Here is a 41,591-nt window from a genome sequence, read left to right as displayed (position 1 = left end):
TAATTAGTATTTTAATAAACTAAGAATATCGTAATCCTTAATCTTTTCTCGTCCTTTAAGCGCTTCAATTTCCACGATGAAGGCAGCTCCAACGACGATCCCGCCAAGTTGTTCTACTAACTTAATTGTTGCTTCGATGGTTCCACCAGTAGCTAGTAAATCATCAGTAATTAATACTCTTTGTCCTGGCTTTACAGCATCGGAGTGAAGGTATAATGAAGATTTACCGTATTCTAGTCCATATGAAGCGCTCACAGTTTCACCTGGTAGCTTACCTTTCTTTCTAGCAGGAACAAATCCAATTCCTAAATCATAGGCCACTGGACAACCAACAATAAATCCTCTAGCTTCAGGGCCAACAATTAAATCAACTTTCTTTTCTTTAGCATATTTAACAATTTCATCAGTTGCTTGATGATATGCTTGTCCATCTTCCATCAATGGTGAGATATCTCTAAATAATACCCCAGGTTCTGGAAAATCTTGATAACTTGCTATATAGTCATGCAAATCAAGTGCCATTAGTTAATAACTTCCTTTCATTTACCCAAACAAATTCGAATAGCTTGTTTAAACTTTTCCCTACTAATAGCTAAAAGTTGCTTTTCAACTTCAATTTGTTTTTCTCGAGACTGGTAAGCGTGACTACTTGATAAATCACTTTTTACCAGATCAGGATTATAGTTCATAATTCCATTGTCAATGAAAACAAAATCTAACTCACTAAATACATTAATCATAAATATTAGGTTTTGAAGATCAATATTCAACTTCTTACTAATTTCATTGATATTATCATGTATTTTAATATCATTGTTCATCATAACGAACTTAAATAGTTTAGCATATTGCGCTCTATTTGGCATCCCTTTTGAACCAATATAATTATTTTTAAACAGGTAAAAGGTTAACGATTCACTACTAATTTTAGCTAATAAATCTTCTAAAATGCCCGGTTCATCAGGACAATCAACTACTATTATATTATCAAATTTATCAATTGAAGACAAATCAGGGTATAAACAAGCTGCTGATTCGTCATTTATAATACTGCCCAATTTATCAAATAATTTCGCATTAAAAAATACATAACCAGCGGCTGGCTCGAACATTTCTTTAGCAATCACACGCGTTCTTTTATCGATTATTTGAACTCCGCTGCTGTACATATCATCTAGCATTACTTGAATAGTGGTTCTTCCCTTCCAAGTATTCTTTTCTAAATGTCCAGCAATCTTCATGTCATCAAAATTAGCACTTAATTCATCAGCCAAAGCACCATTTTTAAATGCTAAAACATTCACCTTACTGCCGCTATCTACCATTTGAAAACGCAAATGACTATTGTCTTGTCCCATGGTCTTAATATTGGCAACCATTTGAGGATTAAATTCAAAAATTGGATATTCGTTATCTGTTCCAAACGGAGCTAATAATTGTAATTGATTAAATAGTTCTTCATTCACTTGAGAACAGTTTAATATGTTCGATATTTTTAGTGTTGGTTTCGCGATTTTATCTAAATTATGAGTTTCTGCAAATTGATCTAAATGATTAATCAAAACATCAACTTTAGATTCTTCAACGCTTAATCCAACGGCCATTTCGTGTCCACCAAATGAAACTAATCCATCTCTTATTCCGTTGATAGCTTCAAACAAGTTAAATCCTTCGATACTTCTCCCAGAGCCTTTTAAAATTCTGGTTGTTGTATCTAAGTTCATAACAATACTAGGCTTTTGGAACTTTTCTACTAACTTATTAGCTACTATTCCAACTACCCCTTCATGCCAATTTTGACCATAAACAACAATAACTCGACTGTCTGGCTGTGTTTGAGCTTGAATTATCGCTTCTGTACTTATATCTTCAACAAATTTTTTACGCTTTTTATTTTGTTCATCAGTTTCTCTTGCCAGTTCTTCTGCTTGAACATCATCAAAGGTAGTTAATAGTTCAACACCAGATTTAGCGCTACCCATTCTACCTAATGCGTTTAAGCGTGGTCCTAAACCAAATCCAATACTTTGTTCGTTAAGTTCACCTTTCAATCCCGCAAGTTTTGCTAAGCTTGCCAATCCAGGTCTTTCAGTATTTTCAATCATCTTAAGACCAAATTTTACCAGCACTCTATTTTCATCAGTTAAAGAAACTATATCAGCAATTGTTCCAATAGCTGCTAAATCAAAGTACTCCTCTGGTAGTTCGTCCAATAGTGCTGTTGCAACTTTAAAAGCTACCCCAACACCAGAAAATTCTCCAAATGGATATTCATGTCCAGGGTATCTGGCATGCACAATTGCATATGCATTAGGAAGTTTTTCAGGTAATTGATGATGATCAGTGATAATAACGTCACAATTCATTTTATTTGCTACATCAATAGATTCATTTCCAGAAATCCCATTATCAACGGTAACAATTAATGTTGTTCCCTCATTGATAATTCTTTTATAAACATCTGGGTTAGGTCCATATCCGTCTGTAAAACGATTAGGAACAAAGAACTCAACATTAGCGCCAATATTAAGTAATGTTTCGTACATCACAGATGTACTTGTTATTCCATCGGCATCATAATCACCATAAACAGTAATTTTTTCACCATTTTCAACAGCTTGATTAATTCTTTCACACGCTTTTTGCATGTCGTGAAATAAAAAAGGATCCCTTAATTGATCTAAGCTTGGATTTAAAAAATCCCTTATCTTCTCAATCGAATCATAGCCACGTTGAATTAACATTTCAACAATAGAATCGTTGATAGATAATTTTTTCGCAAATTCTTTTGCTTCAGAAGATATTTCATTGCTTTTATATTGCCAATTAAAATTTGCTGAAATCATTAAATCAATCCTTTTTAGTTAAGTTTTTTAAACGGAATTTCTACCACATCAAAATCTTTTACAACCCTTGTATTTTCAAAAACGCTACGCGCTTGATTTTGTAATTCATGAGCCATCTTGCCTGTATATCTAGCTGACACATGGGTTAATAGTAATTTACCAACATTGGCCTTAGTTGCTAATTTAGCAGCTTGCATATTTGTAGAATGATAATAGTTGTGAGCTAATCTACTTTCACCTTTGCCAAACGTACTTTCATGCACTAAAACATCAGCATCTTGAGCTAAATTGTAACTGGTAGGATTGCTTCTAGTATCTCCGATAATGGTTACTGTTCTTCCTTTTTGTGATGGTCCGATAAAGTCTTGACCATTAATAGTTCTACCGTCATCTAAAGTGACAGTTTCACCATTTTTAATTTTTCCATATACAGGTCCAGACGGAATACTTGCTTCTTTTAACTTATCAACAAGTAATTCACCTTGGTGGTCTTTTTCTTCAATTCTAAATCCAAAACATTTAATTTGATGATCTAATTCACCCATCACTACCTTGAACTTATCGTCTTCAAAAATTGTTCCTGGAGTAGACAATTCTTCAAAGTTAATTTTGTATGAAAGCTTAGATTGAGATACTGCTAAACTAACTCTAACAAAATCTGCAATTCCCTTAGGTCCATAAATGGTTAATGGTGTATCTCCACCTTGAAATGATCGTGAACTTAATAGTCCCGGTAAACCAAAAATATGATCACCATGTAAATGTGTAATAAAAATTTTATTAATCTTTCTGGGCTTTAGGTTGGATCTCAAAATTTGTTGTTGTGTTCCTTCACCACAGTCAAATAACCATACTGAATTACATTCGTCTAATAGTTTTAAAGCAGTTGCTGCCACATTTCTAAATTTTCCTGGAACTCCTGAACCAGTACCTAAAAATTCTAATTGCATAAAAATATTTTCCTTTTCTTTTTCGTCAATAAATCCTAATTAAATTGTAGCACATAAAAAAAGACGGGTTCACCCCATCTATTTTTATTAGTCAACAAATGTAAAAGTAAAGTCTAAAATAGCGACTAAATCACCGTCTTTAGCTCCAGCTTCTCTAAGTGCTTCATCAACACCCATTCCTTTAAGCTGTCTTGCAAAGCGCAACATACTTTGATCATGTGTTGTATCAGTCATTTGGAATAATCTTTCAATCTTGTTACCAGATAATACCCAAACGTCATCTTCATCCCTACTAATTGTAAATGGTGCTTCTTCATCAGCAGCATTGTATTGAACTTCTTCGTCCACTTCTTCAACATCAGTAATTGGGAACTTAGGTGTTGTTTCTAGCAAGTCAGATGTCTTACTAATTAGTTCAGTTAACCCAGCATGGGTAACAGATGAAATTGCCAACACTTCATGTGCTAATTCATCATTTTCAATTTGTTTCTTAAATTCTTCCAGATTTTCTTGCGCATCTGGCATATCCATCTTAGTAGCGACAACAATTTGTGGTCGTTTTAGTAGATTTTCATCATATTTAGCTAGTTCTTCATTAATTTTTTGATAGTCAACATAAGGATCTCTACCTTCTTGTCCAGACATATCAACTAAATGTAAGATGACACGTGTTCTCTCAACGTGACGTAAGAATTGGAAACCTAAACCAATTCCAGATGATGCACCTTCAATTAGACCTGGTAAATCAGCGATTACAAAATCTCTTCCATCATCTAATCTTACCATCCCTAAGTTTGGCACTAACGTTGTAAAGTGATATTCAGCAACCTTAGGCTTTGAACTAGTAATAGTTGATAATAAAGTTGATTTACCAACTGATGGGAATCCAACTAAACCAACATCAGCTAATACTTTAAGTTCAAGTCTAACGTTTAGTTCTTCACCTGGTTCCCCGTTTTCAGCAATTTCAGGTGCTGAGTTTTTAGCAGAAGCAAAATGGGTATTTCCTCTTCCACCACGACCACCTTTTAGTGCAACATATTCATCATCAGGGTTAACTAAATCGAATAATAGTTGATTAGTGTCGTCGTTGTAGACAGATGTTCCTTCAGGTAAGTAAATATATAAATCATCGGCACTTTTACCTGTCATTCTCTTATTACCACCATCAGCACCATTTTTGGCAGCAAATTTTCTTTTGTATCTAAAGTCCATCAATGTGTTCATCCCTGTGTCCACACCAAAAATGATGTTTCCACCGCGGCCTCCATCTCCACCAGCTGGTCCACCGTTTGGAACATATTTTTCTCTTCTAAAGGCAACGATTCCGTTACCACCTTTTCCTGACTTTATGTTAATTTTTACTTGATCAACAAACATGTTATCTCCGCTCTATCTTTTATTTTATAACTATTAGTATAACTTTATTTTAAACGTCAGTAAACAGTCCATATTTACTTTTCAATATTATTTAGATAATATTTGATGTTTTTCACTGTTTGGTCACTTATTCCTAATGCCTTTAGTTCGTCAACTGATGCATCAGCAATTTTCTTCATTGTTTTAAACTTATTTAATAACTTAGTTCTGGTCTTTGGACCAACACCTTCAATATTATCTAATTCAGAACTTAATGAATGCTTAGTGTGTACTTGTCTATGGAAATTAATTGCAAATCTATGCACTTCATCCTGAATTCTTTGCACTAGATAAAACGCCTGGCTTTTTGGATTTAACGAGATATGTTCATCTAATTCTCCAAATAATAAATCAGCAGTCTTATGTTTATCATTCTTCACCATGCCAGCAACAGGTATCTCCAAACCAAGTTCATTTTCCAAAACATCTTTAACCGCATTTAACTGAATCTCTCCACCATCCATCAAAATCAAGTCTGGCATGTCAGCGTGCTCTTTTAAGAGTCTTGTATATCTTCTTCTTATAACTTCTTTCGTGCTGGCTGCTTCATCAGCATGGTCTTCGTTTTGTAATTTATATTTACGGTAAGCATTCTTATTGGGTTTACCATCAACAAATTGAACCATTGCCGATACAATATCCGCCCCTTGAATATGAGAGTGGTCAAATGCTTCAATCACATGTCCACGACTTATATTTAGGGCAGCACATAATTCATCCATTGCGCCCTTAGTCTTAATGTTATCTAGTTCCATTAATCTAAACTTTTCATCTAAGACTAATTTGGCGTTCTTTTCAGCCATGTCGATTAAGTCTTTCTTCTGTCCTCTTTGCGGAACTCTTACTGGAGTATCAATGGCTTCAGATATTAAATCAACATCCAATGAACTTGGTACTAATACTTCTCGCGGAGTTTGGTGATTCTCCTCTGAATAAAATTGACCAATAAAATCTTCCATTGTTTCAACTGGATCATCAACAATTGGAAAACTTCGCTTTACTCTTTTTAATAACCGAGCTTGTCTAATGAAGAATATTTGGATAGAAATCCATCCATGATTAACATAGTAATTAAATACATCTCGTGGTGTTGTATCGTTAGATATGATTTTTTGCTTTTCTACAGTGATTTCAATATATTTTAATTGATCTCTTATTTCTGCAGCTCTTTCGTATTGCATTTCTTCCGCTGCTGCTTTCATCTTTTTGGTTAACATTTTCTTAGCAATGCTAACGTCACCATTTAAAAATGACTTAATTTGCTTTATTTGTTTATCATATTCTGACTTAGGAACCTTTTTGAAGCAGGCTCCTAAACATTGTCCCATATGGTAATACAAACAAGGACGGTGTTGATATCCATTACATCTTCTAAGTGGATATACCTTTTGCAAAAAATGAAGCGTTTCATCAGCAGCATAGACGTTTGGATAAGGTCCGAAGTAATATCCACCGTCTTTTTTAATCGTGTTGACGATTTTTAATTGTGGATCCGTTTCATTAGTAATCTTAATATATGGATATCCGCCATTTCCCTGTTTTAATTGGATATTGTAGTATGGGCGGTGCTTTTGAATCAATGTAATTTCTAGAAGGAAAGCTTCTTTATCGTTAGTTGTGATAATGGTTTCAAAATCCCTGATCTCAGAAACTAATTTGGCAGTCTTTCCCTCATGACTACTCTTGAAGTATGAACGAACTCTATTTTTTAAGTTTTTGGCTTTTCCAACATAAATAATTTTCCCTAATTTATCTTTCATCAAATAACATCCAGGTAAATCAGGAAGTAAAGTTAGTTTATGCTCAATATGTGATGTGGCCAATTAAATCACCTCGTTCAAAAATCAATATGACAAATTCCGCTTAATTTGCTATTATATAGCTAAAATAAGGAGATGCATATTATGGGATTAAATATTCAACGTAATAACGATTTAAATGCAATGTTTGATAAGTTTGCTAAACTTGATACAAGCGATAAAAATCGTGATAAATTTCTTAAAAGAAAAGATAAAAAGACATCTGACAAGAAAAAAGATAAATAAACGTAAAGCAGGCTTCACAATATAAATTGTGAAGCCTCTTTTTATTTTTTCTTATTTAGGCGGGTAATATTAAATTCAGCAATTTCTTCGAATTCAATCTTATTCCATTCTGCTATTTGTGATAAATACCAAAGAACATCACCCATTTCTTTTACAAGTTGTTCTCTGTCTAAATTATCGCCATGAAATGTGTACTTTTTAACTAAATCAACAACTTGACCAGTTTCACTAGATAAACCTAGTGCACAGTTTGTTAAAACTTGTTCATTTCCATGTAGAGTCTTATTAGCCGCTTTTTGATATTCGTTAAATTCCACTTATTTTACCCCCGTTTTACTTTCAATCCAATTCCAAACTTCTTCTTTACCATACTTGCTTAAAGCAGAGAATAATTGAATTTCGTCTCCCTCTGCTAGATCAACAGTCTTATTTAGAACACTAATTTCTTTGTTCCATTTACTTTTTGGCGTTTTATCCATTTTAGTTGCCAATAATAGTGTTGGAATTTCATAGTATTTCAAGAATTCATACATTTGAATATCATCTTGACTAGGTTCACGTCGACCATCAATTAATAAAACAACCCCTCTAAGTTGTTTTCTTGTGGTTAAGTATGTTTCAATCATTTGTCCCCACTTAGCACGTTGCGCCTTAGAAATTTTGGCATAACCGTATCCTGGAATATCAACAAAAAATAATTTTTCATCAATATTGTAGAAATTAAGCGTTTGCGTCTTACCAGGTTTGTTAGATGTTCTTGCATATCCATTACGATTAATTAAAACATTGGTAAGTGATGACTTTCCAACGTTTGATCTTCCAACTAAAGCAATTTCAGGATATCCATTAGTTGGATATTGTTTTGGTTCAACCGCACTGATATCAATATTAACATTGTGTACGTCCATTTAATTCACTCGTTTCCTTTTTTGTATACATTAATTTTAACATAAAACAGCACTATTTAATAAAGACAATCCCATTAAATTATGGTTATTTTTCAATGTTAATAATAAAAGACCTTACAGAAATTAATCTGCAAGGTCTACTATTATTTAGGCTTTTTTAATGATGTTTGGTTCATCATTTTTTTGCACAGCATCCTTAGTAATGACCACTTTTTCAACATCGTCTTCACTTGGAATTTCATACATTACATCTCTCATAGTATCTTCCATGATTGATCTTAATCCACGAGCTCCAGTTTTTCTTTCGATCGCTGTATGTGCCATTTCCTTTAATGCATCTTCATCAAATTCTAAATCAACTCCATCAATTGACATTAACTTAACATATTGCTTAACCAATGCATTTTTAGGTTCTGTAAGGATTCTAACTAAATCATCTTCTGATAATTTGTTTAAAGCTGTTAAAATTGGTAATCTACCGATAAATTCTGGGATTAAACCAAATTGAAGTAAATCACTTGGGATAACATGTTGCATAATATTATCTTCGTTTACCTTTGCAGCTTCACTAGAATCAGTACCAAAACCAATAGTTTTATCACCTAGTCTGTGCTTAACGATATCTTGAATACCATCAAAAGCACCACCCACGATGAATAGGATATTCTTAGTATCAATTTGAATCATTTCTTGTTGAGGATGTTTTCTACCACCATTAGGTGGAACACTAGCAACAGTACCTTCTAAAATCTTTAGAAGCGCTTGTTGAACACCTTCACCTGAAACATCTCTTGTAATAGAAACATTTTCGGATTTCTTTGCAATCTTATCAATTTCATCAACATAAATGATTCCCTTTTCAGCTCTTTCAACATCAAAATCAGCATTTTGTAATAGTTTTAATAAGATGTTTTCTACATCTTCTCCAACATATCCTGCTTCAGTTAATGTAGTTGCATCAGCAATTGCAAAAGGTACATTTAAAATTCTTGCTAATGATTGTGCTAAATAAGTTTTACCAGAACCTGTAGGTCCAATAATTGAAATATTACTTTTTTGTAGTTCAGTATCATCTTCACTATCTAAATTATTTACACGTTTGTAGTGGTTGTATACTGCCACCGCTAATGTTTTCTTAGCTTCATCTTGACCAATAACATAGTCATTTAACTTAGCCACGATTTCTTTTGGACTAAGTGACTTGAAAGTAGTATCAGCATTTTCTTGAGCTAATTCTTCATCAACGATATCTTTACATAAATCAATACATTCATTACAAATGTACACGTCTGGTCCCGCGACGATTTTCTTTACTTGATCTTGTGATTTACCACAAAATGAACAAGTAATGGGGCCTTTTCCTTCACTATCTTCAAACAAATGCTTCACCCCTAATAATTACTATATTATATAAAATAATACCATATTATGGCCGGTCTTAACATTATAAAGTCTTTAAAACAAAAAGGTCCAATTAACATTTTGTTAATTGGACCTTTTGCATTAACAATTAAATTTAATTATTTGTTAATTTTTGACTTTGGTTCTTGTTTAGCATTGTCAGTGATTAACTTAACAGCATTTTGAATTGAAATATCATGTTTCAACATGTCTTCAGTTAATGCACCACGAACAGCTTCTTCCTTCATACCGTATTGAGCAGCTAAGTCTTTAACTTGTTGGTCAATTTCTTCGTTTGAAGGTTCGATGTTAGCATCCTTAACAATTGCTTCTAATACAAGGTTAGTCTTAACACGTTCTTCAGCACCGTTAGCAAATTGTTTCTTCAAATCATCTGGGTTAGTACCAGTTAGTTGGAAGTACATTTCTGCATTAATACCTTGTTGTTGCATACTTGCAAGGTATTGGTCCATTTGACGTTGGATATCTTCATCAATCATAGCTTGAGGAATATCCTTAACAGTAGCGTTAGCAACAGCACCCTTAATAGCTTCGTCTTCTACTTGAGTGTCGCCTTCAACCTTCTTTTGTTCTTTTAGTTGTTCTTTAATCTTGTTCTTTAGTTCTTCTAGACTATCAACATCTTCATCAACGTCTTTAGCAAATTCATCGTCTAGTTCAGGCATTTGTTTTTCCTTAACTTCGTGAATCTTAGTCTTGAAGATTGCTTCTTTAGCAGCTAATTCTTTAGCTTGGTAATCTTCTGGGAATGTTACCTTAACATCAACATCTTCACCAGCTTTGTGACCAACTAGTTGATCTTCGAAACCAGGAATGAATGAACCTGAACCTAGTTCTAGTGAGTAGTTAGTAGCTTGACCACCATCAAATTGTTTGTCGTCTACGTAACCATCAAAATCGATAACAACAGTGTCACCATTTGCAGCAGCTTTGTCTTCTTTAAGAACTAGTTCTGCTTGGTTTTTACGCATGTCTTCAATTTTAGCGTCTACATCTTTTTGGTAAACACGAGTGTTTGGTTTTTCAACTACGATTCCTTTGTATTCACCTAATTCAACATCAGGTTTAACTGAAACTTTAGCTTTTAAAACCCATGGTTTGTCTTTTTCTAAGCTATCAACATCAACTTCTGGTTGAGCAACTGGTTCGATACCAGCTTCTTTAATAGCTTCACTGTAAGCTTCTGGTAATAAAATGTTTAAAGCATCTTGGTATAGAGCTTCTTCACCATACATTTCATTAAAGATTTGACGTGAAACTTTTCCTTTACGGAAACCAGGAACAGTAATGTTGTTCTTGTTTTTGTTAAAGGCTTTGTCTAGACCTTCTTTTACTTTATCAACACTAATTTCGAATGTTAATTCTCCGTCGTTAGTGCCTTTTTTTTCCCATTTAGCTGACATTATTTTCCCTCCGAAATGAAAATATAATTTTTACAATTGTTCTTCTAATTGCGCACTTCTATATTTTAACGTAATGCAGGTTAAAAGTAAATAATTAAAGGTTTATCCGTAATTTTATGTACAAAAAAAGATTCAGATTAGATCTGAATCTTTTTTAATCAAATATTAGTCTTCGATGTCTGAAACAACACCGGCACCAACAGTGTGTCCACCTTCACGAACAGTGAACTTAGTTCCTTGTTCGATGGCAACTGGTTTAGTTAGTTCAACGTTGAATTCAACGTTATCACCAGGCATAACCATTTCAACACCTGCTTCTAGTTCGATAACACCAGTAACATCGGTAGTATGGAAGTAGAATTGTGGGCGGTAGTTTGAGAAGAATGGAGTATGACGTCCACCTTCTTCTTTACTTAGAGCATATACTTGAGCCTTGAACTTAGTGTGAGTCTTGATTGAACCTGGAGCAGCAATAACTTGTCCACGAACAACTTGTTCACGGTTAACACCACGAAGTAACATACCAACGTTATCTCCGGCTTCACCTTCGTCAAGAGTCTTACGGAACATTTCTAGACCAGTAACAGTAGTCTTTAGAACGTCTTCAACAAGACCGATGATTTCAACTTCATCACCAACAGCAACTGCACCACGGTCGATACGACCAGAAGCAACAGTACCACGACCAGTGATAGTAAATACATCTTCAACAGGCATTAGTAATGGTTTTGAAGCATCACGTTCTGGAGTTGGGATGTATTCGTCAACAACATCCATTAAGTGTAGGATAACGTCTTTTTGTTCTTGGTCGTCTTGTAGAGCCTTTAGAGCTGAACCACGAACAACTGGAATATCATCACCAGGGTAATCGTATTCTGAAAGTAATTCACGTACTTCCATTTCAACTAAGTCAACTAATTCATCATCGTCAACTAAGTCAGTCTTGTTTAAGAATACAACGATGTATTCAACACCAACTTGGCGAGCTAGAAGAATGTGTTCACGAGTTTGTGGCATAGGACCATCAGTTGCGGCAACAACAAGGATGGCACCATCCATTTGAGCGGCACCAGTGATCATGTTCTTAACGTAATCAGCATGTCCTGGGGCATCAATATGAGCGTAATGACGCTTTTCAGTTGAGTATTCAACGTGAGCAGTGTTGATTGTAATACCACGTTCACGTTCTTCTGGAGCAGCATCGATTTGAGCGTAATCAGAAGCGTCTGCTAGACCCTTTTCTGAAAGCACTTTAGTGATAGCTGCAGTTAAAGTAGTCTTACCATGATCAATATGGCCAATAGTACCAATATTTACATGGGGTTTTGTTCTTTCATAATGTTCTTTTGCCATTTATGAAAACCTCCTATAAATTTCGAAAGATTTACATTAACAAAGCTAATGTATTCTTTATGATTTATTATACTACATCTTCTCAAAAAGACAAAATCACAATATCAGTCTCAAGAAGAATTCCTTTAATATTATAGCCACTGTCTTTTTATTTGTAAATACATTTAATGACTTTTTATTTTATTTAATTAAACTAAATTCACGCTTAATAATTTCAATGTATTTTTGATAGTCATCTTCACCTGATAAATCATATTTTTCAGGTGTTAAATATGATTCCAATGACAGTCTATACCATCGTTTATAATCATAGATGATTTCGTCATTAAATGGATACATTAATATTGCTTGATGTTGGAAGTAACTTCCTAATAACATCATCTTTTCAGGATCACTCATGTAATCTTCCAATAATTTATTATGGATGTACTTATATGATTCCATTTCATCCAATGATTTAACATTAGATAACTCTACTTTTCGTGATGTTTTATCAATCCACAACATATCCACATTATCTTCACAGCCGACTTTTCTTAACGTGTCGATAACCTCTGATTTAATTATTGACTGGACAAACGGATCCATCAGAACAAATCTACTATACTTAACAAATTCTACATATGGCAGATGTTGTCCCGCTAAAAAGGCCTCTTTTTGCCAGTATAGAGTTTGTTTGTTACTAATATGATAATACTTTTGTGCTTGTTGTCTGACTGATTCAGCAGAATTCATTAAGATATCTTCTTCTGCTTTTTCAATTAAATTCATTCCAACATTAAAAAATAATTCTTCACTTTTAAGACTGACCACTATTTCTCTAGCTTTAATAAATTCATCATTCTTAATAAGTACTTTTAACATCAAAGCAAAATCTTTTTCATTCTTAATAAACGCGTTGGGAAACTCAATTACTTCTTTTTTAGCCTCAATATACTGTTTCAATTGAAAAAGAGATTGAACTAATAAAACTTCAATCTCTTCGTTTGGTTTAATTTCCAAGTAATCTTTGGCTTGATTAGCTGCTAATTGATATTTTCCATCACTAATATTTTTAGTAATTTTTTCTATCAATTGTGAATTGTCTTCATTCATCAAATCACTCCGAATTTATACCGATTTATTTTTGTGGACGCTTCTTTTTGTGGTGTTGGTTTACTTCCATGATAACTGGAAGAATTACAGGTCTTCTCTTAGTCTTATCGAATAAGAAATGGCTGATTTTTTCTCTAACTGATTGTTTCAAATGACTCCAATCAAATTCCTTATTATCAAGATTTAATTGAATTGTGTTAGAAACAATTTCAGCAGCTTCATTCATTAAATCTTTGTTGGACTTAACATAAATAAATCCTCTTGAAGTAATTTTAGGACGAGAGATAATGATTTTTTTCTTTCTATCGATAGTAACAACGACAATAAAGATTCCATCTTCAGATAAAACTTTTCTATCACGAAGAACAATATTACCGATGTCACCCACACCGATTCCATCAATCATTGTGTTTCCTGCTTCAACTGCATTACCATGATGGAACTTACTTCCATCATATTCAAGAACTTCACCCTTGCTAACAATTAGAACATTGTCATCAGAAATTCCCATGTTCATTGCAGCATTTCTACTTTCATTCATCATCATGTATTCTCCGCTAACTGGAATGAAGTATTCAGGTTTTAATAAACTGATTAACATTTGAATGTTTTCAGCACTTGCGTGGTCTGACATATTTAATTCATGTGAAATAACCTTAACAGTTCCATCCGCTTGATAGACCATGTCATCAGTTTTTGCCATAGCATTATCCATTGCTGGTGATGGTGAAGTAGCAACTAAAACAACATCGCCAGGTTCAATGTTGATGTTCTTTTCTTGTTGAGCAGCCATTCTTTGAATAACCTTAATAGGTTCACTGATTGGATTGCTTTCAAGTACAACAATTTGATCTCCATCAAGATTATCTAAATCTTTTACATCTTCGATTAATAAATCGTCTTCAGCAGTTACATATCCTAAATCCATTGCAATTTTAATCTTTGAATCTAAGTTATGACCAACGTATACTTTTCTTTCAGAATTCATCGCAGCATCAAAGATTTGTTGAATACGTAATAAGTTAGCTGAGTTAGCAGCAACAATCACACGACTCTTACTATCTTTAAATGTGTTCAAAATTGATTGTTCAACTTGAATTTCATTGGCCATTGGGAACGGATTGTCAGCATTTTGTGAGTCTGATAACAAAGCGATTACCTTTTTGCTTCCAACCTTAGCAATTGATCTGTAGTCAGTTGCAAAGCCATTTCTTAATGCTGGGTCAAACTTAAAATCCCCAGTGTATACAATTTGCCCTTCTTCAACAGATAAAGCAATTCCCATTGAATCTGGTACAGAGTGACTAGTTTTGAAAAAGTTAACAGTTACATCATCAAAGATGATTTCGCTTTTTTCATTAATAACATTGAAGTTATCAAACTTTTTAGATCTTTCGTTGTTTTTAACTTCATATTTGGCCATTTCTACAGTAAGTTTTGAACCAAACACAGGAACGTTAAATTCACTTACAAAATATGGTAAGGCTCCAATAGAATCCATATCACTATTTGATAGGAATACCCCAATGATTTTATCCTTGTTTTCTTTTAAGTAAGAAAAATCAGGAATAACAACATCAATTCCTAACATATCATTTTCTGGGTATTTTAAACCACAATCTAAAACATAAATGCCGTCATTAATTTCAACAGCATACAAATTCTTACCGCTTTCCCTTACTCCTCCTAAGGGAATAATTTTTACACTATTTTTCATGATTCACCTCATACTATATTTATGTACTTTTTATTATGAAATAGTTTAATTTCAATACGATCAAAATAACTAACTACAGTGTATCATACTTTTAAATTTATTTATAACTCTTAAATGTTTATGTATAAAAAAATGGGGCTGCTCATAAGCAGTCCCATTAGATATTAACGACGTAGACCTAAACTCTTGATTAAATCACGGTAACGTTGAACATCAGTGTTACGTAAGTATCTTAGTAAGTTACGACGGTGACCGATTTTCTTTAACAAACCACGTTGTGAATGAAAATCCTTCTTGTGTTCTTTCATGTGACCATTAATTTCATTAATGTCAGCAGTTAGTACAGCAATTTGTACTTCAGCAGAACCAGTATCACCATCATGTCTAGCATACTTCTTGATGATGTCGTTCTTTTCAGCTTGTGTTAGAGCCATTATGTTTCCCACCTTTCAAAATTGAATATACCAAATACTGAGTAAAGCGTCGATGAGAATAACGACAAAACTAAGTATAGGTACTGTAGTTCTAAACTACTTTATTAATAGTACTCTGATTGCTTTTAAATATCAAGGCAATCGTATAATTATTCGCCAAACTTTGGATTTATATAATTCTATTGCTTTTTTAAGTTGTATTTTGTATAATTAAAGGCGTTGAAATTTAAGGATTTTAAATAAAATTCGACTTTTTTGGAGGTGAATTTCATGCCTGTTATTAAATCTGCTATCGAACGTGTAAAAACTAATGAAAAAGCAAACAAACGTAACGCTTCTCAACTAAGCAAGATGAGAACTGCTGTTAAGAAGTTTGAAAAAGCTGATGTAAATGCTGACAACCGTGAAGAATTATTCAACAACGCTGTTAGCGCATTAGACCATGCTAAGTCAAAAGGCTTAATCAAAGCAAACACTGCTGCACGTAACAAATCACGTCTAGCTAAACTAAACAAATAAAAAACTCAGTTATTGCTGAGCTTTTTTTATTCAAAAAGGACATCCCTGCTATGGGATGTCCTTTTTTGTTTTAATTAATTTGATTATCAACAAATTTAAGCGTAAACATTTGGAATAGTAGTTCAGGAGATTCCTGTGTAGATTTCAATTTTGTTTCTAAATCCACCAAACCTAAATATGCATCACTTAATGACTTAAAGCTATATTTTCGTATATTTTGCATTGCTAGTTTTGCACGATAAGGATGAACCCCTAGTTTTGTAGCAATGTTACCTTGACTATAACCCTTATTAGCTAACCCCATCACTTGGATTAATAATCTAAATTGAGATATTAACGCTCCATTGATTTGTAATGGTTCTTGATCTTCTAGCAATAGATTACGATATAAATCGATAGCTTCCTTTGAATTCTTTTTCATTACTAAATTAATTAAGTCAAAGACATTTTGATCCAAAGATTTAGCTACTAGACTGTTAATTGCATCCATTGTAATCACTTTATCATTTTGACAATACAACAACAGCTTAGGAATTTCATTCATTGCTTTAGATAAATCGCCAGAAACCCTCTCAATGAAAGATTGTAATGTTGAATTTTCAATTTGATATCCAGCATTTTGAATAAAATTACTTACATATGTCGTAACTGCTTTTTCATCTATTTGACTAAAATCAATAAATTCAGCTGATTTCTTTAATTCTTTTGTTAATTTCTTTCTAGCATCTAATTTGTTATATGGTGCGATTATAACCATAATCGTACTATCAACAGGATGAGTAATATATTCTAAAAAACTGTCTAAGTCATGATCAACAGAATTCTTCGTATTATCACCTGTTAAAAAATATGGATTAGTGATGAACACAAGTCTTTTTTCACCAAAGAAAGGAAAAGATGCAGCATCTTCTACAGCCACAGCAACATTTTGACTTTCCATATCGTAACTAGCGAAGTTCATTGTTTTTTCTTCGTCAGGAATAATCTTATAAAATTCTTTTTTTAATTGTTCAATTAAGTATTCTTCTTGCCCCAATATTAAGTATATCGGTTTAAGATTATTATTCTTTATATCTTTTTTTACTTCGTTAACATTCATTGTACTTCTCCTTGCAGCTCAGTTATCCAGTGGCTGCCCAATAATCCATATCTATATGATATCATACCCTGATTTTGTGTGTTTAAGTATCCAATATGATTTAATTTTATCCTATCCAGCGTTTCCACATTAGGATGATGGTAACGATTATTTCTCCCAGCTGAAATAATCGCCATTTTCGGATGAATTGATTTTAAAAATTGGTTTGAACTAGAATTTTTACTACCGTGATGGCCCAGTTTTAAATAATCTGCTTTTAAGTTCTTATATTTATTTAAGATATCTAGTTCACCAGAAGAAGGTAAATCTCCCATAAATAACCACTTCTTATTATTCATTGTTGTTCCCAATACAATTGAATCATCATTAGATCCAGGTCCTGGTTTAAATGGATGATAAATATAAAAAGGAAAATCACTAACATGTTGACCCGCTAAAACCAGTTGCATTTTCGTTCTTTTCATATCTTTCTTGATTCTATCCATTAACTGCTTATTGTTTTGCATCCCTGATCCGACAATCAATCTTTTTACATGTAGCTCTGACAAGAAAGCACCAGCATCTCCTGTATGATCAAAATCTTGATGTGTAAAAACAAGATTGTCGATATGACTAATCCCTATACTTTTTAAATAATTAATGGATGTTTTCGGTGCTTGATAATGAATCGTATTTTGGTCGTTAAAATTTATTTTCCCACCAGTATCAATAACAGTTATTGAAGTGTTAAATGGTGTACGAACTAAAATGTTATCTCCTTGTCCGACATCAAAGAAAGAAACTTCTCCTTGGATGGGATAATGAATCCATATAAATGATCCTACGTATAAAAGAATTAACAATAATGTTTTCTTACTTTTGTAATTATCCAATACCAGTAAAGTAACCACAAATATGCATGTGGTCACTAATATATTCGGCTTACCAAATACAATTTCACCTGGTAAATTACCTACCAAGTTCAAACCATTATCAAACAACTTCAATCCCATTGCCACGAATCCGGCAATAATTTTAGTCAGTGGATATGTTACTAACGCTATCAATATTGATGGCATCACAACGATTGAAAAGATTGGAATCACTAAATAATTCGCGAACATAGTTAACATATGCCACTCATATAGTTTATAAATTACAAATGGCAAACTAACTAAATTCATCATAATGGTTTGCTTTATAGTGCTCATCCCACTGGTATATATAAGTGCAAATGCAAGTGCATAACTCAACTGGCTGCCGAACTGTGTCAACATCATTGGTTGAAGAAATAAATTAACCATCAATGTAATACTGTAAATATCTAATGATGTAATATTCCTTTTAAATAAAGAGAAAATCATTCCAATTTCCACTGATAAAATTGACCTTAATAGCCCGACAGAAGAACCAGCGATAATAAAATAAGTCGGTAAAAATAAACAAGTTATAACCAATCTAGTTTCTTTAGTTATTTTTAGCCTTTTTAATATCATTGATAATAATGAGACAATATAAAAAACATGGAGACCTGAAATACTGAACAAGTGAATTAATCCTAATGTTTTTACACCGGTTAACTCGTCGTTAAATGATGAATCCATCGATCCGAGAAATAAGCTTTTGGTATAAACATCTAACGGATTCGGTAATTGGTCTGCGAAATCCATCATCTGTTTTCTGAAGTAGTGCAACCATTCAATAATTTTATTACCATGAGAACTCTTAAATGATTTGATTCTATTGATAGCAAGCTTATTCATAACTCCTAAGCTCTTGTAATAGCTACTTGAATCAAACTGATTAAAATTACGTGGACCATCAATTTGAGTAATCTTTCCATCAACTTCAATTTCACATGCAGTAGATCTGTTTAGTAATCTTTTGTCATTTCCAAACGCTAAATACTTTTTATTTCCTTCCGTTGATTTAAAAATGCCATAGTATCCTTGCTTCGTTTTTTTTATTTCATCAGGATAAATAATCAACGTAGTACTAATTGATTTATCTTGTTCTACTAAATTATGTTTTAACGATAAATTAGTATAAATACATACAAAAACAAAAATAACCACTATTAAAGTGGTTATTTTACTTACGGTGATGATTTTTAATTTTAGAATTCTTATTATCCAAAACATTAATAAAATCAATCCTAGCCTTATATCACCAAAGAAAATAATACTTATTATGCCCATCATTACAGATGGAAAAATATATAAATTATCTATTTATTTTGGTAAATAAGAGCCAAATTCGATTTGTTTGATAGTTTCTTCATCCAAGGTAACTTGGTTCAATTCAACGTTATTTTGTTTAATTAATGAAACTGCATATTCATCATTATGGTAATTACGAAGGTAATTAATTTTAGTGATTCCCGCTTGAAGTAAAACCTTTGTGCATGGTAAGCATGGAAAATCAGTTACATATATTTCTGCTCCATCTGTGGATTCACCAAATTTAGCACACTGTGATATAGCGTTCATTTCAGCATGGATTGTTCTTAAACAATGTCCATCCCTCATATAACATCCTACATCTATACAGTGTTCATCTCCGGCGACTGAACCGTTATAACCACCCGCTATAATTCTCTTATCTCTTACAATTGTGGCACCCACAGATAGTCGATTACAAGTTCCTCTTGTGGACAAAAGAACTGCTTGTAACATGAAATATTGATCCCATGGAATTCGATGCTTTGTCATGATTAGATTCTCTCCCTTGTTAATCTATTGTTATATAGTATAACAAAAATTAGATTGTTAAAGAATCTTTTAATCTTTCGAAAGTTTTTTCACCAAAACCACTAATTTGTTTTATTTCATCAATAGAATGAAAACCGTTGTGTTGATTGCGATAGTCGATTATCTTTTGCGCCATTTTCTCGCCCACTCTATCTAATTTTTGCAGTTCCTCGGAATCCGCTTTATTTATATTAACCTTTTCCTCATCCTTAGGACTACTATCCATTAGGTTGTTTTTAGGAGCTTGACCAACCTTATAAACAATAATCATATCTTGATCAATTAACTGTTTTGCCAGATTAACTGCAGATTGATCAGCATCTTTTTTAAATCCACCGGCTTCTTTAATTAAATCAGTAACCCTACTGCCCGCTTTCATCTTGTATACACCGGGATTATTTACTTCACCTTTAATATCGATATACATTTTCTTTGTACTGTTAGTAGATTCAACAACGCTACTACTTTCTACACTCGTACTTTCGATTGATGCCGTATCATTTTGTACAATATTACTATCATTTTGTACAATATTACTATCATTTTGCCTAGTCAAAGCAACTACCAAAAATAGTCCTAAGCTAAAACATCCTAGTAGTAATCCAATCAATATTTTATATAAATGCTCATCAATTATTTCTTTTAAATGCGTTGAATATTCAATGATCTTATTCACCTTTTCCTCCCCTCCATATTTTTATGTACGAAAAAAGGATGTAAAATTTTTACATCCCTTTAATTTTAGCTAATTTATTTAGTGCATCTTTAAATGAGGTTACTGGAATAACTTTCATATTAGGTGCGTATTTTCTTGCTGTTTTTACTGCCATTTGATAATTAGTCATATGCTGATCTTCATATTTTAAAACTTCTTTGGTTGGCTTTACGTACGGAACCAAGAAATATTTTGCTCCAGCATCTCTAGCAGCGATGATTTTTTTATCGATTCCACCAATTTCACCAACATTACCTTGATCATCAATCGTTCCAGTTCCGGCAATGTTTTGCGATTTCCTTATATTCTTACCAGATAGTTGTTGATAGATTTGCAATGTAAACATCAATCCAGCAGATGGTCCCCCAACGGCACCTGGATTAACATTGATTGGCAACGATGTTGAAACCTGATTATCATCTTGTAAAATGATTCCAATTCCTGCTTTATCGGTTCCAGCAAGTTTGTAAAGTTTCTTGGTAATTTGAATTTCTTTTCCGTTTCTATAAACAGTCAGTGTCATCTTATCGCCAATTTTCTTAGTTTGAACATACTTTCTAAAGTCTGCTGAATTTTTAAATTGATGATGATTTAATGAAACAATTAAGTCGCCCACTTTAACGTGTTTATAAAAATTAGACTTAGAATCGACATCTAAAACATAAATGCCTCGATAAGATAAAGAAACCTCTTTATGAGCTGCTTTAAAAGCATTATATACTGCATTATTTATCGCACTTTCCATATAAATATTTTGCAGGTTAAGATAGCTTTGTTGGTCTTGGTTTCCAGTTACGTCACCAATACTTTCAATTTCTTCATGTGGATTAAACTTAGCTAGAAGATATGTAACAACAGAGGCCTGAGATTCACTAACAGTAGTAAACATAAACTTGCCTTTATATTTATCACTGTGATTTGGAATAGAGACCACATGTTTTAAATTAGGCGCTGTTCCAGGCCCTTCAATATAATTAGGTAATATTGGTAAATTAACTAATATTGATAATCCTATCAATACCCCTAATATGGAAAATATTTTAAGTTTTTTGTGTTTTCTAAACATTTTTATTTCATCTTCTTTTTTAGGGATTTTGAAACATTATCAGGTACAAATTCTGAAATATCTCCGTTAAAATGAGCTATTTCTTTAATTAAGCTGGATGAAACTGATTGATACTTAGGCTTTGTAATCAAAAATACTGACTCAATTGATTTATCTAAGTTATGATTCATTATTGCAATGGCACTTTCATTATTAAAATCAGATGAATTTCTTAATCCTCTGACAATTACCGTTGCCCCCATTTTTTTAGCTAGTTCAACGGTTAACCCTTCCGCCATCACAACAGTTACATTATCAAGATCTTTAATATTTTCTTCAATTAATTCAATCCTTTCTTCAAAAGAGAAAATACCATTTTTGCTTGTATTTTTGGCAACAGTCACCACTAGTTCATCAAACATTTTACTAGCACGCTTGATTAAATCTAAGTGACCATAGGTAATCGGATCAAAGCTCCCCGGAAATATTGCTTTTGTCACAGATATCACCCCTTATTTTTATAAATTGAAATAATAGTTATTCCATATTTCTTTTGCTTAATTAAACTAAACCCGTCCACATCGTCTTGAAGACTAACGTTATCATCGGTTTCACAGATTACAATTCCTGATTCACTAAGAAGACCATTACTTTTAATATACTCCAATTGTTCTACCATTTTTTGATCCTTATATGGTGGATCTAAAAATATAAAATCGAATTTAGTGTCGTCATTAGCAAATTTTTCTAACGCTAAATCTGAATCCATTTTATATACTTGAAAGCTATCTTTTTCCTTAGTCATCTCAACATTTTCTTTAATTGTTTTAATCGCTAAGTATTGGTGGTCAACCAATATAGCTTTCTCGATTCCTCTGGATACTGCTTCAATTGCCACAGAACCTGATCCAGCATATAAATCTAAAAAAGTCCCACCATTAAAAAATGGTCCAATCATGTTAAATAAAGATTCTTTTACCTTGTCAGTTGTTGGTCTAGTTTTACTACCAGGAACCGGTTTTAAACTACGGCTACCAAACTTTCCAGATACCACTCTCATTATAAATACTCCTTAGTAATCTTCATCGTCATCAACTTCATCGAAATCATTAGCTACAGCAAGTTCATTCGCTATTTGTTCGTATGGAGTTTCTTCTACTTTTTTGACGATTCTTAATGAACTGATTTTTTCTTTTACCCATTCATAATTGTCAGCATTAACATACATAACTACATAATGCATCTTTTGTGATACATAATATATCAATCCGTATTTCTTTAATTGTCGAACTTGTTTGGTTGAATATACATAAACAATTAAGCTTTTTCTATCTTCAATTGCACCTGACAAAACGTTACCTCCGCATGATTAATTTAATTTGTGTTTTCTTTGAATTTTTTGTTTTGCACTAATAACTAATAACATTCCGATACAAAGAGCAAGGGTTAGCATACTTGAACCCCCGTAACTAATAAATGGGAAAGTAACCCCTGTAATTGGTAATAGTCCAATCACTCCACCAATATTGAAGTATGATTGAACAAGTAAGTATGTTCCAATTCCATATGATACCAAGGTGTCATATGTGTTATTTGATCTAATTCCCAATTGGAAAGCTTTTACGATAATAATAAATAATAAAGATAAGATTAATAGTACTCCCACTAATCCTAACTCTTCTGAAATTACGGACATGATGAAATCGGTATTTGGTTCAGGTAAATATCCTGTCTTTTGAATGCTGTTCCCTAAACCAACACCAAAAATACCACCATTACTTAATGCGTAATATGAATTAACAAGTTGATGTCCGATTCCTTGTTCATACCTAAATGGATCTCCATATGCTAATATACGTTGAACTTGGTAATTAGATGACCCATTTCTAAAAATAAATAATGCTGTTTTTAATATAATCCATCCACCGACAATCATGCTGGAAGAAATTAATGTGGCACCCTTCCAATTCATTCCTGATGCAAAAATAATAACAATAAAAATTAATGCATTGATAATGGTTCCACCTAAATCTGGCTGGATTAAAATTAACCCCAGCATAACAAAAACAAAAATACTGTGAGTAATAACTTTGGTTTTTTCATTATTAATTAATTCATTTTCATGATTAGCCAAAATGTTAGACATCACTAGAATAATATAAACTTTTGCGGTTTCAGCTGGTTGAATATGTAATGGTCCAATTGGAATCCATCCAGCAGCACCATTAACAGAATGACCAAATGCCTTTAGCCAAATAAGACCAATAAACATTGCTGCCCAAAAAATAAATAAAACCCGACCGTTTCTGACAAACATATTTTGACCACATAAGCAAATTAATACAATGATTAAACTAAAGACGACAAACATACTTTGTCTTATTAGATATCCAGTTGGTGATCCTCCAATTTGAGTTGCAATATTAGAACTTGCAGAATAGACCATTATAATTCCAATTACAGACAACATAATATAAGGAATAAAAATGTAATAATCCATTGCATCAATATTTGTTTTTAATATTTTCATGTGTTTACTTAAATTCGTGTGTTTAAAAATGTTTTTTAAGCTGTGATAAGCTGACTTAATCATAAGTACATCTCCATATTACCCATTTGAATATTACTAATATTATAGCATATCTGTTTGTGAGCTTAGCATAATTTCAATGCACAAAAAAAGGATGAACATTAATGTTCATCCTTTTAAGCGTATTAGCTGTTATGACGTCTACGCTTAGCTTGTTTTTCACGTTCGTTAGTGTTTAGAATTTCTTTTCTTAAACGAATGTTTTCTGGTGTAACTTCACAAAGTTCATCTTCATTTAAGAATTCTAGAGATTCTTCAAGAGTTAAGTGTTGTGGTTCCTTAATCTTAGCAGTTTCATCCTTAGCAGAAGCACGAACGTTAGTCATTTGCTTACCTTTAGTGATGTTAACTGAGATATCGTTATCACGACTGTTCTTACCAACAATCATACCTTCGTATACTTCAGTACCTGGATCTACGAAGATAGTACCACGATCTTCAATACCCATAGTAGCGTAAGTAGTTGTCTTACCTTCGTTAATTGAAACTAAGGCACCATTTCTTCTACCTGGGTTCCAGTTCTTGATAACTGGTTGGTAACTGTCGAAAGTATGGTTCATAATTCCGTAACCACGAGTGATTGAAAGGAATTCAGTTGAGTAACCAATCAAACCACGTGAAGGTGCAAGGAATGTCAAACGAGTTTGACCATTTCCAACACTTTCCATGTTTTGCATGTTACCTTTTCTTTCTGATAATGTTTGAATGATAGTACCAGAGTATTCATCTGGAGTATCGATTTGAACTGATTCAAATGGTTCACATTGTTGTCCATCAATTTCTCTAATGATAACTTGTGGACGTGATACTTGTAATTCGTATCCTTCACGTCTTAAGTTTTCAATTAAGATTGATAAATGAAGTTCACCACGACCAGATACAGTCCATGAACCTGGTTGATCAGTTTCATCAACACGTAGAGAAACATCAGTGTGTAATTCTCTTTCTAGACGGTCTTGTAGTTGACGAGCAGTAACAAACTTACCTTCTTTACCAGCAAATGGTGAAGTGTTTGTACCGAATGTCATTTGTAGAGTTGGTTCGTCAATTCTTAGAATTGGAAGTGCTTCTTGAGCTGAAGGATCAACTACAGATTCCCCAACGTTGATTTCTTCCATACCAGAAATGGCAATTAAGTCACCTGCTTTGGCTTCTTCGATGTCTAACTTCTTAAGACCAAAGAATCCCATAAGCTTAGTAACACGGAAGTTTTGAGTAGAACCATCAAGTTTCATAACTGTAACGTTGTCACCAACCTTGATTGTACCTCTAAAGATACGACCAATACCGATACGACCAACGAAGTCGTCATAGTCAAGCATAGCAACTTGGAATTGTAGTGGTTCATCTGAGTTGTCTTCTGGAGCTGGGATAGCTTTAACAATTGTGTCAAAGATTGGCTTCATAGTGTGTTCTTGGGTTGATAAGTCTTCATCGTAACTTGAAGTACCGTTCATAGCAGAAGTGTAAATAACTGGGAAGTCTAGTTGATCATCATCAGCACCTAATTCAATAAATAGGTCTAATACTTCATCAACAACTTCGCTAGGACGAGAACCTGGACGGTCAACCTTGTTAATAACAACAACAGGTGTTAAATGTTGGTCTAGCGCTTTTTTCAAAACAAAACGAGTTTGTGGCATAGTACCTTCAAAAGCGTCAACAACTAAAAGAACACCGTCAACCATTCTCATAATACGTTCAACTTCTCCACCGAAGTCAGCATGTCCTGGTGTATCCAAGATGTTAATTTGTTTATCTTGGTATCTAACAGCAGTATTCTTTGAAAGGATTGTGATACCACGTTCCTTTTCAATATCATTAGTATCCATGGCACGATCTTCAATTTGAACGTGTTCATCTAAAGTATCTGATTGCTTTAGTAATTCGTTAACCAAAGTTGTTTTACCGTGGTCAACGTGGGCAATAATAGCAATATTTCTAATATCGTCTCTTGTCTTCATTATGAGTTTCCTTCCCTTCGAAGCATAAATATTTGTTTCTATAATACTTAGCAACTCGGACCGAGTTTATTACGTTAAATAATTAAATTTGCATAAAAAAACTGTGACAATAGTCACAGTCGGAACTTAACCAAATGTTAGAAAAGTTCTTTTGTGCAATCTTCGTCGCTACCAATACAGTTATTGATAATACCACACAAAAAGTAAATACGTCAATATTAGCAACCTTAATGAAATGCTTAATTATTAGCGTTTAATAACTATTCTCATTTGATAAATGTTTATATATTATAAAAAACTAATTTAATCCATTTTGACGTTATTTTTTTTGACCAATTGAGCAGCTTTAAATGTTTTAAACAAACTATATCCAGAAATGTTTGCGAAATCGCGATCAATTTGTTTTTGTTCCATTTTAGCTGGATTAATCATCTGAAATTGTTTATATAAATCAACAATATTTTTAGCGTTAGATCCATTCGGATTCTCATATGCTTCTTCCACTGAATTGTATAGTTTCATCATAGTCATTAATTCTTCTTTGCTCCAATCTTCAAGGATTGGATATGAGTAATTATTCATCTTGATCTCTACTACCTTCTACAATTAAATTAATTATGTCGATAACTTCTTTTTTCGATTCCAAATAAACTTGATTTTCTTTATCAGAAAGAACCAGTTCAACTGTTGATACCATCCCTGTATGATTTAGCATAACTGGTTCACTCACCGCAGTAACATCATCATTTAAATTGACAACGTGTCCTACACTAGCTAAACAGGGTTTTTCCATAAATATTGCATCCAAGATCATCAAAATAGCCTTCATTTGAACAACTTCATCAAAATGATTTTGGCTTAAGATTTCTTCGGCCTTGGCAAATATTTCTGTACTAAATAAATTATTTGGATTAGCTAAATACGAAAGAATTGGTGATTGACCAATATAAGCTCTACTCCAAGTAATTAAGTTAGTTGATTGATTCCCCACGACACTCACATTAATATCAGACAAACTAATATTAAAATATCTTCTTAATAGATGCTTCAATAAAAGTGTTTTCCCTAGTAATCCTGTTGAAATAACCGTATTTGGTTCTTTACCTGAAAACTTAGTGGCGAAATAATTAAGAATTTCGTCATAGTAACCATTAATTAGAATTTTTCCGCTAAATCCACCTTTAATAGCTAAATTTAGTGACGTTCTGAATTGATCTAAATATGGAGAAAGAAAATTAACCACTTCTTCTTTATCTTTTAAATCATCTTCCGGAAATGGATATAAATACATAAATCCATCAAAGTCATGGTAATCAACATTATCATCATCTATTGCTACATCAAAATTTTCGCACAACAAACGTGATTTAATATTGCTGATAAAATCATCCATATTATGATTAAGAATTGTTAAATGAACTGGATAATCTATAAAAAGCATACATTCAACTAGTGCTTTTATTCTATCTTGATCACCGTCAACTACTAAATTAGTATTCATAATCTGCCTCCGAAATAATAAGTAATGTAATTATACCACGAGTCAAAAAAAGGCATCTTTTTTATCTTCCGTTTAATAAATTCGTTTTGATATATTATGGTATAATAGATTAATAAATAACTGGGAGGTCATTCACGTGATATTAATGAAAGACATCGTTCGTGATGGTAATAAAGTACTTAGAAAACAAGCCGAAAAGGTTGAGTTTCCACTTAGCGATGAAGACAAAAAATTAGCCGAAGACATGATGGAATACTTAGAAGTAAGTCAAGATCCTGTGCTTTGTGAAAAATACAAACTAAGAGCTGGTGTTGGACTTGCTGCACCACAAGTTGGTGTTTCAAAAATGATGGCATCTGTTCTTGTTCCTAACGACTTTGAAGGTGACGGAGAACCAATCTTTAAAGATGTAATTATTAATCCTGTTATTTTATCTAGTTCTGTTCAAAGATGTGCGATTACTGAAGGTGAAGGATGCTTATCAGTTGATGAAGATGTCCCTGGTTTTATTCACCGTGCCGCAAGAATTACATTAAAATACCAAGATGTTAATGGTGAAGAACATACCATTCGTTTGAAAAACTATCCTGCTATTGTTTGCCAACATGAAATTGATCATTTACATGGTACTTTATTCTACGATCACGTTGATAAAGAAAATCCATTTTCAAAAGTTGATAACGACTTATTCATTGAATAATAAAGAAAGCACAGACATATTGTCTGTGCTTTTTAATTTACATTTTTTAACTTTTCCATATCTAAAACATATTCGTAAGTAGCCAGGTTTAATAGATATGCTAAATCAATATGAATATAGTTATCTCTAGTGTAGTGATCTGTCATAACAATTTTATGGTTCCATTTTCCAGATTTATTAATACTCTCAATTTCATCAGTAATTGTCTGGATTAATTGATTATCAGCTTCACTCACATATTCAAAAACATAAATATTTCTTTCCCAAATTTCAGATAAATCATTAATTTTAAAGATTTTTATTTTGCATTTTTCTCCTGCTGATTCCATTAAATCATTTAAAACTGAGATTGTTTCACTTTTGCCAGCATCTTTGGGTCTTGTGATAAAAAAATAATGAATTAAATTATAACCAACAACCGCGATTATAAATCCAAATAATATTTCCAAAAATAACTTCATCACATTTACCTCCCCGACCATTTATTTCTTTTAATTCTATCATTTATGTTCGTTTATTGGTTACTATACTTATCAATATTAATATGATAAAATTAAATCAATTAGTTGTGTACCACACAATCGCACGGTTAAAAAACATAGAAGGAGATTGTATTTTTTATGATATTTAAAGTTTTATACCAAGAAGATAACAAAGCAAATCCTAAGAGAGAGTTCACTAAAGCACTATACGTGGAATGTGATACAGAAGTTGAAGCAAGAGAACTTGTTGACCAAAACACTGATCACAACATCGAATTTATCGAACCTCTAGAAGGAAACCACTTGGCTTACGAACAAAAGAGCCCAGATTTTAAAATTACGGAGTTTAAATAATTATGAACAAACTAAACGTCAAAAATAACGAAACAGCTATTTATGGCGTTGGTGGACTTGGTGAAATTGGAAAAAACACTTACGGTGTTCAATTTCAAGATGAAATCATTCTAATAGATGCTGGAATTAAGTTCCCAGAAGATGATTTATTAGGGGTAGATTATGTTATCCCTGATTACCAATATCTAGTAAAAAACAAGGACAAAATCAAAGCATTAGTTATTACCCACGGACATGAAGATCATATCGGTGGTGTTCCTTACTTAATCCGCGATTTAAATGTTCCTATTTACGCTGGTCCATTGGCGTCAGCACTTATCAAAAATAAATTAGAAGAACATGGATTATTAAGAAGTACAGAAATTCACGAAATCAATCCAAAAACTGTTCTAAAGTTTAACAAAACCAAGGTGTCATTCTTCAGAACTACTCACTCAATTCCAGATACTTTAGGAATTGCTGTGCACACCCCTTCTGGAGTTATCGTGGAAACTGGTGATTACAAGTTTGACTTAACACCAGTAACGAGACAGCCGCCTGATTTACAAGAAATGGCTAGATTAGGTCGAGAAGGTGTACTTTGTTTAATGTCTGACAGTACTAATGCTGAAAGACCTGTCTGGACTAAATCAGAAAGTTGGATTAGTTCAGCTGTTGAACATATCTTCGATGAAGAAACTGGTAGAATCATTTTCGCCACTTTCGCATCTAATATTTCTAGAATTAAAACCGCCTGTGATGCTGCTATTAAGCATGACAGAAAAATTGCAGTTTTTGGTAGAAGTATGGAAGCTGCCATTGTTAATGGTCAAGAGTTAGGATACTTAAACGTTCCTGAAGGTACTTTCGTTGATGCTTCTGAACTACAATCACTACCAGCTGAAAAAACATTGATTTTATGTACTGGTTCTCAAGGTGAAACTATGGCTGCACTATCTAGAATAGCTAACGGTACTCACAGACAAATTGCTATTCAACCAAATGATACTGTTGTTTTCTCAAGTAACCCTATTCCAGGTAACACTGTTAGTGTTAATCGTGTTATCAATGAATTAGAAGAAGCTGGTGCTAAAGTAATTCATGGTAAAATTAACAAAATTCATACATCTGGACATGGTGGTCAAGAAGAACAAAAGCTAATGCTTAGTTTAATGAAACCTAAGTATTTCATGCCAATTCACGGTGAATTTAGAATGCTTAAGATTCACACTGAGTTAGCAGAACAATGTGGCGTTCCAATGGAAAATAGCTTCATCATGAAAAACGGTGATGTTTTAGCTCTTACCAAAGACTCTGCAAGAATTGCTGGTCACTTTGCTGCTGGAGATGTTTACATCGATGGTAACGGTATTGGTGATATTGGTAACGTTGTTCTTAGAGATCGTCAGTTACTATCAGAAGAAGGTTTAGTTGTTGTTGTTGCAACAATAAATCTAAAAGATCAAGAAATTCAATCAGGTCCTGACCTACTATCCAGAGGTTTTGTTTACATGAGAGAATCAGGTCAATTACTAGATGAAGGTAGAAGATTAGTCTTCAGAACAATCAGAAGAGCTATGCGTAACAAGAACGCTAACGAATCTAGTATTAGAAATGCTATAATCGATGACTTACAAGAATTCTTATACAATAAGACTGAAAGACACCCTCTAATTTTACCAATGTTAATTATGAACAAAAAATAATTTACAATTGATAATTATTAAAAAACGAATTCTTAGTAGAATTCGTTTTTTTTATTTAAAAGAAAGGAGAATGTTAATTGAATAATTACTTTCTAGTTGTTTTAAATCCAGTTGCTAACCGACGCAAAACAAAAAATCAATGGCCAGAAATCAAAAAACAATTAGACCGTCTAGAACTTAATTATAAATTGAAGATATCAAGGCACCCTCTTCACTTAATTTCAATTGTTTCGCACCATTTAATAATAAACAATCGAATTGATAATCTACCTAAGGGAATTATCGTGATTGGTGGAGATGGTACTGTTCATGAAGCTATCCAAGGTGTTAAAGAAGCTCAAAAAGTAGATCAACAAATTCCAGACATTCCAATGTCAATTATCCCTGCTGGCTCTAATAATAACTTCTTTAACCACTTAAAAAAGCAATTTAACATGAAAGCTAACATCGCAGAAACAATGGATAATCCTAAAATTCTAATGCATGATGTTGGATTATTCACTGAACATATTAAAAAACAAGATGGCATCTTTTTAACCAATTTAGGAATTGGTTTAGACGCCAATGTCTTTAGCTTAAAAAATAATTTTAGAACTCATAAAATCAACTTAAAGACTCGTTTTCAATACTACTTATCCATCATTCCAACTATCTATAATCTAAGTACGTTCCCAGTGATTATTAAAGCGGATGATAAAAAATATGAGTTAAAGAAAGCCTTTATGGTTTCCGCCACCAATAATAACGATACTAATGAGGTCGATTTAATGGTTTTAAAGAGAAAAAATATTGTTCAACTATTTTTCGTCTTAATGAAAGTTATCTTTAAACATCATCTAACCGTTAAGTCAGCTTTTAAGATTCACAGTTCTAATATCAGAATTGAAATTCCTTCTCTAGAATATGGCCACGCGGATGGTGAAACATTGGGTAGTAGATTCTATGATTTAGAATATTATAAAACTAAATATCCATTTTTAGTCTAAAAAAAGAGTGATAAATATCACTCTTTTTTTAAAACGTTATTTTACCTGTAGCAATCTCATAAATAGCTAAGATGGCTAAAATTAGCAGAATAAAAGCAATTACTGCTTCGATCTTAGTAAAGACATGTTTATTTTTATTATCATATTTTTGTAAGTAGTAATATACAGGGATTCCTAATGCAAACAAGATGGTTGTCATTAAGATATAGTTCAATCCAGCTGCATATAATAACCAACATGCATAGATACTTGATACTATTCCTAAGAAAATGTTTCTCTTTCTATCGTTTAGGTCTTTATTTAAGTATGAATACTTAACTTGATAAAACGCGGAGAAAGCATATGGAATTAAAACTGCCGCACTAGAAATAGATAGGAATAGATTATATGCACTAGATGCCACGAAGAATGAAATCATAAATAACTCAACTAATACGTTAGTAAAAATCAATGAATTAATTGGCGTTCCATTCTTGTTTTCCTTTGCAAATACCTTAGGGAATGATCCAACCTTTGCAGCTTCATATGGTACTTCAGCCGCAAACATTGTCCATGATAACCATGCACCTAACACAGCAATAATTAATCCAACATTAACCACTACTGCTCCCCATTTACCTACAAGATGTTGTAGTAAATCTGCCATTGCTGGTTGTCCTAAGCTAGCAAGTTGGGCTTGATGCATAACACCAAATGAAAGCAAAGTAATTAACATATAAATTAAAGTCACTGTGATGATTCCTAGAATTGTAGCTCTTCCAATATCTTTTCTTTTTTTAGCATATCCAGAGAAGATAACAGCTCCTTCAATCCCAGAGAATACAAATACAGTAACTAGCATGGTACTTTTCACTTGAGCTAAAACATCGGAAAAATTAAACGCTTTATTCCCAGTTAACCAAAAGTCACTTGTGAAAACATTTAATTTAAATGATAGAAATACTATTAAGATAAATAATAGGATTGGAATTAATTTGGTAATTGTAATAATTGTGTTAATGAATGAAGCGGAATGAATCCCACGGGACACTAAGTAGTGACCACCCCATAAAATAATTGATGAAGCAATAAATGATACTAAGTTATGACCGTTATCAAAAATAGGAAAGAAATATGTTAGTGCACTCATCAATAAGATTGCATAACTGATATTACCTAGCCATACTGATAACCAATATCCCCATGCGGAATTAAATCCAATATAGTGACCAAACCCAGCATCTGCAAAACTATAAATTCCAGCCTGTAGGTCAGGTCTTTTGTTAGTTAAATTTTGAAATGTGAAAGCCAAAGAGAGCATCCCAATTGCAGTAATAATCCAACCAATAATAACTGCACCAACACCAGCTTGTGATGCCATATCGTGCATAAGGTTAAAAATACCTCCACCGATGATTGAACCAATTACTAAACCAATTAGTTCCGTTAAATTAAGCTTTTTAGCGGAATTATTCATTATATCTCTCCTTTAATATATTTTTAAAACAATTAAATATTATACCGCATTTAGCACCCTTTTGTCATATAAAAAGAAGCGACTATTTAAGTCGCTTCTTTTTATTTCTTCAAAATTTCATTAATCTTAGCTAATTCATCTGGTGAAAATTCTAAGTTGTCTAATGCTTTTAAATTAGATTCTAGATGTTTTGGATCAGATGCTCCAGTAACAACACTAGTAACAACTGGATCATGAAGTAACCAAGCTAAACTCATTTGTGCTAATGTTTGATCTCTATTCTTGGCTAAATCATTTAATTGGTTTAATCGTTTAACTACTTCATCCTTATTTTCCATCATAAAACTATTGGTGAAGTGTAGTTTTAAATCATCAGGTAATCCATTTAGATATTTATCTGTCAAAATACCTTCGGCTAATGGACCGTATGCAACCAATCCATCGTTGTTTTCTTTCAATGCATCAATTGTGCCATCTTCTTCCGCTGAACGGTTTAACATGTTATATGAAGCTTGGTTAACAACAAAAGGTGTATGAAGTTCTTTAAAGTACTTAATGATTTCTCTTGTTTGTTCACCATTGTAATTAGAAATACCAACATACAATGCTTTTCCGGCTCTGACAGTACTATCTAGTGCTTCAGCAGTTTCTTCTAAGCTAGTATTAGGATCGAAGCGGTGGCTGTAATAGATATCTACATAATCTAATCCCATTCTCTTTAAAGAAATGTCCAATGCAGCAACTAGTGTTTTTCTTGAAGAAAATGAACCATATGGTCCAGGCCACATGTGGTATCCAGCTTTAGTAGTAATAATTAATTCATCACGATATGGTTTTAAATCTTGATTATATACTTGACCAAACATTCTTTCTGCGGCACCTGATCCAGGTCCGTAGTTATTTGCCAAATCAAAACTGAAAATTCCTTTATCAAAGGCATTTAACATTACTTCTCTACTATCTTGAAAATTAGCATCATCACCAAAACTATGCCACATTCCAAATGATAGAGCGGGTAATTGAAGACCAGAGTTTCCTGCTCTTCTAACTTTCATGTTGTCGTATCTTTCATCTGAAGCTTTATACATGATTACACCTCAATTTCTATTGTTATAGTTTCATTTTAAGTTTTCTGAATTATGAAATCAAGAATTCAATTAATAAAAAAGCCCTAATTTTCATTAGGACTTTTGTTATTATCTAAATAATTTTCCAACTGATTTGTTGTTATGAATTCTTAAAATTGCATTACCCATTAAATCTGCAACTGAAACAATATCTAGTTTATCGATTTGTTTTTCTGGTGCAATATAAACAGAATCAGAAACAATTACCTTTTTAATTGGCGCATTGCTGATTTTATCGATTGCATCCCCTGCGAAAACACCATGTGTAGTAACTAAGTATACAGCTTTAACACCATTGTTTGCTAACACATTGGCTGCTTTAACTGCTCTAGACGCTGTATCAATCATATCATCTGCAACGATTGCAACCTTATCTTTAACATCCCCAATAATAAATGTTGGAATATGTTCTTCATTTTCAGGGTCACGGTTATCAATAATTGCAATTGGAGCATCAATTAATCCCGCGAATCCACGAGCTCGTCCAACACCACCATGATCTGGTGATACCACTACTGCGTTGTCTAGGTCATAATTATCTAACATGTGTTTTGCCATCAATTTATCTGCTTTTAGATTATCTACTGGTTTATTAAAGAATCCTTGGATTTGAGCAGCATGTAAATCTAAAGTAAGTACTCTATCAATACCAGTATTTTCTAAAATTCTAGCAATTAACTTAGCGATAATTGCTTTTCTTTCTCTCTTTTTAGCAGAATGTCTAGCATATCCATAGTAAGGAATGACAACGTTGATGGATTTAGCACTAGTTCTTCTTACAGCATCAATCATAATAAACAATTCCATAATATTAGCGTTAATTGGATCGGTTAATGATTGAATAATGTAAACTGAATCTCCTCTAATACTTTCATCAATTTTGATTTGAATTTCACCATCACTAAAACGATTAATGGTTGCTTCTCCCAATTTGATTCCACAAACCTTAGCAATTTTTTCAGCCAATGGTCTATTAGAACTCAAAGAAAATATTTTCATATTTTTATTACTCAATGATTCCACTATGAATAATGCCCCTCTCGAAGTAATTGATAATTAGATTTTACCATAAACTTCAAATTTTTACTTATATTTTATGGTTTAATCCCGTCCATTCCAATCATTGGATCAATTTGATCTGAATTAATTAGACTAGGCGTCAAACGATACGATTTAACTGAATTATCGGTATCCTCTTCATTAGATGCTTCCTCTTCAACTTGGTCATTGTTATTTGTATCTACCGTCTTATCAGTTTTGGTATTGGTTTCAACTATTTGTTGATTATTAGTTAATAATTCATCATTAGCTGGTTTTATTTCACCATTTAATAGTGATTGAATTCTCTGCATCAAACTAGTATTTCTGTTATCAGATTCACTTTGGGCACAGCTTAAGAATGAATCATAGTCCCCTATCATAATTAATGTATCACTGGCACGGGTAATTGCGGTGTATAAAAGATTCTTTTTCAGCATTTTAGTAAACTGAGGAACGATTGGTAAAATTACCATCTTGAACTCGCTTCCCTGTGCCTTATGAATGGTTGTACAGTATGCTAATGTAATTTGAATCCAATCTTTTCTTTGGTAGGTAACCTGGCTTTGATCAAAAGCGACTTTGATTTTATCCTGGGTTGATTTTTCACCATGGATAACTTCTATGATTTGACCAATATCACCGTTAAAAACATTGTCTTCTGGACTATTCACTAGTTGTAAGACTTTATCTCCTAACCTAAAATGAATTCCTCTATATTCTAGTTGTTCCTCTTTGTTGCCAGGATTCATAATTTCTTGAATGACATCATTCAAATGATTAACCCCTGACATCCCTCTATACATTGGTGATAAAACTTGAATATCTGTAGCACTAAATCCTTTTTGCTTAGCTCTCTTCACAATTTGTTCAATTACTGAACTCATTTGATTAGCACCACATGGAATAAAACTTCTATCAGCCTGTTTTTCATTGAAGTCATCTGGCAACTTTCCTTGTTGGATACTATGTGCCAATGGAATAATAGTTGAATTACTGTCTTGTCTGTAAATGGTACTTAATTGCATACTATTTATTCTTTGAGATCTTAATAAATCAGTAAATACCTGACCTGGACCCACTGATGGTAATTGATCTTTATCACCTACCAAAATCACTTTCATTTGGTTAGGCACCGCTCTCATAAGCGCTTTAAATAAATAAGTATCCACCATAGACATTTCATCAACAATTAGTAATCCACCTTCTAAATCCTTGGTGCCTTCATTGTTATCGTCATACCCACTTAGTCCTAACAATCTGTGAATGGTGCTAGCGGGAATTCCAGAAGTTTCCTGCATTCTCTTCGCTGCGCGTCCAGTTGGTGCAGCTAGTAAAATTGGAAATTCATGTTCTTTATATTTATTTATATCTAAGGAATAATCGTTTAAATATGCATATAAATAGATAATTCCCTTAATAATCGTTGTTTTCCCTGTCCCGGGTCCACCGGTTAGCAAGAACATTTGCGACTTAATAGCTTGTTTTAAAGCATTTGTTTGTGACTCATCATAAGAGATATTCAATTTTTTCTCAATCAATCTAATCTTCTTATCGATGGTTTCATCATCAAACGTTTTTGTATTCGGATTCTTAATTACACGATTAATATGTTCGGCAATTCTCCATTCATCATCATATAAATCCTTTAAATAAACCCGATCTTCTTCTCCAACGATTTTTTGTGTTTTAGCTAACTCCAAAAATTGTTCAGATAAATCATCGCCAGTGATGTCTTCTGAATTACCATTATTTAACAACTTTAAAGTTTCAGATAAGATTGGGCCTGTTTGGGTATATGTATCACCATTCTTCAAAGATAGCGATTGTAATGCAGAAATTAAACCTGCTCGGATTCTTCCTGGATTGTTAGCTGACATCCCCATTTGCTTAGCAATATCATCGGCCTTCTTAAATCCGATCCCGTCTATATCTTCCACTAATTGATATGGGTTTTCTTCAATTACTTTTAAAGTGTCTCCCTTATACTTATTATAAATTGCAGAAGATAAGCTACTACCAAATCCATAACTATTAAGACCGATAATAACTTGTTCCATTCCGTTATTCTTTTGGAGTGTATCAATTACTGTTTTACGCTGTTTACTTGATAGTCCTACCTTATCTAGTAAAGATTCATTATCTAAAACGTCAGTAATTAAATTAACACCCAAGATATCAACCATTTTGTTAGCAGTTTGTTTTCCCACTCCTGGAAAATTATCCCCTGAAAGATATTCAACCAGTCCTTCTTTAGAGGTAGGCACTGTGCTATGGTAATTATCAGCTTTAAATTGTTTTCCATATTTCGGATGATCTACCAATACACCGAAAAACTGGTATTCATTTTCTTCAGCAATATCTGCAAAATTACCAGTAATAACAATCTCATCTTCATGCCAATCTGAGATATTAGTTTCGCTAATCTTAACTAAAAGCACCTTAAAAAAACTGTCGTTGCTTTCAAAGAAAGTAGCCGCAACTTTTCCATTTATGAATAGCTTTTCATTTTGTTCGTCATTATTTTCCATTGAAAATAAATCCATTGATTCGGTCACGGCAATTCACTTCCTTACTTTTTATTTTTGACCTGAATAAACTTTTCAATATCAGCCAAGCGTTTTTGACCCTTTTCAAAGTATTTTGGATCGTTTGATTTAGCCTTATCAAAATAAGCACTAAAATCCTCTTCTAACACCATCGCAACGATTCCACGATCAAAGTTAGCTTTACCATCGTTAGGCTTAGCTGCAAGCACTTTATCGTAAAATTCAGCTGCTTCTTTAAAGTTACCTATTGCTAATAAACTACTTGCTAACAGGTAGTTTATTTCTGGATCTTGTCTTCTAAAACCTTGTGCAGTTAGCGCGAACACCACTGCTTTTTTATAATCTTCTTTAGCCATATAACTTTGTGCCAACATAATATATGCATCTGTCTTCATATTCCCGTCAGATAGGCTATTAAATTGTTCGATTGCTTTGTCATATTCACCAGCTGCGTAATAGACGTTACCTAGGCCATAGGTTAAAGTTTCTTTAGCCTTTTTACTTCTATCAGCAAACAATCCTAAAGCTTTCATCATTAATTCTTCAGCTTGCGTGTAGTTATGCAATTGAACTAAAAAACTGCATAAATCATAATAAGTTCGGTAATCATCTGGGTGATTATCGATATCTTCAACTAATTTATGCAAAGTTTCATCAGCTTTTCTTTGCTTTTCTTCATGTTCTCTTTCAATTGCTTGTTGTCTATTTTTTATTTCTTCGGACTTTTGATCCATCATAATCACCTACAAATTAAATTACGTCTGTTTGATCAATTTCTTTTGTTAAATATTCAGTATCGTTCCATTTAATTAAATCAAACGTTTTACCATTATCATTTGTTTCTAAAATAGTTGTACTAGTATTAGCCAATCCACCACGTTTTCTTAAATCCTTAATTTCAACTCCTAATAATGAGTTAATTAAGGCATTCAAAGCAGCTCCATGGCTAAAAATAACGACATTACTATCTTCAGGATTAGCGTTAACAATGGTATTTATTGCATATTGCATTCTATCAATTACATCACTAAAGCTTTCTCCGCCAATTTCAGTTGCGTCGTATTTTTCCGGATGATTTCTAAAGTTATCATAGCTTTCCGGAAATTGTTGTCTTACATCCTCAAATTTTTGTCCTTCCATTTTTCCTAAATGAAATTCTTCTAAACGATTCCATAAAGAAAGTGGTGGTCTTTTCTTGGAATGCTGTAAAACTCGATTGGCTGTTATTCTTGCTCTTTTAATGGGACTAGAATAAGCATGGCTAAATTCAATATCTTTTAAATGCTCACCTAACTGATTCATTTGTTGGTAACTTTCTGGTAATAATTCAGAATCACTGCCAGCTCCTTGATATCGACTTTCAAGATTCCATTCAGTCTTACCATGTCTAATAAAATAGATTTTCACTTTTATCCCTCGTTCATTTCGATTTATATCTATTATCTCAATTAATGCCCTTTTTTTCAAAACATATATAAAAAAAGATGCTTATTTTCATAAGCATCTTTTTAAAATTTAAATGTATTGTAATTCTTTATCGTTTTGATATGCAGCATCGATGATAGCTGAACCTAAACATTCATCACCATCGTAGAATACAACAGCTTGACCAGGAGTTACTGCTCTGGCTGGGTCATCAAATTCTACCTTCAATGACTTACCATAATCATTTAAATGAACGCTAACTCCAACGTCTTTTTGACGATAACGGAATTGAGCAGTACAACGGAAGTCATTACCACGATTACTAATATCGTTAATCCAGAAAATATCTGAAGCCACTAAATAGTCAGCGTATAGATGTTCGTTTTCGTATCCTTTACCAACATATAAAATGTTTTTTGATAAATCTTTTCCGACTACGAACCAAGGACGATTATCCTTACCATCCCCACCGATACCTAGACCTTTTCTTTGACCGATTGTGTAATACATTAATCCATCATGTTGGCCTTTTACTTCTCCTTCAAAAGTCATCATTTTACCAGGTGTTGCTGGTAAATAATTGCTTAAGAATGATTTGAAGTTCTTTTCACCAATGAAACAGATTCCCATTGAATCCTTCTTTTCAGCGGTTGCAAGACCGGCTTCTTTAGCAATTTCTCTAACCTTAGGTTTAGGCATGTCCCCTAATGGGAACATAACACGATCTAATTGATCAGCTGATAATTGACTCAAGAAGTAAGTTTGGTCCTTGTTGTCATCACTACCACGTAACAAGTGGTTATGACCATCTTCATCACGTTGTAATCGCGCATAGTGACCAGTTGCAATGTAGTCAGCACCTAGGTCTAATGCGTAGTCTAGAAAAGCTCTAAACTTAATTTCTTTGTTACAAATAACATCGGGATCTGGAGTTCTACCTTTTTTATATTCATTCAAGAAATAAGTGAAAACGCGATCCCAATATTCTTTTTCAAAATTAACAGAGTAGTAAGGTATTCCGATTTCTGAGGCAACTTTGGCTACGTCCTTGTAGTCTTCTGTTGCGGTACAAACACCGTTTTCGTCAGTATCGTCCCAGTTCTTCATAAATACACCTACAACGTCATATCCTTGTTGCTTCAAAAGGTAGGCGGTTACGGATGAATCCACCCCACCTGACATTCCGACAACAACACGGGTATTACTATTGTCTGCCATTTTAAATCACCATCATTTCTTTTAGATTCTTAGAACCTACGAGTTGAAGGTCGCACATTCCATAAAGAGTATGATACCCATTTCTGCGATAAAATGCAATTAAGAAGCAAAAAGGAAGCCATTAGGCTCCCTTTTTATTTTTTAATAAATACGTTTCTTTCAACGAAATTGTTCATTAAGAAATTGTATTGTTCTACTAACTCATCAGCTTGTTTGTTAGTAAAAATATTTACTTTATTTAAACCATTGCTTGTAACGGCACTAAGTTTAAAAGCACTTAAATCGCCTTTAAAAACAATCTTTAACTTAACGCCATTATATGGATCGTTAGGATCTAGTGTTCTTTCAAATGAGTAATTACCTGCTTTAGTACTCACAAATCCCATATCAGTTAATGTGTACTTCTTTACTTCGGGGCTAACAGCATATACTGTATTGTCTCCAAGTAATTGATTACTAATTTCAAAAGCCATTTTAGTCCACCCTCTTAATTCTTTTTATTACTTTTACTAATGCTTCACTAAACAAATCAATTTCTTCACTCGTAGTGAACTTACCAAAACTAATTCGAATTGATTCTGATGATCTGTTAGTATCATTACCATACATTGCTACTAACACGTGTGATGGTTCGATGTTTCCTGCTGTACATGCTGAACCTGCAGAAATCGCAAAACCTGCCAAGTCCATATTAGCTAGTATCACATCAGATGCAATTCCTTTTATCCAGATATTAAAAACGTGTTGTAGTGGGTTATTATCGACAGTTCCATTAACTAAAAATTCAATGTCATTGTCTTTTAATTTACCCATAATT

Annotated in this window: 41 protein-coding genes; 6 read left to right on the top strand and 35 right to left on the bottom strand. The window is 33.0% G+C overall.

Annotated features, from left to right (window positions below):
* Positions 1–3: 3 nt before the first annotated feature.
* The 5 genes from M3005_RS03390 to uvrC all read right to left on the bottom strand — a co-directional run bounded on the left by M3005_RS03390 (position 4) and on the right by uvrC (position 7,038).
* Entirely contained in the window at positions 4–522 is a 519-nt protein-coding gene (locus M3005_RS03390; protein ID WP_053950205.1) for an adenine phosphoribosyltransferase, read from the bottom strand.
* 17 nt (positions 523–539) lie between these two features.
* Positions 540–2,846 (bottom strand): single-stranded-DNA-specific exonuclease RecJ, encoded by a 2,307-nt coding sequence (gene recJ, locus M3005_RS03385; protein WP_293793679.1) that lies wholly within the window; start codon positions 2,844–2,846, stop codon positions 540–542.
* 14 nt (positions 2,847–2,860) lie between these two features.
* Complete coding sequence (gene rnz / locus M3005_RS03380) at positions 2,861–3,796, bottom strand: ribonuclease Z (RefSeq protein WP_293793678.1); 936 nt, start codon at positions 3,794–3,796, stop codon at positions 2,861–2,863.
* Between the two features lie 87 nt (positions 3,797–3,883).
* Positions 3,884–5,176: a GTPase ObgE gene (obgE, locus tag M3005_RS03375; RefSeq protein ID WP_293793676.1), complete on the bottom strand. Its 1,293-nt coding sequence runs from the start codon at positions 5,174–5,176 to the stop codon at positions 3,884–3,886.
* Positions 5,177–5,250: 74 nt separating this feature from the next.
* The gene (gene uvrC / locus M3005_RS03370; protein WP_293793674.1) at positions 5,251–7,038 is read right to left on the bottom strand and encodes an excinuclease ABC subunit UvrC; all 1,788 of its coding nucleotides are present in this window, start codon (positions 7,036–7,038) and stop codon (positions 5,251–5,253) included.
* An 81-nt stretch (positions 7,039–7,119) separates the two neighbouring features.
* Here uvrC and M3005_RS03365 point away from each other — a divergent pair, with 81 nt between their 5' ends.
* Positions 7,120–7,260, top strand: coding sequence for an SPJ_0845 family protein (locus M3005_RS03365; RefSeq protein ID WP_293793672.1), 141 nt, complete (start codon positions 7,120–7,122; stop codon positions 7,258–7,260).
* Between the two features lie 41 nt (positions 7,261–7,301).
* Here M3005_RS03365 and M3005_RS03360 read toward each other — a convergent pair whose 3' ends face one another.
* From M3005_RS03360 to rpsO, 8 genes are all read right to left on the bottom strand, one after another.
* Positions 7,302–7,577, bottom strand: a complete 276-nt coding sequence (locus M3005_RS03360) for a nucleoside triphosphate pyrophosphohydrolase family protein (RefSeq protein WP_293793670.1) — start codon at positions 7,575–7,577, stop codon at positions 7,302–7,304.
* Complete coding sequence (yihA, locus tag M3005_RS03355) at positions 7,578–8,168, bottom strand: ribosome biogenesis GTP-binding protein YihA/YsxC (RefSeq protein WP_293793668.1); 591 nt, start codon at positions 8,166–8,168, stop codon at positions 7,578–7,580.
* A 147-nt stretch (positions 8,169–8,315) separates the two neighbouring features.
* Positions 8,316–9,548: an ATP-dependent Clp protease ATP-binding subunit ClpX gene (clpX, locus tag M3005_RS03350; protein ID WP_293793666.1), complete on the bottom strand. Its 1,233-nt coding sequence runs from the start codon at positions 9,546–9,548 to the stop codon at positions 8,316–8,318.
* Positions 9,549–9,688: 140 nt separating this feature from the next.
* Complete coding sequence (gene tig, locus M3005_RS03345) at positions 9,689–10,993, bottom strand: trigger factor (protein WP_293793665.1); 1,305 nt, start codon at positions 10,991–10,993, stop codon at positions 9,689–9,691.
* 165 nt (positions 10,994–11,158) lie between these two features.
* On the bottom strand, positions 11,159–12,346 hold the full coding sequence (gene tuf, locus M3005_RS03340) for an elongation factor Tu (RefSeq protein WP_053950214.1): 1,188 nt from the start codon (positions 12,344–12,346) through the stop codon (positions 11,159–11,161).
* A 180-nt stretch (positions 12,347–12,526) separates the two neighbouring features.
* Entirely contained in the window at positions 12,527–13,441 is a 915-nt protein-coding gene (locus M3005_RS03335; RefSeq protein WP_293793663.1) for a hypothetical protein, read from the bottom strand.
* Between the two features lie 25 nt (positions 13,442–13,466).
* A complete protein-coding gene (locus tag M3005_RS03330) occupies positions 13,467–15,158 on the bottom strand; it encodes a ribonuclease J (RefSeq protein ID WP_293793661.1) in 1,692 nt (563 codons plus the stop codon).
* 164 nt (positions 15,159–15,322) lie between these two features.
* On the bottom strand, positions 15,323–15,592 hold the full coding sequence (gene rpsO, locus M3005_RS03325; protein ID WP_034531743.1) for a 30S ribosomal protein S15: 270 nt from the start codon (positions 15,590–15,592) through the stop codon (positions 15,323–15,325).
* Positions 15,593–15,862: 270 nt separating this feature from the next.
* Here rpsO and rpsT point away from each other — a divergent pair, with 270 nt between their 5' ends.
* Entirely contained in the window at positions 15,863–16,111 is a 249-nt protein-coding gene (gene rpsT / locus M3005_RS03320) for a 30S ribosomal protein S20 (protein WP_053950217.1), read from the top strand.
* Positions 16,112–16,181: 70 nt separating this feature from the next.
* On the opposite strand, the gene holA is transcribed toward rpsT, so the two are convergent.
* The 12 genes from holA to M3005_RS03260 all read right to left on the bottom strand — a co-directional run bounded on the left by holA (position 16,182) and on the right by M3005_RS03260 (position 27,754).
* Positions 16,182–17,210, bottom strand: coding sequence for a DNA polymerase III subunit delta (holA, locus tag M3005_RS03315; protein WP_293793653.1), 1,029 nt, complete (start codon positions 17,208–17,210; stop codon positions 16,182–16,184).
* Positions 17,207–19,330, bottom strand: a complete 2,124-nt coding sequence (locus M3005_RS03310; RefSeq protein ID WP_293793651.1) for a DNA internalization-related competence protein ComEC/Rec2 — start codon at positions 19,328–19,330, stop codon at positions 17,207–17,209. The genes holA and M3005_RS03310 overlap by 4 nt, the downstream gene beginning before the upstream one ends.
* Positions 19,331–19,420: 90 nt before the next feature.
* On the bottom strand, positions 19,421–19,900 hold the full coding sequence (locus M3005_RS03305; protein ID WP_053950220.1) for a ComE operon protein 2: 480 nt from the start codon (positions 19,898–19,900) through the stop codon (positions 19,421–19,423).
* Positions 19,901–19,949: 49 nt separating this feature from the next.
* The gene (locus tag M3005_RS03300) at positions 19,950–20,615 is read right to left on the bottom strand and encodes a ComEA family DNA-binding protein (RefSeq protein WP_293793650.1); all 666 of its coding nucleotides are present in this window, start codon (positions 20,613–20,615) and stop codon (positions 19,950–19,952) included.
* Between the two features lie 49 nt (positions 20,616–20,664).
* Complete coding sequence (locus tag M3005_RS03295) at positions 20,665–21,720, bottom strand: SepM family pheromone-processing serine protease (protein ID WP_293793649.1); 1,056 nt, start codon at positions 21,718–21,720, stop codon at positions 20,665–20,667.
* A gap of 2 nt (positions 21,721–21,722) precedes the next feature.
* Positions 21,723–22,199 carry a pantetheine-phosphate adenylyltransferase gene (gene coaD / locus M3005_RS03290; protein WP_293793647.1) on the bottom strand — a complete coding sequence of 159 codons (477 nt, stop codon included), beginning with the start codon at positions 22,197–22,199 and terminating at the stop codon, positions 21,723–21,725.
* A gap of 5 nt (positions 22,200–22,204) precedes the next feature.
* Positions 22,205–22,759: a 16S rRNA (guanine(966)-N(2))-methyltransferase RsmD gene (gene rsmD, locus M3005_RS03285; protein ID WP_293793645.1), complete on the bottom strand. Its 555-nt coding sequence runs from the start codon at positions 22,757–22,759 to the stop codon at positions 22,205–22,207.
* 12 nt (positions 22,760–22,771) lie between these two features.
* Entirely contained in the window at positions 22,772–23,050 is a 279-nt protein-coding gene (locus tag M3005_RS03280) for a YlbG family protein (protein WP_293793644.1), read from the bottom strand.
* A gap of 18 nt (positions 23,051–23,068) precedes the next feature.
* Positions 23,069–24,229 (bottom strand): FtsW/RodA/SpoVE family cell cycle protein, encoded by a 1,161-nt coding sequence (locus M3005_RS03275; RefSeq protein WP_293793642.1) that lies wholly within the window; start codon positions 24,227–24,229, stop codon positions 23,069–23,071.
* Between the two features lie 185 nt (positions 24,230–24,414).
* Entirely contained in the window at positions 24,415–26,253 is a 1,839-nt protein-coding gene (gene typA, locus M3005_RS03270) for a translational GTPase TypA (RefSeq protein WP_053950227.1), read from the bottom strand.
* A 303-nt stretch (positions 26,254–26,556) separates the two neighbouring features.
* The gene (locus M3005_RS03265) at positions 26,557–26,835 is read right to left on the bottom strand and encodes a UPF0223 family protein (protein WP_293793640.1); all 279 of its coding nucleotides are present in this window, start codon (positions 26,833–26,835) and stop codon (positions 26,557–26,559) included.
* Complete coding sequence (locus tag M3005_RS03260) at positions 26,828–27,754, bottom strand: Rossmann-fold NAD(P)-binding domain-containing protein (protein ID WP_293793639.1); 927 nt, start codon at positions 27,752–27,754, stop codon at positions 26,828–26,830. Before M3005_RS03260 ends, M3005_RS03265 begins: the two co-directional genes overlap by 8 nt.
* Before the next feature lie 136 nt (positions 27,755–27,890).
* On the opposite strand from M3005_RS03260, the gene def reads away from it, so the two are divergent.
* On the top strand, positions 27,891–28,454 hold the full coding sequence (gene def, locus M3005_RS03255) for a peptide deformylase (RefSeq protein WP_293793638.1): 564 nt from the start codon (positions 27,891–27,893) through the stop codon (positions 28,452–28,454).
* Positions 28,455–28,486: 32 nt separating this feature from the next.
* Here the strand turns inward: def and M3005_RS03250 are convergent, their stop codons facing one another.
* Entirely contained in the window at positions 28,487–28,915 is a 429-nt protein-coding gene (locus M3005_RS03250) for a hypothetical protein (protein ID WP_293793637.1), read from the bottom strand.
* A gap of 159 nt (positions 28,916–29,074) precedes the next feature.
* Here M3005_RS03250 and M3005_RS03245 point away from each other — a divergent pair, with 159 nt between their 5' ends.
* The 3 genes from M3005_RS03245 (at position 29,075) to M3005_RS03235 (ending at position 31,961) form a co-directional block, all read left to right on the top strand.
* Positions 29,075–29,290 (top strand): DNA-directed RNA polymerase subunit epsilon, encoded by a 216-nt coding sequence (locus M3005_RS03245; protein WP_053950232.1) that lies wholly within the window; start codon positions 29,075–29,077, stop codon positions 29,288–29,290.
* 2 nt (positions 29,291–29,292) lie between these two features.
* Positions 29,293–30,975: a ribonuclease J1 gene (rnjA, locus tag M3005_RS03240; RefSeq protein WP_293793636.1), complete on the top strand. Its 1,683-nt coding sequence runs from the start codon at positions 29,293–29,295 to the stop codon at positions 30,973–30,975.
* A 77-nt stretch (positions 30,976–31,052) separates the two neighbouring features.
* Entirely contained in the window at positions 31,053–31,961 is a 909-nt protein-coding gene (locus M3005_RS03235) for a diacylglycerol/lipid kinase family protein (RefSeq protein WP_293793635.1), read from the top strand.
* Between the two features lie 28 nt (positions 31,962–31,989).
* Here M3005_RS03235 and arcD read toward each other — a convergent pair whose 3' ends face one another.
* From arcD to M3005_RS03190, 9 genes are all read right to left on the bottom strand, one after another.
* Positions 31,990–33,417 carry an arginine-ornithine antiporter gene (arcD, locus tag M3005_RS03230; RefSeq protein WP_293793633.1) on the bottom strand — a complete coding sequence of 476 codons (1,428 nt, stop codon included), beginning with the start codon at positions 33,415–33,417 and terminating at the stop codon, positions 31,990–31,992.
* A gap of 101 nt (positions 33,418–33,518) precedes the next feature.
* Positions 33,519–34,505, bottom strand: a complete 987-nt coding sequence (locus M3005_RS03225; RefSeq protein WP_293793631.1) for an aldo/keto reductase — start codon at positions 34,503–34,505, stop codon at positions 33,519–33,521.
* A gap of 108 nt (positions 34,506–34,613) precedes the next feature.
* Entirely contained in the window at positions 34,614–35,570 is a 957-nt protein-coding gene (locus M3005_RS03220) for a ribose-phosphate diphosphokinase (RefSeq protein WP_463670943.1), read from the bottom strand.
* Positions 35,571–35,638: 68 nt separating this feature from the next.
* Positions 35,639–38,128, bottom strand: a complete 2,490-nt coding sequence (gene recD2, locus M3005_RS03215) for an SF1B family DNA helicase RecD2 (RefSeq protein ID WP_293793681.1) — start codon at positions 38,126–38,128, stop codon at positions 35,639–35,641.
* A gap of 26 nt (positions 38,129–38,154) precedes the next feature.
* Entirely contained in the window at positions 38,155–38,868 is a 714-nt protein-coding gene (locus M3005_RS03210; protein WP_293793629.1) for a tetratricopeptide repeat protein, read from the bottom strand.
* A 13-nt stretch (positions 38,869–38,881) separates the two neighbouring features.
* Positions 38,882–39,538 (bottom strand): histidine phosphatase family protein, encoded by a 657-nt coding sequence (locus M3005_RS03205; protein WP_293793628.1) that lies wholly within the window; start codon positions 39,536–39,538, stop codon positions 38,882–38,884.
* A gap of 108 nt (positions 39,539–39,646) precedes the next feature.
* Positions 39,647–40,774, bottom strand: a complete 1,128-nt coding sequence (gene mnmA, locus M3005_RS03200) for a tRNA 2-thiouridine(34) synthase MnmA (protein WP_293793627.1) — start codon at positions 40,772–40,774, stop codon at positions 39,647–39,649.
* 134 nt (positions 40,775–40,908) lie between these two features.
* Positions 40,909–41,247, bottom strand: a complete 339-nt coding sequence (locus tag M3005_RS03195; protein WP_293793626.1) for a cysteine desulfurase — start codon at positions 41,245–41,247, stop codon at positions 40,909–40,911.
* Between the two features lies 1 nt (position 41,248).
* Positions 41,249–41,591, bottom strand: a 343-nt coding sequence (locus tag M3005_RS03190) for an aminotransferase class V-fold PLP-dependent enzyme (protein ID WP_293793624.1), incomplete at its 5' end; no start/stop codon positions are given.

The organism is Apilactobacillus sp., assembly GCF_025290035.1.
Taxonomy (GTDB): Bacteria; Bacillota; Bacilli; order Lactobacillales; family Lactobacillaceae; genus Apilactobacillus.
This window is presented reverse-complemented; position numbering and strand designations above follow the sequence as displayed.

What these genes read in the sequence shown, in the direction of transcription:
- holA (WP_293793653.1), bottom strand. Translation starts at nt 17,210, where the DNA reads ATGAATGTTAACGAAGTAAAAAAAGATATAAAGAATAATAATCTTAAA.
- recJ (WP_293793679.1), bottom strand. Translation starts at nt 2,846, where the DNA reads ATGATTTCAGCAAATTTTAATTGGCAATATAAAAGCAATGAAATATCT.
- obgE (WP_293793676.1), bottom strand. Translation starts at nt 5,176, where the DNA reads ATGTTTGTTGATCAAGTAAAAATTAACATAAAGTCAGGAAAAGGTGGT.
- M3005_RS03195 (WP_293793626.1), bottom strand. Translation starts at nt 41,247, where the DNA reads ATGGCTTTTGAAATTAGTAATCAATTACTTGGAGACAATACAGTATAT.
- tig (WP_293793665.1), bottom strand. Translation starts at nt 10,993, where the DNA reads ATGTCAGCTAAATGGGAAAAAAAAGGCACTAACGACGGAGAATTAACA.
- rsmD (WP_293793645.1), bottom strand. Translation starts at nt 22,759, where the DNA reads ATGAGAGTGGTATCTGGAAAGTTTGGTAGCCGTAGTTTAAAACCGGTT.
- M3005_RS03275 (WP_293793642.1), bottom strand. Translation starts at nt 24,229, where the DNA reads ATGAAAATATTAAAAACAAATATTGATGCAATGGATTATTACATTTTT.
- M3005_RS03305 (WP_053950220.1), bottom strand. Translation starts at nt 19,900, where the DNA reads ATGACAAAGCATCGAATTCCATGGGATCAATATTTCATGTTACAAGCA.
- M3005_RS03245 (WP_053950232.1), top strand. Translation starts at nt 29,075, where the DNA reads ATGATATTTAAAGTTTTATACCAAGAAGATAACAAAGCAAATCCTAAG.
- M3005_RS03210 (WP_293793629.1), bottom strand. Translation starts at nt 38,868, where the DNA reads ATGATGGATCAAAAGTCCGAAGAAATAAAAAATAGACAACAAGCAATT.
- tuf (WP_053950214.1), bottom strand. Translation starts at nt 12,346, where the DNA reads ATGGCAAAAGAACATTATGAAAGAACAAAACCCCATGTAAATATTGGT.
- M3005_RS03265 (WP_293793640.1), bottom strand. Translation starts at nt 26,835, where the DNA reads ATGAATAATTACTCATATCCAATCCTTGAAGATTGGAGCAAAGAAGAA.
- rpsO (WP_034531743.1), bottom strand. Translation starts at nt 15,592, where the DNA reads ATGGCTCTAACACAAGCTGAAAAGAACGACATCATCAAGAAGTATGCT.
- typA (WP_053950227.1), bottom strand. Translation starts at nt 26,253, where the DNA reads ATGAAGACAAGAGACGATATTAGAAATATTGCTATTATTGCCCACGTT.
- M3005_RS03260 (WP_293793639.1), bottom strand. Translation starts at nt 27,754, where the DNA reads ATGAATACTAATTTAGTAGTTGACGGTGATCAAGATAGAATAAAAGCA.
- recD2 (WP_293793681.1), bottom strand. Translation starts at nt 38,128, where the DNA reads ATGGATTTATTTTCAATGGAAAATAATGACGAACAAAATGAAAAGCTA.
- M3005_RS03295 (WP_293793649.1), bottom strand. Translation starts at nt 21,720, where the DNA reads ATGTTTAGAAAACACAAAAAACTTAAAATATTTTCCATATTAGGGGTA.
- rnz (WP_293793678.1), bottom strand. Translation starts at nt 3,796, where the DNA reads ATGCAATTAGAATTTTTAGGTACTGGTTCAGGAGTTCCAGGAAAATTT.
- M3005_RS03250 (WP_293793637.1), bottom strand. Translation starts at nt 28,915, where the DNA reads ATGAAGTTATTTTTGGAAATATTATTTGGATTTATAATCGCGGTTGTT.
- M3005_RS03330 (WP_293793661.1), bottom strand. Translation starts at nt 15,158, where the DNA reads ATGAAAAATAGTGTAAAAATTATTCCCTTAGGAGGAGTAAGGGAAAGC.
- arcD (WP_293793633.1), bottom strand. Translation starts at nt 33,417, where the DNA reads ATGAATAATTCCGCTAAAAAGCTTAATTTAACGGAACTAATTGGTTTA.
- M3005_RS03310 (WP_293793651.1), bottom strand. Translation starts at nt 19,330, where the DNA reads ATGTTTTGGATAATAAGAATTCTAAAATTAAAAATCATCACCGTAAGT.
- M3005_RS03390 (WP_053950205.1), bottom strand. Translation starts at nt 522, where the DNA reads ATGGCACTTGATTTGCATGACTATATAGCAAGTTATCAAGATTTTCCA.
- M3005_RS03225 (WP_293793631.1), bottom strand. Translation starts at nt 34,505, where the DNA reads ATGTATAAAGCTTCAGATGAAAGATACGACAACATGAAAGTTAGAAGA.
- mnmA (WP_293793627.1), bottom strand. Translation starts at nt 40,774, where the DNA reads ATGGCAGACAATAGTAATACCCGTGTTGTTGTCGGAATGTCAGGTGGG.
- yihA (WP_293793668.1), bottom strand. Translation starts at nt 8,168, where the DNA reads ATGGACGTACACAATGTTAATATTGATATCAGTGCGGTTGAACCAAAA.
- rnjA (WP_293793636.1), top strand. Translation starts at nt 29,293, where the DNA reads ATGAACAAACTAAACGTCAAAAATAACGAAACAGCTATTTATGGCGTT.
- M3005_RS03365 (WP_293793672.1), top strand. Translation starts at nt 7,120, where the DNA reads ATGGGATTAAATATTCAACGTAATAACGATTTAAATGCAATGTTTGAT.
- M3005_RS03335 (WP_293793663.1), bottom strand. Translation starts at nt 13,441, where the DNA reads ATGAATGAAGACAATTCACAATTGATAGAAAAAATTACTAAAAATATT.
- rpsT (WP_053950217.1), top strand. Translation starts at nt 15,863, where the DNA reads ATGCCTGTTATTAAATCTGCTATCGAACGTGTAAAAACTAATGAAAAA.